The following is a 57219-nucleotide window of genomic DNA, read 5'->3' on the forward strand; positions in this document are numbered from 1 at the left end:
CGACCGCGCGGGTCTGCGTACCGGACCGGTCGGCCCGTTCGTCCACCGCCACCGGAAATGGATCACCTGGGTACTGGTCGCCGCGGCCGTCGTGGTGTACGTCCTGTGGAGCTTCCCTACGGCCTGGGTCGTCATCGGCATCGCGCTGGTGCTGCTCCTCGCGCTGGCCTTGGTGGAGTTCCTGGCGGAGGACGAGGCGGCCGGACGCAAACAGGAGGTGGCGTCGTCACAGGAGCCGCAGCCGCGGTGAACACGGGGCCCCAGCGGCCCGCCCCGCCTGGGCGCAGCGCCAGGGTGCGGATGCCGGAGTGGGGGGACGGCCGTTGCGGGTCGGCGGGTCCTCGGGTGGCAGGGCTGCGGAGGCGGCGGCTGTCGGGCGCTGCCCGTGTCGGCTCTCAGGACGCTGGAGTAAGGCCGAGTGAGAAGTAGTAGTTGCCCACGGCCGCCAGATACGTGGGGTGGGTCGTCTCGCGGTCGGTGGTGAACTGGGGCGCGGCTTTGATCTCCTCTCGGGTCCGTGCGACTGTCACCGTTCGGGCGTCGGAGTCGATCCGGGTGACGGCGCCGGCCGGGATGAGCACGCTTTTGCCGAACACCCATACGCCCGTGTCGACGACCAAGTGCTGCATGTCCGGCTGGTCCTGCTGCCGGTCCACTTGCCCGATGGCTCCGTCGGCGGCCTCGACGGTGAACCCCACCAGAGACTGCTCCGGCGTGTAGCCGCTGCCCTGCGCGTACGTCCAGATACTGCTCACGGCTCGTCTCTCCTCTGCGTAGCGTCCGAAAAGCGCCAAGGACGGTGCCCTCATCGGCGCATCGTCGGCGTGGCATCGTCCTCCCCGCGTACCCTTGCCGCCGGTCCCGCAACCGATGGCCCGCCCGGCCTATCCTCCCCGTACAGGACCGGGGTTGAGGGCTAACAGGGCCGTGGTGCGTTTCTCGGATCGACTGGGAGACCGGCGCCCGTGACCGTAGGGCCTGTGGTGCCGCACTCGCCCGGGCGGTGGAGGACGCCAAAGACCGGGCGAGCGCCCTGCAGACGCTCACCGCGGCGTCACGCAACCGTGGGTCGCGGCGGGCATCGACCGACAGCACTGTCACGTCCTTATGCGCGGGCATCGGCGAGTGCGTCGCGCAGTGACCAGGGGCGCGGGTCGCACAGGACGTACCACCGTCCGTCACCGGCGTGACCGCGGTGAACCTCGCCTCTCCCGAGGCCGTACGCAACCGGCCGGCCGAAGGGCTCGACCGGCCGTCCGTGATGCGTATGACCGACGGAAGGCTGCTCGCCGTACCGTCCGAACGCACCCACTGCCGAGTGGGGTATGCCCGGCGCGACGGCAGGCCGACCTGCTCAGGGGGCTTCGTCGCTGTGTCCGCACACCCAAGCCAGGGCGTCATGCACTCCGCGGTTGTAGTCTCGCGGGCCCGGCCGGCCGGTGGGGTCCTCCATCTGCACGACGGCCGCATCCACCTCGGCGGTGAGCACCTGCAGATCCGGGACGCTCTCCGCGTCGCCTGCCCCAGTGACGGGCGCGCGGTCCGCGCGGCCGAGCGCCCAGTGGTAAGCCGCTGACGCGCCACTGGAGAACTGAGGAGACCGACCCCGCTCCACCTCTCTGGCGCCCAATTGCTTTTGCGCCAGCTCGACGTCTGCGTATGCCCGGGTGCCGACCCGCGGCTCATTGCCCTGCCGCATGCTCCCATGAATGGCCATACCCGCACATCTACCCTCCGGGGGTCCCATGATGTCCGGAGTCGATGGCGCGTTGCCCTCGGGTGGGCAGCGTCCAGGTGACCTGGGACGGAAGCGTCGCGCAGCGATATTTCGGCAGGCCATGAGCCGCCCGGACATCACCCGCGTGGCTCGGCGGGGTGCGGATGCGAACACCACGAGATGCCGTACCTACGGCCGGGACCGCGAACGCGACGTTACGGTCTGTTACTCAAGGCCAGTCTCCGTACGCCTTGAGTGGCACCAGCTGTCGGTGACGACTGTTACGAGGGGGGCGTGATTACTGCCCGTGATGCGGGGTAACTGAATGGTCACTCTGTGTGGTGCCTCTGTGTGCAGGTGCCATCGCGGTGGTGAGACCGAGGGAAGGAGCGGTTGTGAATGCGTCCGTGGAAGTGCTGCTTGACCGGGTCCAGGAACGCGGAGGGTATGCGATGCGGCAGGAGGCGGCCGGGGCGGTGCAGAGCGTACTGGAGGTGCTGGGGGCGCATCTGGTGGGTGATGACCGTACCGATCTTGCCGCTCTGCTGCCCCGGCAGTGCGGCCCGCTGCTCATCGACGCCGCACCGGCCAGCGAACCCCTGACGCCCTCGGGTTTCGTCGAAGCGGTGGCTGTGCGAGGGGACGTCGGTGTTGCGGTCGCCCGGCGAGCTGTCACCGCGGTGCTCGCCACGGTCGCGGAGGTGGCCGACGACGCCCTGCTGCGCCGCATCCTCACGCAGCTGCCGCCGGGGCACGCCGGCTTGTTCGGCCGTACGGATCCCGCGTGAGTCGCCGACAAGCCCGTGCCGTTCTTCCGTTGGGGTAACGGAAGGCTCACCGCAACCCCGCGGCCCGGCGGCAGGACCGTCGAGCGGTCCCCCTGGTAGCGGTGGCCCACGCCGCCGGGCAGTGGATGCCCGGCGGTGCGGTCTGCGGCAGTGTGACCCGCCGAGCCGGCCGGACGGCCCGTAAGGACTGCCTTGGGCATGAGGGCGTTCGGGCGGGGCAAAAGAGGCCAATGACCGACCTATCCCAGCTGCTGCAACAGGCAATGCGCCGTCATCACCTGACGCCTCAGGCGGTCGCCGACAAGACCGGCATCCGCACCCCGCGTATCCGTGCCTTCGCCGAGGACGGCGCCGAGGGGCCCATCCGGCCGACCGAGGAGGAGCTGGCCGAACTGGCCGACGCCCTCGCTCTGCCACTACCGGCCGTCATGGACGCCGCCCTGCCAACGGCCGCGGCAACTGCCCCCTGACCCGCCCCTGACTACTGCCACCCCATCTCCCACAGGCCGCTGGCGCTACCCCGACCTCACCCAGGCCGCCTCGCCCAACTCCTGGCTCCCTACGAGGTTTCCACCTGGGCTGGGGCCGTACGCGCATCACCGGCGAGGCTGTCCAACGAACGCAATGGGCATCCATCGCGCAACGGTTGCTCAGAGCCAGTCGCGTCGCTTGAAGATGAAGTACAGGCTCACTCACACCACTGCCATCAGGCAGATCGCGAACGGGTAGCCGAAGTCACGGCCCAGCTCCGGCATGTGATCGAAGTTCATGCCGCAGTTCGTGCCGACAGGCGTCGGCGTGACGAGGATGGCTGCCCAGGATGAGATCTTCTTGATTCCATAGATCTACCAAGTGCCTGCCGACCATCGCGGCGCGCTCCAGGTCGGTGATCCCGCGTGCCAGGAGGCCGAGCTTCACCTGCTCGGGCCCGCCGCCCAGAAACTCCGCGAGCCTGAGCGCCAGCTAGGTCTTGCTGGTGCCGGGAGTACATCACCAACTGCCTTTCGTCCCAGAAGAGATCGCGTACTTCGCACAGCCATGCCGGGTCGTGCACCAGGAGCTCGTCGGCCAGCTGGTCCGTGGGCTCGGAGAGCTCTAGTTCACGCCGGGCGGTGATCGCAGGGATCTCCGCGCTCGGGTCACGCTCTATGGCCTTGGCCTCGTCAGCCAGTTCCTCATCGGTCGGCCCAAGTCCCTCGATGAGGGCGTGAACGAAGGTGTGGTCGACGACGCTGGACGGGCAGCTTCGGCGGCGCTTCGGGCAGGTCCTCGTACGGGTAGCCGGTGGCCACTCCACGTGTCGGCGCAGGTTGGACCGCCGGTCGTCGGACTCCGCCTCCTCCGCTCCGCCGGTGATCTCGCCGACGTACAACTGTCCGCCGGAAATCGTGCACACGGGGTCGCCCGGTTTCATACGGGACAGGAACGCGTACAGTTCTTCGACCAGTTTCAGCTTCTGGTTGTACGTCGCCGAGGACTCGTAGTCCTCCTCGAAGTGGGTGCGCAGCCTGTCTTTGCTGATCCTCTCCTCCGCCCGCTGTTTCAGCCGGGAAGCGGAAAGGGACACGCGTCCTTCGGGCAGCCACTACCGCCGGACCAGATCGAGTCCCGAGGCGTTCGTGCCGCGAATCAGCCAAGCCCGGTTGGGGCCTGACCAGACGCCCGTCATGTAGTCCGAGGGCAGTGCACCATCGTGTGTCCGCCACACCACCCGGTCGACCGGAGCGATGTACCTGCCGTCCCTCTGCGCCCGCCACTCGCCGGTCGCGTCACGGAACTTCTTCGCCTCCGCGCTGGTGTGGGTTTCCCAACTGGTGGAAGCGCAGACCGTAGGCACAGCCACGCCCGCACCTGCCCAGGCTCGTAGACGGTCGCCAGGACGGGCATGGCGCCATCCGTGATCACTTCATGGTCCCGGAGGTAGCCGCTGCTGCGCTTGAGGTGTGGAGGTGATTGTCAACGACGGCTAACTGCCTACCTGGACGGGGATTCTTGGGGGAGTCGGCGGGCCGGGTGGCGTGAGGGAGTTCAACGGCGACGGCCAGGAGGTTTTGAGGACGGTGCTGGCTGTTCGACTCCGACGAGGCTTCTCCTATCCGAGTCGTTCATGAGATGTGCGTCCTATGACGTGTCTCTTCGTTGCTGTCGGGAAGTTGGACGTGCCAACATTCGGTGCGTGACTGACGACGGGGATGACATATCGAGGCCTGAACGCCCCTCGAGGCTTGCCGAGTTGGCTGGTTGGCCTGCGCCGATGGATCCGGCGGCGGTGCCGGAGGCGGTCGTGTCCGCGGCCGGTGTGGCGCCGACGGATGAGTTGGCGGCGGCGCGGCGCGGGTTTGCTGTGTTGCTGGGGGAGTTTCGGCGTGCGGCGGTGCTGGTGCCGTTCGATGCGTACGGGAGTCTGTGGACCGCCGATCAGAACGGTGTGCGGTGGATCTGTGCGTTCTCGGATGAGGAGGCGCTGGCGCGGTTTGCGCGGGCGCAGGGGGACGCGGGGCGGGAGCGGACGTATCAGACGATTCTTGGTGCGCGGCTGCTGGACGTGATGGTGCCGATGCTGCCGGGCCCGGCGGGCGTGGCGCTGGATGCCGGAAGTGACGAGGGCATGTTGTTTCCGCCGGTCGCGGGCATTGTGCCGGATGCGGTGGTGGTTGATCTCGGGGGGAATCAGTGAGCGGAAACAATCCGGATCTTCAGGCGCCGGCGTCGGCGTTGGTGGATATCGCGAAGGGCATCAATTTGGCGCATGCCGAGCTGAAGGAACTCGGCATGATCGGCGAGGCGTCAACAGGGCGGGGTTTCTCGGATCTGGCGTTGTCGGGGCTGGAGTTGGGGCATGGGGGGCTGACTGCGGAGTTCGGGACGTTCTGTGATCGCTGGGAGTGGGGGGTGCGGGCGCTGACGTTGCGGGGGAATGGTTTCGCGCAGGGGGTGGGTCTGTCGGCCGGTTCGTTCGCTGAGCAGGAGCGGTACATCAAGGACTCGTTCAAGATCGGGGTGAACGCGGTCAACGGGAACCCGCATCTGAGTGAGGACGAGGTCAAGGCGATGAGCTGGGACAAGATCAGTACCCAGACCGCTTTCGACAACCCGGACTACAGCGCGGAGTCGTTCTCGGAGGCGCATGAGGAGGTGAAGCAGACTTGGAAGGACACCGGGTATGACGTGATGGACGCACAGATGGACTCGATGGAGCGGTCGGGTGTGATTGATCCGGAGATGCGTGAGCGGATGGATGAGGAGTATCGCGACTTGTTTGATCCGTCGGAGGAAACGGTTGCGCAGGCTGAGGAGCCGCGGTGGGGGGAGCGCGGCTGATGGTGGACTGGGGAGGGCTGGCCGACAAGGCGGTCGACAAGGTCGGCGACGGGGTCGAGTGGGGCAAGGAGAAGGCCGGCGATGGTGTCGACTGGGCTACGGACAAGGCCGGGGCGGCTCTTGAGCACATAGGCCAGGACGCGATGGCTGACGTCGTCGAGGACTGGGGCGACCGGACCGCGTCGTCGTTGGGCGCGGAGGTCGGTGAGCAGCAGCTCGGCGAGAGCGAGGAAGCCAACGAGCTGATCCACGGCAACCCGGGGAAGATCGCTTCGGCGGTGAAGAACCTGCGGGACTTCCAGAAGGCGTTCGAACTGGTCGGCGGCGGGATGAAAAAGCTCGACTCCGCTCACTGGAAGGGCGAGGCGGCCGAGGCGTTCAGGGAGAAGTTCCAGACGCTGCCCATGGACTGGCTGCGCGCGGCGGACGCGTTCGAGGACGCGGCCAAAGCCTTGGAGACGTACTCCAAGACGGTTACCAGTGCGCAGGGCAAAGCCAGGGAAGCCATCGCCCTCTACAAGGAGGGCAACGAGTCCTCCGAGACGGCGGTCGCGTCGTACAACAAGAAGGTCGACGCCTACAACGCGGCCCGAGCCAGTGACAACCCGCCGCCCAGGCCGGGCCCGTTCACCGATCCCGGCAAGGCCAAGCGGGAGCGCGCGCAGGAGATCCTCAAGGGCGCCAGGGGTGCCCGTAATGAGGCCGGCGACGACGCGAAGCGGGCGATCACAGCGGCCCTGGCCCATGCCCCGAAGGAGCCGACGGGCCGGGAGCGGGCCAAGTTGGAGCTCATGGACTACGGGCTGGGCCAGGGCATCGAGCTGGCCCATCTCGGCGGCGGCGTCATCAAAGGCACTGCGGGCCTGGTCAACTTTGTCCGTTCGGTCAACCCGATCGACGCCTATAACCTGACCCACCCCGCCGAGTACTACAAGGGCGTCAACATGACGCTCGCCGGCCTCGCCTCCACCGCCGCCAACCCGGACCGGGCACTCAAGGGCGCCTGGGAGGCCTTCAAGAAAGACCCCACGGAGTTCGGCGGTCGCGTGCTCCCCGAACTCCTTGGCACCAAGGGCGCGGGCATTGCCAAGTCCCTCCCACGCCTGGCCAAGGACCTTGCCGACAGCCCGAAGGGGAAGGGCCGCCACGGCCACAGCGACGACCCAGACGGCAAGGGTAAGAAATGCAGCGAGACGAAGTGCGACGGAGACCCGGTCGATGTCGCGACCGGCCGCATGCTCCTGCCACAGACCGACATCGCGCTTCCGGGCTCGCTGCCCCTGGTGTTCCAGCGCACCTTCGACTCGTCCTATCGCGCGGGAGGCTGGTTCGGCCCGACCTGGTCGAGCACGGTCGACCAACGGCTGGAAATCGACTCCGAAGGCGTCGTCTTCATCTGTGACGAGGGCAGCCTGCTGGCGTACCCGCACCCCGCACCGGGCGTTCCGGTCATGCCCACCCACGGTCGGCGCTGGCACCTTGACCGGGTGGACGACGGTTACACGATCTCCGACCCCGAAACCGGACGGGTCTGGCACTTCGTCGACCACAGCGGCCAGTTGGCACTCCTCGCTCAGATCGACGACCGCAACGGCCGCTGGATCACCTTCGAGTACGACAAGACCGGCGCCCCAACGTCGATAGTGCACCACGGCGGCTACCACCTGAAGCTCACCACGAGCGAAGGGAGGGTCACCGCCCTCCACCTGGCGGGCGCTGCCCCGGACGGCTCCGACCAGGAAATCCTGCGCTACGGGTACACAGCCGGCCACCTCACCGAGGTCATCAACTCCTCGGGCCGGCCCCTGCGCTTCGGCCACGACGAGCACGGCCGCATCACGTCCTGGACTGACACCAACGGCAGCCACTACGACTACGTCTACGACGACCTCGACCGCTGCGTGTACCAGTCGGGTACGAACGGGCACGTCGAATCGACCTTCACCTGGGACGACACCGACCCGGACACCGGACTCCGCATGACGTCCATCACCGACGGACTGGGCCACACGGAGCGATACGTGATCAACGACCGCTCCCAGGTGGTCGCCGAGATCGATGCGCTGGATGCGGTCACCCGCTTCGAGTACGACCGCTACAACCGACTGTTGTCCGTCACAGACCCTCTCGGGCACATCACCCGCTCGACCTATGACGAGAACGGTCGACTGACAACGGTGGTCCGTCCGGACGGACGTCGGTTGCGCGCCGAGTACAACGAGATCGGATCCCCAGTGCGTATTGTCGCTGCGGACGGGACAGTCACACGCCAGACGTACGACGAGCGCGGCAACCGCACGTCCGTCACTGAAGCGTCGGAGGCGACAACACGCTTCTCGTACGATGCGGCAGGACACCTCACATCCGTGACGGATGCCCTGGGGCACACCACCGTTCTGCACTGCAACAAGGTGGGGCTGCCCGTCGATATCACCAATCCCCTGGGGGCAACTACCCGGTACGAGCGTGACGCGTTCAGCCGCCCGGTCCGCATCACGGACCCGCTCGGAGCAGTAACCCGCCTGGAATGGACTGTCGAGAGCAGGATCGCCAGGTGTGTGGAGGCGGACGGCAGCGAGCAATCCTGGGTTTACGACGGCGAGGGCAACTGCCTGGCCCACACCGACGCCATAGGCGGGGTTTCCACCTTCGAGTACACAGACTTCGATCTGCTGGCGGCACGCACCGAACCCGACGGCGTGCGCTACGAGTTCAGCCACGACACCAATCTCCAGCTGACCCAGGTCACCAACCCACAAGGCTTGACCTGGACATACATGTACGACGGAGTTGGCCGCCTCGTGTCGGAGAGCGACTTCGACGACCGGGTACTCACCTACACGTACGACGCAGCAAACCGTCTGACCTCACGGGCAAACGGCCTCGGCCAAACCATCCAGTACGAGCGCAACACCCTCGGCCAGCTGCTTCGCAAGGACGCGCAAGGCGCGGTCACCACCTACGAGTACGACAACTTCGACGAGTTGGCTGTGGCAGCGGGTCCGGACGGCACGCTCACCCGTTTGCGTGACCGGTTCGGGCGCCTGAGGTCCGAGACCGTCAACGGGCGCAAGCTGAGCTTCGACCACGACGTCCTCGGCCGTCGCACCGGCAGAACGACTCCCAGTGGTGCAGTCAGTAGGTGGACGTACGACGCGGCAGGACTACGCGCAGAGTTGACCACATCCGGGCGCACTCTCACGTTCGAACGTGACGACGCGGGCCAGGAACTCTCACGCCGCGTCGGCGACATGGTGTGCTTCTCCAACGAGTTCGACAATATGGGCCGTCTGGTGAGCCAACGGGTCGCCGGCGGAGGCCTCAGCATCCAGCGCCGCGCCTACACCTACCGCGCCGACGGTCACCTCATCGGAATCGACGACCAGCTCGCCGGGGCGCGCCGCTTCGACCTCGATGTGAAGGGACGCGTGACCGCCGTCCATGCCCCTGGCTGGACCGAGCAGTACGCCTACGACGCGGCAGGCAACCAGACAACGGCGTCCTGGCCGTCGTCACACCCTGGCCATGACGCCACCGGGCCTCGGGAATTCGCGGGCACCCACATCATCCGTGCGGGAAACGTCCGCTACGAGCACGACGCCCAGGGACGGATCGTGATCCGGCAGAAGACCCGCATCTCGCGCAAGCCCGACACATGGCGTTACGAATGGAGCGCGGAGGACCGGCTCACCACTGTGATCACTCCAGTTGGCACAGTGTGGCGCTACGCGTACGACGCGCTCGGCCGGCGCACCGCCAAGCACCGTATCGCCGACGACGGCCGAACCGTCCTGGAGGAGGTCTCCTTCACCTGGGACAACGCGATGCTGTGCGAGCAGACCAGCCACGGCGAGGCCCTCCCCAATCCAGTCACTCTCACCTGGGACCACGACGGCCCGCGCCCCATCGCCCAGACGGAACGCATTCTCGCAGCGGACGCGTCGCAGGAGACTGTCGACGAGCGCTTCTTCGCCATCGTCACCGACCTGGTCGGCACCCCGAGCGAACTCGTCGGCGAGTCGGGAGACCTGGCGTGGTACACCCGCACCACCCTGTGGGGCACGATGACGTGGGCGACGTCAAGCACGGCGTACACCCCGCTCCGCTTTCCGGGCCAGTACTTCGACGCGGAAACGGGCCTCCACTACAACTTCCATCGCCACTACGACCCCGAAACAGCCCGGTACGTCAGTGCCGACCCTCTCGGTCTTGCACCGGCGCCCAATCAGACAACCTATGTGGACAACCCCCATACGTGGTCTGACCCCCTGGGGCTGAAGCCCTGCAAGCCACGGGTATCCTCGGTGGATTCCGACTGGGCAACCAAGGGTGCCCACATACATATTCCACAGAAAAAGGGGCCTGAGCATGAGGTTCGCGTGTATGTGGACGACAAGGGGGTCGTAGTCGGCGAGCCCATCAGGCTCAAGACCGGGTGGGCATCGGACAGGAGCGTCCGGGACGCGGTGGACGCAGTGAACAACGACCCCAAGCTCCGCGCGGATCTACTAGCCAAGGCTAAGTCGGCCAAGGAGCATATGGACGACCACAACTGGGGAAATACGGAAAACCGATCCGCCGAAATGCAAGCGCTCATCGAAAAACTGGAGAACTGGCCGTGACCGCAATCGAGTTCCTCGTCTCGTTCATCACATCGGGGCGTCTGTACGGTCTGGGAATCGGCTCAACCCTCGGCGAGGTCGACGAAGCGATCCACTGCGATTTCATCGACGATGTCGGCGGGTCCGGCCTCTCGCTGCGCCGGGACTATGGATTCTTTGAGTTTTCCTTCAATCCCGGCCCGGAGTGGGTGATGTCCAGTGCCTCGATCAAACTGCACAGGCTGGCCTCGGACTACGATATGGCTAAGGAGTGGCGTGAGAACATGCATGTCGAGTTCCCGCAGCACCTTGCCTGGGATGAACTGCGGGGTGCGCTCGAACTCGTTCCCGGGTCCCCGTTCTTGAAGGTTACGGATCAAGGGGGCTTCCTTGAATATCGCGCAGCCGCGACGAATGTGTCCGTCATCGTGAACGATGACGGTGGAGAACACGGATCATCCCGGCAGGGAGATGTGTGGAGTATCAGCCTGTGGGCTGCCGCTCGGGCACAGTGAATCAGCCGCGGAACTGCGGCCGCGGCTGAACCATGGCCTGTCGGTAACGTGTGACTGAACCGTTCCGGGTCTTATCGAGTGATGTGCCCCGGGTCTGGTGGAGTCACCTTGCTGGACAGATGATGCTCCGGACTTTCAAGGAGGCTTTCGTGCCCCGTAGTTACCCGGCCGAGTTCCGGCGTAAGGTCCTCGATCTCGCCGAAACCGGCCGGCCGATCCGGCAGATCGCCCATGACTGAGGGGCCATCCATTTTCCGGACACCAGTTATGGGTGTTTCCTATGCCGTGAGCTGCATCTTCACGTATTCGGCGTGAACTTCTGCCGGGGTCTTGTAGCCGAGGCCCGAGTGGAGTCGCTTGCACCCGCCACGGTCTTGGCTGGCACGGGACGAGGCCCATCTCGCGCATCAGGGAGCGGACCAGCTCCAGCCCGGCCTGCAGGTTCATCCGTGCGAGGGCGGCGTGGACCCGCCGGTAGCCGTAGGTCTCGTCCTCCGAAGACGTGACGGATGATCAGTTTCAGCTCTTCACGGCGTTCAGCGGTTGCTGACAGCGGCCGCGAACGCCAGTCGTAGAAGCCAGAGGAGGAAACGCCCGCCCAGGCGCACATCTTGGATATGGGGAAGTCGTCCTTCTCGCCGTCGATGAACTCGTACTTGTCGCTCACCGATATTCCTGGGCGAAGAAGGCCGCTGCTTTTCCCAGGAACTCGTTCTTCATCCGCAGCTCGCGAACCTCCTTCTCGAGCTCGCGCAGGCGGGCACGTTCAAAAATGCTCAACGGTGCTTCTTCAGCGGGATTTTCACGCCGGTAGGCGTTCACCCAGTTTCCGAGCGTCCCCTCGACGATCCCGAGTTCCCGAGCGACCTGGGTGATCGGGCGGGATCCCTCGATCACCATCTTGACTGCCTCGTCCTTGTACTCAGGACTGAAATTCCTCCGCTGTCGTGCCACGTGCCTTCTCCGTTGATCCGGCCAACAATTCTAGTTGGTCCGGTGTCCGGGAACTTCGGGGCGCCTCAGCGGTCGGGGGTGTTCATGCCGCGGAGGACTGAGCCCCGCCGCCTCTCAGTGCCTTGTGAACAAGCTTCAAGGTGATTGGTCAGTCCGTGCCTGTGAACAAACTGATCGCCTTGTTCGCAGGCACTGGCTGAAAGGGCTGCCGGAGGTGTTACTCGGCTGTGCCGTCGCGGGTGCGCTGGTAGTGGCGCCTGGCCTTCATCCTGTTGCCGCAGACGGCCATGGAACACCAGCGGGCCTTGTTGGTCTTACTGCGGTCGAGGAGGAACCGTCGGCACTCCGGGTTGGCGCACGGCCGCAGCCGGCCAGGCATCGTCTCCTGCAGCGCGCTCCACGCCATGACCGCCTCTACCGCCATCCGGCGCTCCGCAGGGGCGTCCAGATCCCAGGACACCCCCACAGGGGAGAGGTGCGGGCGGGAGATGACGTCATTGAGGAGCGGGGCCAACGACCCGGTCGGCTGACTGCCGCGCACCACGCCCTGCAGCGCATCGCGCGCCTGTAGGAGGAGTCGGCGCTCCTCTGCGCTGCCGTTGCCGCGGTGCGCCTGCTGCCAGGTCCTGGCCGCTGCCGGGTCTGCCAACTCGTCCCGGACCACCCCGTTGACCACCGGCGTCGTGTTGAGGAGCTCCAGCAGTGTGTCCTGCTGCTCTCGGTCGGCCACCATCGGCACCTCCTAACCAGAGTGGTTCGTTTGACAGGTTACATGAACCCGGTCACCTGGCCACGAGTGTCCACAGAGCCGAGCCGGCAGGCCGCTGATGCAGCGCGAGACAGGCGGGCATTGACCGCCTGGGCGGGCTCAGGGCGGGCGGCTGCGCTGGCTGGTGACCAATCGCGGACGGAGGCTTGAGGTAGGTCGACGTCCTGCCGTCCGGGCGCAGCGACGTCTCCAGCTGCAGTCGAAATCTAACCAGTAAAAGCATCTTGACAGGTTAGATTGGGTGTGCTCGACTGAATGTGTAACCACTAAACCTCGACAGAAGGGTTAGGGAGATGGTCTCCGCAGTCCACCACCGCACCGCCACCGTCAACGGTCTCGAAGTCTTCTACCGGGAAGCCGGCGACCCGAAGGCACCCGCCGTGGTCCTCCTCCACGGCTTCCCGACCAGCTCGCACATGTTCCGCCATCTGATCCCGGCGCTCGCCGACCGCTACCACGTGATCGCCCCCGACCACATCGGGTTCGGCCAGTCCGCGATGCCCGCCCTGCAAGACTTCCCGTACACCTTCGACGCCCTCACCGAGGCCACCTCCGGCCTGCTCCAGCACCTGGGCATCGACCGGTTCGCGATGTACGTACAGGACTACGGCGCCCCTATCGGTTGGAGGCTCGCCCTTCAGGCCCCGGAACGTGTCACCGCGATCATCACTCAGAACGGCAACGCCTACGAAGAAGGCTTCGTCAAGCCCTTCTGGGACGGCGCCTTCGCCTACGCCAAGGCCCCGGGACCGGACACCGAAGCGCCCATGCGCGGCGCCCTGACCCTTGAGGTCACCCGCTGGCAGTATCTGAACGGAGTGGCCGACCCGAGTCTGGTCAGCCCCGACAACTGGGTCCACGACCAGGTGCTGCTGGACAGGCCCGGCAACGATGAGATCCAGCTCAAGCTCTTCCGCGACTACCCCACCAACGTGGACCTCTACCCGCAGGTCCACCAGTACTTCCGCGACTCCCAGGTCCCGCTGCTGGCGGTCTGGGGCGCCAACGACGAGATCTTCGGCCCCGCCGGCGCCACGGCGTTCAGCCCGGACCTGCCCGATGCCGAGATCCACCTGCTCGAGTCCGGGCACTTCGCCCTGGAAAGCCACCTCGAGACCATCACCGAGCACATCCGCGGCTTCCTCGCCCGCGTCCTCGCCTGACGCGCAGGGGGTCAAAGGCGGCTGCGGCAGCCGCGGACCACGCACCCCTCCCGCCGCAGTCGGCAAAGGATCCGCCATGCGACACCTCGCCGACGCTCCTTCAGCGCCCCCCAAGCCGCGCGCACAGCCCGCGGCTTCGCGCCTCCCGCTGCACCTGCACGTCCTGATCGTCAACAACAACCACCCCACCCCGGGGTGCGGCCAACCGCCCACCCCGCACCGGAAGGAACCCGCCATGGGACTGTCCTGGCAGCAGGGCCCCCTCTCCGCCGGCGCGATCGGACACTTCCTCACCCCCGAACCCCTGCCCGAGCGTCTCCTCTTCGCCGAGCGGCTGCGCCGCCGCATGCGCGTGAAGTTCAACGACACCTGGATCGCTGACAGCGAGAACGTCATCCTGCTGCACGAGCCGGGCCGCTACCCCGTCGCCTACTTCCCCCGCGAAGACGTCGCCGAGCAGGCCCTGGTCGCGAGCGACAAGGTCACCCACCACAAGGACCTCGGCGACACCGCCTGGTACGCGGCGCACGCCGGGGACCGCACCATCGAACGTGCCGCCTGGGAATTCACCGCACTGCCTGGGCACGCCGCCGAACTCCAGGGCCGCATCGCCTTCGCGTGGCGCGCGATGGACGCCTTCTACGAAGAGGACGAACGCATCCTCGGACACGCCGCGGACCCCTACCACCGCATCGACATCCGAAACACCTCCCGCACCCTGGAAGTCCGCCTCGGCGACACCGTGATCGCCCGCTCCGAGCACCCCGTCGTGCTCTTCGAGTCCGGATTCGCCCCCCGCTGGTACGTCCCGCGCGCCGACATCGACGAGACCCGCCAACGCCCCGTCGAAGGCCAGACCTTCTGCTCCTACAAGGGCCTGTGCGACTACTACGACATCGGCGACGTGCACCGCGCCGCCTGGTCGTACCGCAACGCCTACCGGGAAGTCGACCGGATCGCCGACCTGGTGTCGTTCGAGGCGGACAAGGTCGAGGTCTATCTCGACGGCAAGCGCCTGCACCTCGAGCCCGGGCAGAACGTCGTTCCCCACGGCGTCGACCGCGATCTGGACGTCGACGAGGTCAAAGCCCGCTGACCCCAACGAGCGCCTGTCCTCGCGCCCGCCTGGGTCAGGCTGCGTGCGATGAGCTCGCCCGCGAAGGGTTCCATCCGGGGCAGCAGGGAGCGGCGGGCGAGCAGGGTGACCTGGGAGCCGAGGCCCTGCCAGAGGGTGCCTGGTCGTGCTTGTGCTGGAGGGGCAGCCGTCAGCAGTGAGTTGGTTCTCCCCGGATTCTCCCCGGGAGTCCGTTGCGGCTCCAATGTGCCCTGTTCTCCTGGCCGTTGGGGCCGAGATGAGGAAGTCGTAGGGATCTCTTCTCCCCAGACTCTCCCCAGCCCCGGCTGTCTCCGAACGCGGATCTTCGCAGGCCAGTGCATGCTCCAGTGTCGGAATTCGCTACATCGCGTAGTCGAGCGAGAGAGGCAGGGCCCGTCGCAGCGCTCCGGCAAGCCAGAAGGGTCAGGTGGCAATTCGGTAGCCGGAGCCACTGCAGTAGTGGCCCTACTCGCCCAGCTCATGGCTCGAGAATGGCTGCGGACCATCGTTCGTGTGCCGATGCCCTCGGCCTCTACGGCACCCGCCTGTGCTGCAACGCAGTCAAGCGCATCGCGTGGACGTGAGGAAGGAGGAGGGGAACGTTCACCCTGTGCAGGGCGTGTGCTCAGAACACGGCGTCTGGCTCTCACCGCTGCCTCCAGCCCGGGGGCTGCCGCGGGGCAGGCGGGTGATCGTCCGTCAAGCTCCGTTGTCAGTGCCTCCCCATAGTGTGGAGACATCACTCGGGGAGCCTCGGAGAAGGAGCAGCAACGTGTCCGCCAACAAGATCCAGCACAAGGTCAATCACGTCGCGCTGGTAGTGGACTGTTCGGGTTCCATGCATCAGCACCAGAGTCAACTCATCCGCGTCGTGGACGAGTTCGTGGCGGGCTTGAAGGCCGAGTCGGACAGCCTCGGTCATGAAACCCGGATCAGCCTCTACTCCTTCGACCATAAGGTGGAGAACCTGGTCTGGGACATGGACGTGAAGCATCTGCCGTCCATGCGGGGTCTGTACAAGGTCAACAATGGCGCTACGGCCCTCATCGAAGCCTCTCTGAAGTCCCTGGACGACCTGGGCCACATCTGGGAGGCGTACGGCGAGCACAGCTTCCTCCAGATCGTGGTGACGGACGGCGAGGAGAACGCCTCCGGCGGCGACAGACGGCACGACGGCGACATGGCCATCCTCGGCCCCTGGCTCGACAAGATCGCTGCGAAGATGGGTGCACTTCCGGGCCACTGGACTTCCGCGATCCTCGTTCCGAACTCCCTGGCGAAGCGAACCGCCCAGAACTACGGCTTCCCGGCCGGAAACATCGCCATCTGGGATGCGGATTCCCAGGAGGGTGTCGAGGAGGCGATCGATACCGTGCGCGCGGCCGCCACCAGCTTCCTCCGTGGCCGCGAGCAGGGGGTGCGCGGCACGAAGAACCTGTTCGCGGTCGGCCAGGACATATCGGTCGACGACGTGCGGGCGAACCTCGAACCGGTCCCGGCCGACAAGTATCGACTCCTGAAGGTCGACACGGAGGTCGAGATTCGATCCTTCGTTGATTCGCATCCGGGCGTGACGTACGAACGCGGGTCGTGTTACTACCAGCTGGGCACCCGGGTTCAGGTTCAGCCCGACAAGGAAGTCATCGTGGTCGAGAAGGACACTGACCGCGCATACACGGGCGACGCGGCACGCAGTCTTCTGTTCGGCACGGGTATCCAGGGGACCGTCTCCGTGAAGGCGGGGCGCAATCCCAAGTTGGAGGTATACGTGCAGAGTCGTTCGGTGAACAGAAAGCTCAAGCCGAAGACGCGTCTGCTCATCATGCTCTGAAATTCACGAGTAGGGCGTAGAGCAGGTGGTCCAGGACCAGTTGCGAAGGATCGGCCAGTCGTGGACCTCACCCGACGTCGGTTCCGCGAGCACGGTCGTGCACGGCCTGGCGGAGATCAAGGCAATCGCCGCGATCACCACGAGCGGCACCAACGGAACCGGCAGCCGTAGTCCTATCCGGCTCATCGGGCCGTGGGCGACGTCGTGCCAGGTCTGGGCCGGATGGAAGCGGCTTACCGCGCGAGTTGTCCCAGGAGCGCCGTTTGCCGACCCAGCACAATGCTGTGGCGTCTGTTTCCGTTACGCAGCGCAGCCGCGAGCTCGTGAAGGTGGCCGAGTTCGCCGACATGGGCGGTGCCGGGTGTGGGCGGGGGCCCTGCCGCGCTGCGCATTCTCCCCAGATTCTCCCCAGGGGTCGGGAGAGGGTGCTGCAGGGCCTTCGCCAGAGCTAAGTTGATCAAGTGGAACAGGTTGCTGTCTACAGCCAGTCGCGCTTCTTGAAGATGACGTACAGGCTCACGCAGACCACCGCCATCAGGAGGATTGCGAAGGGGTAGCCGCCCGCCCACTTAAGTTCCGGCATGTCCTCGAAGTTCATGCCGTAGATCGTTCCCACAAGTGTGGGTGCAAACAAAATGGCCGCCCAGGCTGAGATCTTCTTGATCTCCTCGTTCTGCTCGAAGCCCGCCTCCGCCAGCGCCCGCATCTCCGCGTTCTGCTGCTGCGTCACCAGCGTCGCGTTCACCGTGAGAATGTCCGTCAGTGCCTGGCGGAAGCCGTCCACGCGCTCGCTCGTGTGCGTGACGTGGTCGGCGACGTCGCGGAGGTAGCGCTGAAGCTCCTCGTCCGTGCCGTACTTGGCGAAGCCCGCCATCAGGGCGTGCAGCATGCCGACCAGGGGACGGGTGGCGCGCTGGAACTCGACCATTTCGCGGGAGAGTTCGTAGATGCGGCGGGACACCGCCGGGTCGCCCCTGAAGACCTCGGTCTCGATCTCGTCGATGTCGTTCTGCACGCCCGCCACCACGGGGGCGTAGCCGTCGACCACGGCGTCCAGGATCGCGTACAGCACCGCCTCCGGGCCGAGGGCCAGCAGCTCCGGGGTCTCCTCCATGCGACGGCGTACCGCGGTCAGGTCGGGGGCCGCGCCGTGGCGGACCGTGATCAGGAAGTCCTTGCCCACGAAGACGTGCAGTTCGCCGAACTCGACCTCCTCCTGGGCGTCGAGGTACCGGGCGGCGCGCAGCACCACGAACAGGGTGTCGCCGTACCGTTCGAGCTTCGGGCGCTGGTGGGCCTCCAGGGCGTCCTCGACGGCGAGTTCATGCAGGTCGAACTCGTCGGCGAGCGAATGGAGTTCGGTCTCCGTGGGGCGGTGCAGTCCGATCCACGCCATGCCGTCGGGGAACTCGCGCAGCTGGCGGAAGGTCTCGGCGAGCGAGTCGGGCGTAGCGACGCGGTAGCCCCCGCGGTAGAGCGCGGCCTGGACGACGCTGCCCTGGTCCTTGTGTACGGGGGAGGGGACAGCGGGCTCGTCGGGCGCGGGTGCCTTCGGCGGCGGGCTCGTGGGCAGCAGGGACCGGCGGCGCCACTGGTGCTTCTTCGGGGACAGCGGCATCGCGGGTCTCACCTCCACCTCGATCACGTACGTCTGTGCGGCCTCGGAGCAGGATATCCGGGTCGAATTGCACCGGCATGGCGGAGCGGCGACAGGGCTCCTAGATTGCGGACAGGAGTTGTCCGCAAGCCTGAGTAGCTTGTGGCGCATGGCCTCGAAGACGACGTATCCCGTACTCGGCAACCGCGCCCTCAACCGCGCGACGCTGGAGCGTCAGCTCCTGCTGCGCCGCGCCCCCAGGTCCGCGGTCTCCGTCAAAGGCGCCGTCGAGCACCTGGTCGGCCTGCAGGCGCAGAACGTGAAGCCGCCGTACTTCGCCCTCGCCGCCCGGCTGGACGGCTTCGCCCCGGAAGAACTCTCCGCGCTGATGGCATCCCGCGAGGTCGCGCGACTGGTCACGATGCGGTCCACCATCCATATGCACACCGCCGAGGACTGCCTCACCCTGCGTCCGCTGGTCCAGGCCGCGCGCGACCGGGAGCTCAAGCAGTTCCGCGCCGGCCTGGCCGGGGTCGATCTGGCCCGCCTCGGCCGCCTCAGCCGTGAGCTGGTCGAGGAGACGCCCCGGACCATGAAGGAGTTGCGCGAGGGGCTGCTGAAAGAGTGGCCGGGCGCCGATCCGTTCGCCCTGTCCGTCGCCGCCCGCTGTGTACTGCCGCTGGTGCAGGTCACCCCGCGCGGCCTGTGGGGCAGGAGCGGCCAGGTCACGCTCACCACCGCCGAGCACTGGTTCGGCCGCGGGGCAGAGCCCGCGCCCGCGCCCGACGCCACCGTGCTCCGCTACCTCGCAGCCTTCGGACCCGCCTCCGTAAAGGACATGCAGACCTGGTCAGGACTGACCCGGATGCGGGAGGTCTTCGAGCGCCTGCGGCCGCGGCTGGCCGTCTTCCAGGACGAGCACGGCGTCGAGCTCTACGACCTCCCCGACGCACCCCGGCCGGACGCCGAGACCCCGGCGCCGCCCCGCTTCCTGCCCGAGTTCGACAATCTGCTGCTCTCGCACGCCGACCGCAGCCGCCTTGTGCCCCAGGAGTACAGGATGCGCACCTGGAAGGGGAACCAGGCGTACTCGACCCTCCTTGTCGACGGCTTCCTGGCCGGGATCTGGCGGCTGACCGAGACCGACCAGACCGCGACCGTGACCGTCCAGGCCTTCGGGACACTGACCCGCGCGCAGCAGGGAGCCGTGGCCGAGGAGGGGGAGCGGATGCTCACCGCCATGTCCTCGGCCGCCGCGTACGACATCCGCTTCGGGTCGCTCAGCGAATAGCGGGCATCAGTCCGCGCGGCCCGTCGCCGCCACCGTCACGCCCAGGCCGATCATCGCGAACCCACCGGCACCGCCCACCACCGACAGTCGGCGCTCGGAGCGGGCGAACCATCCGCGCGCCGCCGCCGCACCCAGACCCCAGAGCGTGTCCGTCACCAGGCCGATCGAGATCGGAACGAGGCCGAGAAGCAGCATCTAGGCGGGCAGCCCGCCCGCCGAGTGGTCCACGAACTGCGGCAGCACCGCGGCGAAGAACACGATGCCCTTGGGGTTGGTGACGCCCACCAGGATGCCGTCCACGACGGTACGGACATCGCCGCGCGCCACTCCCGCCGGGGCCGCCATGTCCGCGACCTTCATGTCCCTGCGGTGCCGGAACGCCTGCACACCGAGGAAGACCAGATACGCCGCGCCCGCCAGCTTCACCGCCATGAACACCGCGGCCGACCGCTCCACCAGCGCGCCGACGCCCAGCGCGACGGCCACGACCAGGACGTACGAGCCGAAGACATTGCCCAGGGCGGTGGCCACCGCGGTCCGGCGGCCGTGGGCGAGAGCCCGGCCGATCACGAAGAGCACGCTCGGCCCCGGGATCACGATCACCAGCAGGGACATCGCGGCGAATGCGAGGAAGCGGTCCGTCGACACCATCCCGTCATTCAACGCCATTCCCGGCTGCCCCTCCAGAGCCGTGGAGGCTTCTCCCGGCCGATCCGCGGGGGCTTCTCCCGGCCGTCTGCCGAACCGGTGAGACCGATGCCGCTACGGCAGCAGCCCCGCGCGCCGCGACGCCGCCACCGCCTCCCCCCGGGTGTGCGCCCCCAACTTCCGCATCGCGGCCCGCAGATAGCCCTTCACCGTCTCCGGCTGCAGGCCGAGCCGCTCGGCCGTGGCCGCGTTCGTCGAGCCCGCCGCGACGCACGCCAGCACATCGAGCTCGCGCGGCGTCAGCGCGACCGCGTGCTCGCGCGGCGGGCCGCCCGCCGCGGTCGCCAGCCGGCCGCACACCGACAGCAGCGTCTCCCGCAGCGCCTGGTCGACGATCCGTGGGGCCAGCGCGCGCAGCTCGCCGTGCGCCTCGCGGACCTCCTCCCACGCCCCAAGGCCCGCCACCGGCTCCCGCGCGGCCGCGAGCAGCCGCTGCACCTCGTCCCGTACGACCAGCGCCTGCTCCACATCGCGCGCCGCCGCCATCGCCGCGTCGAAGGTCCGCTCGCCGATCGCCATCGGCTCACGCAGCGCGCCGTACAGCACGCCCCGTACCTTGCGCCGTACGACAACGGGCACCGCGAGCACCGAGCGCAGCCCCTCCGTCGCGACCGCCGCGTCGTACTCGTGGCTGATGTGCCGCGCCGAGCGGTAGTCGGTCACCGCGCACGGCCGCGACAGCGCGATGGACTTGCCGCCGAGGCCGTTGCCCGCGCAGATCGCGAGGCCCCGCAGCGCGCCCGTTGCCGCGCCGCTCAGTTCGGCGATCCGCAGCCGGCGTGCGTCGTGCAGCAGACCGCCGAAGGCGACCGGCAGCCCGGTCGCCCGGCGCAGCCGCAGCAGCGCCGCTCGCATCTCCACCGCATCGGCCGGCTCGTGCACGTCCTCTTCTCTCCGTTTCTGTCTGTTTCTCTCCGTGCGTCGTCTCTCTGTGCTGGGTCACCCCCGTACGGGGGTAGTGAGACCTGGTCACCGATTACACGATGTCGGTAGCAGGTCCCGCAATGAGGAGGACACATGACGTCAGGCAGCGCGTCGGAAAGTTTCCGGGCAGCCCGGGACTTTCTGCTGCAGCACCGGGAGGACTACGCGACGGCGTACGACGGCTTCGCCTGGCCGCGGCCCGAGCGTTTCAACTGGGCGCTGGACTGGTTCGACGAGATCGCCACCGGTAACGACAGGACCGCGCTGCACATCGCCGAGGAGGATGGCCGCAAGATCACCGTCTCGTTCGGTGAGATGTCCGTGCGCTCGAACCAGGTCGCCAACTGGCTGCGGGCCCAGGGCGTAGGGGCCGGGGACCGGATCCTCGTGATGCTGGGCAACCAGCAGGAGCTGTGGATGATCGCGCTGGCCGCGATGAAGCTGCGGGCGGTCGTCATTCCCGCGACCACCCTGCTCGGCCCGCCGGACCTCAGGGACCGGATCGAACGCGGACGGGCCCGGCACGTCATCGTCCGGGATGCGGATACGGCCAAGTTCGCCGAGGTGCCTGGGGACTACACCCGGATCGCGGTGGCGGACCGGGGCGGGGCCGGAGTGCCCGGCTGGCTCGAATTCGACGAGGCGTTCTCCGCGCCGGGTGACTTCGAGCCCGACGGTGTCACCTGCGCCCAGGACCCGCTGATGCTCTACTTCACCTCCGGCACGACCGCTCGCCCCAAGCTGGTCGAGCACACCCATCTCTCGTACCCCGTCGGCCACTTGGCGACCATGTACTGGATCGGGCTCAAGCCCGGCGATGTGCATCTGAACATCTCCTCGCCCGGCTGGGCCAAGCACGCCTGGTCCAATCTCTTCGCCCCCTGGAACGCCGAAGCGACCGTCTTCATCCACAACTACACGCGCTTCGACGCGGTCCGGCTGATGGCTGAGATGGACCGCGCGGGAGTGACCAGCTTCTGTGCCCCGCCCACCGTGTGGCGGATGCTGATCCAGGCGGACCTCGGCCGGCTGAGTACGCCGCCGCGCGAGGTCGTCGCGGCCGGAGAGCCTCTCAATCCCGAGGTCATCGAGACCGTCCGGCGCGAGTGGGGCGTCACCGTCCGGGACGGGTTCGGGCAGACGGAGACGGCCGTGCAGGTCTCCAACAGCCCAGGTCAGCTGCTGAAGGCCGGCTCCATGGGCCGGCCGAGCCCCGGATATCAGGTGGTGCTCCTCGACCCGGTGACGGGCGAGCCGGGGGCAGCCGAGGGCGAGATCTCGCTGGATCTGTCCGGTGATCCGGTCGGCCTGATGACCGGCTACCACGGGGACCCGGAGCGTACGGCCGAGGCGATGGCCGGCGGCTTCTACCGCACCGGCGACATCGGCGCGCGCGACGCCGACGGATACATCACCTACGTCGGGCGCTCCGACGACGTATTCAAGGCGTCCGACTACAAGATCTCGCCGTTCGAGCTGGAGAGCGCGCTGCTGGAGCACGAGGCGGTGGCCGAGGCGGCGGTGGTGCCCGCACCCGACCCGGTGCGGCTCGCCGTGCCGAAGGCGTACATCGTTCTCGCGGAGGGCTGGGAGCCGGGCCCCGACACGGCGAAGCTGCTCTTCGAGCACTCGCGCTCCCTCCTCGCCCCGTACAAGCGCATCCGTCGTCTCGAGTTCGCGGAACTGCCCAAGACCGTCTCGGGGAAGATCCGCCGGATCGAGCTGCGCGAGCGTACGGCCAACGGCTCGGCCGCCGAGTACGACGAGGGGGACCTGCGATGACGCTCTCCTACGCGCACGGCACCGGCACGCGGGCGCTGCTCGGTGACACCATCGGCCGGAACCTCGACCGGACGATCGCCGCGTACCCGGACCGCGAGGCGCTGGTCGACGTGCCCGCGGACACCCGCTGGACGTATGCCGAATTCGGCGCGGCGGTGGACCAGCTGGCGCGCGGACTGCTCGGGACCGGTGTGGCCAAGGGCGACCGGGTCGGGATCTGGGCGGTCAACTGCGCGGAGTGGGTGCTCGTGCAGTACGCCACGGCCCGGATCGGCGCGATCATGGTGAACATCAATCCGGCGTACCGGGCGCACGAGCTCGAGTACGTACTGAAACAGGCCGGGATCTCGGTGCTGTGCGCCTCGCAGCGGCACAAGACCAGCGACTACCGCGCACTGGTGGAGCAGGTGCGCCCCAGCTGCCCCGAGCTGCGGGCCGTCCACTACATCCAGGACGGCTCCTGGGATGTGCTCCTGGACGCGGCCGTTACGGTCACCGACGAGCAACTGGCGGCCCGCGAGGCCGAGTTGTCCTGCGACGACCCGGTCAACATTCAGTACACCTCGGGTACCACAGGCTTCCCCAAAGGAGCGACGCTCTCCCACCACAACATCCTCAACAACGGCTATTTCGTGGGGGAGATGGTCGCCTACACCGAGCGGGACCGGATCTGCCTGCCGGTGCCCTTCTACCACTGCTTCGGCATGGTCATGGGCAATCTCGCCGCCACCTCGCACGGCGCGTGCATGGTCATCCCGGCCGCCTCCTTCGATCCGGCGGCCACACTCGGCGCGGTCGCCGAAGAGCGCTGCACCTCGCTGTACGGCGTCCCGACGATGTTCATCGCCGAGCTGAACCTCGCGGACTTCGCCTCGTACGACCTGTCCACACTGCGCACCGGCATCATGGCGGGCTCGCCCTGCCCGGTGGAGGTGATGAAGCGGGTCGTCGCCGAGATGAACATGGCGGAGGTGTCGATCTGTTACGGCATGACGGAGACCTCCCCGGTCTCCACCCAGACCCGGCGCGACGACGATCTGGAGCGCCGCACCGGCACGGTGGGCAGGGTGCTGCCCCATGTCGAGGTCAAGATCGTCGACCCGGTGACCGGTGTGACCCTGCCCCGCGGTGAAGCCGGTGAGCTGCGTACCCGCGGCTACAGCGTGATGCTCGGCTACTGGAACGAGCCGGACAAGACCGCCGAGGCCATCGACGCGGGTCGCTGGATGCACACCGGCGACCTGGCGGTGATGCGCGAGGACGGCTACGTCCAGATCGTCGGCCGGATCAAGGACATGATCATCAGGGGCGGGGAGAACGTCTATCCGCGTGAGATCGAGGAGTTCCTGTACGGCCACCCCAAGATCGCGGACGTCCAGGTGGTGGGCGTCCCCGACGAGCGCTACGGCGAGGAGATCCTGGCCTGCGTCGTCCCCCGCGATCCCGGGGACCCGCCGACCCTGGAGGACATCGCCGCGTACTGCCGCGATCAGCTGGCGCACTACAAGATCCCGCGCCGTCTGGAGATCCTCGCCGGCTTCCCGATGACGGTGAGCGGCAAGGTCAGAAAGGTGGAACTGCGCCGACAGTACGGCCCTGCGGGGGAGAGCTAGGCAGTTCCCGGCGCATGCAGACCCGCGGCCAGTGGTCCAGGCCGTACCCGGCCTCGGCGCGTCTGATCTCCCGCAGTCCGTCGGTGAGTTCGGCGTCGGCCAGCGAGCGGAAGCCCAGACGTGTGTAGTACGGCGCGTTCCACGGGACCTCGGCGAAGGTCGTCAGGGTGAGGGCGCTGAGCCCGTCGGCGGCAGCGCACGCGGCGAGGTGGTCGATCAGCGCGCTGCCGAGCCCTCGGCGGGCCGCGGCCGGGTGGACCGAGACCTGCTCGATATGGGCCGCGCCGTCGATCGTGTCGGAGATCAGATACGCGACCGGACGGTCGGCGGCGTCGGCCGACACCCAGGCGTGGCCCAGGCGGTGGTAGCGCTCCAGCAGGTCGAGCGCCGGGGGCTCGTCGTCGGCGATCGCCGCCATGCCGAGGCTACGGAAGGGCTCGCCGGCCGCCCTCTCGATGTCCTGGAGCAGGGGGAGTTCGGCGAGGGCGGCCGGTCGGATACGCATATGGGGAGTATGGCCCAGCCGGGTGGGACCCGCAGGCGGCGCTGCCCGGGCCGCCTTGCTGAGCGGTGTGTCACACGCCGGTGGAGAGGAGCTCGTCCGCCGGGCGGTTGACCGGCTGGGGGCGGCCCGTGAGGTCCATGACGAAGAGCGGGACGCCGAGATCGTCCGCGCGGGACCTGGCGTCGTCCGCGTACCCCGCGAGGGAGAAGAACACGCTCGACGCCGAGATGTTCAGCCCGTTCAGCCACAGGCACTCGACATCGCGCAGGGTGGCGGGGCGGGTGGACGGCTCAACCTGGGCGACCAGGCCCGGGCCGCGCAGATCTATCCCGGACGAGGGCCGGACCTCGGGCTGCACGACGTCCCGGAACCCCAGCCACTTCAGATAGAGCGCGGCCGCGGTCACCGCGTCCCGCGCGGTGCGGATGGTGACCGGGCGGAACGAGGGGCGTGCCACGGCTGTCGCTGTGCGCGGCAGCGCGATGTGCGACGGGCGGGCTGCTGAGGACGGCGTCGAGTCGGGCGTGGCCGGGGCGGGGGCGCTCACCGGGCGGACCGGAACGCGCAGCACCGTGCCGCACAGGCAGCCGAGCTCCGGCTGCGGCCACTGGTCCTGGCGGCCGCACCGAGGGCAGCGGACCGTCACCCAGTCGTCCGTCCAGGTGCGGTGCGTGATCGGTTCCGCGGGGGCGGCGCGCAGCAGCGGCGGGACGACCGGGGCGCCGCAGGCGCACGGATAGACCTGCGCCGCGTACAGATGATCGCGCCGGCATGACGGACAGCGCACCGGCACGGTTTCGGCCACCGCGGGTCCCCCTTCCCCTCGTACTGGCGTCCATCGTCCACCAAGCGCGAGGCCTGGGGGAGGCACTTCGGACATCCCTTGACGCCGTACTGTGCGCGTCCTACATTACTTCCGTATAGCAGAACTAAACTTCCGCATTACGGAATCATAGCGGAATCGCTGCTCTCGAGTGACGCGAAAGAGTCCGACTCCGCCTGGCCGAAGCAGGAGCACCCATGCCTCGTATGACCGCTGCCCGAGCGGCAGTTGAGATCCTCAAGCGCGAAGGCGTCACGAACGCGTTCGGTGTGCCGGGCGCGGCGATCAACCCCTTCTACAAGGCCCTCCAGGCCGCCGGCGGCATCGACCACACGCTCGCCCGCCACGTCGAAGGCGCCTCCCACATGGCGGAGGGCTACACCCGCGCGGGCGCCGGCAACATCGGTGTCTGCGTCGGCACGTCGGGCCCGGCGGGCACCGACATGATCACTGGCCTGTACTCGGCCATCGGCGACTCGATCCCGATCCTGTGCATCACCGGCCAGGCGCCGACCTCCGTGATCCACAAGGAGGACTTCCAGGCCGTCGACATCGCCTCGATCGCGAAGCCGGTCACCAAGGCGGCGACGACCGTCCTGGAGGCCGCGCAGGTCCCCGGCGTCTTTCAGCAGGCCTTCCATCTGATGCGTTCGGGCCGTCCGGGGCCGGTCCTCATCGATCTGCCGATCGACGTGCAGCTGACCGAGATCGAGTTCGACCCCGAGACGTACGTGCCGCTGCCCGTCTACAAGCCGTTCGCCACCCGCGCCCAGATCGAGAAGGCGATCTCCTTCCTCCTGGAGTCGCGGCGCCCGCTGATCGTCGCCGGCGGCGGCATCATCAACGCCGACGCCTGCGACCTGCTGGTCGAGTTCGCCGAGCTCACCGGGACGCCGGTCATCCCGACCCTCATGGGCTGGGGCACCATCCCGGACGACCACGAACTCAACGCCGGCATGGTCGGTCTGCAGACCTCGCACCGCTACGGCAACGCGAACTTCCTGGAGTCCGACTTCGTCCTGGGCATCGGCAACCGCTGGGCCAACCGCCACACCGGCTACAAGCTCGACGTCTACACCAAGGGCCGCAAGTTCGTCCATGTGGACGTCGAGCCCACCCAGATCGGCAAGATCTTCGCCCCGGACTACGGGATCGCCTCCGACGCCAAGGCCGCGCTGGAGCTCTTCGTCGAGGTGGCACGCGAGCTGAAGGCGGCGGGCAAGCTCCCCGACCGCTCCGAGTGGCTCGCCACCACACAGGAGCGCAAGGCCACGCTGCACCGCCGTACGCACTTCGACAACGTGCCGCTGAAGCCGCAGCGCGTGTACGAGGAGATGAACAAGGCCTTCGGTCCTGAGACCCGTTACGTCACCACCATCGGCCTCTCCCAGATCGCCGGCGCGCAGATGCTGCACGTCTACAAGCCGCGCCACTGGATCAACTGCGGCCAGGCGGGCCCGCTCGGCTGGACGATCCCCGCCGCGCTCGGCGTCGCCATCGCGGACCCGGAGTCCCCGGTAGTCGCCCTGTCCGGCGACTACGACTTCCAGTTCATGCTCGAAGAGCTGGCGGTCGGCGCGCAGCACCGGATCCCGTACGTCCATGTCCTGGTGAACAACTCCTACCTGGGCCTGATCAGGCAGGCGCAGATCGGCCTGGACATCAACTTCCAGGTCAACCTGGAGTTCGAGAACATCAACTCTCCGGAGCTGGGCGTCTACGGCGTCGACCACGTCAAGGTCGTCGAGGGCCTGGGCTGCAAGGCGATCCGGGTCACCGAGCCGGACCAGCTGCTGCCGGCCTTCGAGGAGGCCAAGAAGCTGGCGGCGGAGTTCCGGGTGCCGGTCGTGGTGGAGGCGATCCTGGAGCGGATCACCAACATCTCGATGAGCACGACGGCGGACATCAGCAATGTGGTCGAGTTCGAGGAGCTGGCCACGGAGCCGGGCCACGCGCCGACGGCGATCAAGCCGCTCAGGGTCTGACGGACCAGCCGCCGGTGGGTGAACGGCCCGCGTCCCGACTCCGCGTCGGGGTGGGGGCCGTTTCGCGTGCGGGTGCCGGGGCGCGTGCCCTTTGCAACGGAAGTTGATCGTCCTCTGCTGTTGGCGTGGCTGCTGGCGGGGCTGTTGGCGGGGGAAACGGTCAAGGCCTGACCTCTGTTTGAAGGCCAGCGCCTGTTCCTGATCCGAGCATGCCAAGCTGTTGTCCTGGAGCGACTGAGATCGAGGGGAGGGCGAGTCAGTCCGGATGCTGGCAACCCTTCAAGGGTGCCCCGCAGTTCACGCTTGGGCTGTGCTGGATTCGGTTTAGCTAGCAACTACTTAGCCAGACGGAATATGCCCTTGCGTTTCCTCGCTCAGTTCGGCCCTGTTAGATCTTCCTTGCGAGGCGCTTGGTATTCGAACTAAGTTTGCCGCTACCTCACGGACTGACCATCCGGGGGCGGGGGTAAGCCCGTTGCGACCGGCGGGCTATTTTCAAGCCTCTCTTCCGTCACGCCATCAGGTGACTGTCTGTCACCCGGATTCAGGAAGAGGATCATGAAAACTGCCATTGGCAGATCAGTGTTCGCAGGCTTTGCGGCGCTCTGCTTACTCGGAGCCTTGCCGACCAGCAGCCATGCTACGGAAACCGAGAAATCTGCAAGCGATTCAGCACGGCCTGACGACTTCGACACCTATGTGGTCATGTCGAACGACGCCTACATCGAGAAGTTCGGCGCAAAAATGGCGATAGCGGAGGGCCTGCCGGTTTCCGGCGTTACCCCTTCCGTTGCCAGCGGAACCGCTCAAGGACGCAGCACTGTTCCCGACCCGACAATACCGTGGCACCACATCTACTGGACGGCGATTGACTGGGACGGCCACGACATTCCCTCGCGTCGCGGCAACGCCGATTTCGGCGTGAAACACGCCTGTTCGAAACACAACGCCTGCGAAAAGAAGGTCATAACCGCCGCGTACAACGGGAATGCGGACCGGCATCCCAGGCCCACGCGCTACGAGTACGACGCCGTCGTCGCCACCAGCCAGGGCGGCATTCGCCTCACTGTGACGAGTGTCGCCGAACAGGGAACCTACGGGCCAGGCCCCACCGCCCCACACACCCCCGATGGCCGCCCGATCGGCACCGTCACCGTGTTCTGCCGGGGCCAGACGGTCTGCCCCGATTGGGTCAACGATCTTTAAAAATCAGGTAGCTGTGCCAGCAGGCCGAGCCAGGTGTCATGCTTTACCGCATGGACAAACACTTCGCTCGAGTCCTGCTGGCACTGCGCCGTTTCATCGCTGCGCCATTGCCTGGCACCCCATACCGGATTCGCGGCCTGATCCGGATCGATAATGAGCGGATCCGGGTAAAACTGGGTGGCGAGGAAAACGCAGAGGGATTCATTTCTCTTGATCTCCCCGTCTGTCAGCCCGGCAGCGATGAGCAGTTCGGCATGTGGTGGTACGTCACCGCCTTGCGACGATTCGCGCTCCATGCTCGCGATGCATCACAGGGAAACCTTGCTGGCAGAGTCATTGACGGAGCCGACTTGCTTGCGTCCGGTATTCTGCTTCCAGGCGGAGAGGTCTCACCCGATGATTCGGTGGACTACATTATTGCCGATCTGGTTGGGGACCCGCTGTGGTACGAGGCAGAGGCATCCGCCTATCCGGAACTGTACGAGCTCACGGGATTCGACTTGCGCAGCCGCGACACATTGCGCGTCTACCTCCTCTACAAGGGAAGGACGATCGGCGTCGATCTGGCCACGGTGGACTCAGAGAGCGGCGCTCCCCGTAGCGTGAACTGGTGGGCTGCCACGAAGCTTGTTTCAGCCATTAACCCCGAAGACTCCACTCTCCTTGCCCATGAGGAACACGAGGCCGAAGACCCGCACTGCCAGGCCGTCTACGACCTCACCAGCTGGGCCTGAGAAGGAGCTTGTCGCTTCGGGTGGATCCGCCTGAAGCGACGACTGGGCGAAAGTCGTTGCCGGTCATACCGTGGCGAGCATGGGCAGGGACGGGGCTGTGTGCGGCTGCGACTGGTCGAGGATCAGGACGCCGGGCCGCGGTTGTGCCGGGGGTGCGGTGGTCCGCTGATGCCGTCGGCGAAGTCGACGGCGGTGTTCTGTTCGTCGGCTTGTCGTTCGCGGCACTGGCGCCGGCTGCGGCGGACGAGGTCGAGGACCGAGGCGGCCCAAGCGGCCGGGAGGGCGAACTGTCCGGAGTGTGGTGTGAGTTGGACGGTCGGCGTGGACCGTCCTGTCTCGGCACGGTACTGCTCTCCCCGTTGTCGCAAATGGGCATGGCATCGGCGGCGCACGCGGCCGGGCGGGGTGTGAGACCGCGCGCCTCGTTACGGTGGGGCCGCTCCACGCGCCGGGCCCGTGCGCCTGGCAACCGTTCCCGGGCCGTCGGATGGTGCCAAGTGACGGGCATTCGCGGCGAGTTGACGGCATGCAGGGTGCCGCGCCGGGCCCGTGGGGGTGAGTGCGGATGTCCGCGATGGTCGGAAGTGTCACCCGGGATCGTTACGAACGAGCTGGTCAAGCTGGGGCGGGACGACTACGAGCTGTGTGGACCGGTGGCGCTTCGGGCTGGGACCGCGGCGGCGGAGATTGCTCCCCGGGCTCCCTTCCTTCAGGTCAGAAAGAGAACCCGCGGACCTTCACCACCGCACTGGCATCGCCTGCCGCCGCGGTCCTCGCCTCCCCGCTCCGCGTGACCACCCCTCATCCGGGTCCGCGGTGCGGGCACGCGTCCGGGGGATGACCTTCCGTCATCTCCCGGACGCAGCTCGGGTGTTGCCGTTCGCTCAGTCCTCGCGCGGAGCGCGGACCGCCTCCTCGACGCGCTTGCCGCAGTCGGCGCCGGCGGCGTGGAAGTGGGCGAGGTTCTTCTCGATCACGTCGTCGTGGGTGACCTGCGACAGCCCTGGACGGCGAGCGGAGCGGACAGGGCGGCGTCCGCCTGCGCGCCGCAAGAAGACAGTTGCTGAAGACGAAGGGTGGTGTTCCGGACGGCGTCGGCGCCTGGGCGCGACAGGACTGGTGTCAGCGCCGACGCCGCCCGGAAGTCAGGGGGATCAGACCTGCCGGCCGGAGAGACGCTCGACGGAACGCAGCAGGGCCGAGTGGTCGAGGCCGCCGTCGCCCTGGGCGCGCAGCGAGGCGACCAGCTGGGCGACGACCGCGCCGACGGGCAGCGCGGCGCCGACATTGCGGGCGGCGTCGGTGACGATGCCCATGTCCTTGTGGTGCAGCTCGATCCGGAACCCGGGCTTGAAGTCCCGGTTCAGGAAGTTGTCCTTCTTGCGCGTCAGCACGGTCGAGCCGGCCAGACCGCCGTTCAGGACATCGAGCGCGGCGGCCAGGTCCACACCGGACTTCTCCAGGAAGACCACGGCCTCGGCGCAGGCCTGGATGTTGACCGCGACGATCAGCTGGTTGGCGGCTTTCACCGTCTGGCCGGAGCCGTGCGGGCCGCACAGGACGATGGTCCTGCCGAGGGCCTCGAGGATCGGCCTGGCGCTGTCGAAGTCGGGCCGCTCGCCGCCGACCATGATCGACAGTACGGCCTCGATCGCGCCGGCCTCGCCACCGGAGACCGGGGCGTCGAGCACGCGAATGCCCCTTTGTGCACCGGCCTTGCCCAGGTCCACCGAGGTCTGCGGGGTGATCGACGACATGTCGATCAGCAGCGCTCCCGGCCTCGCGTTCTCCAGAATGCCGTCGGGGCCGTACGCGATCGCCTCGACCTGCGGGGACGCGGGCACCATCGTGATGACGACGCCGGCGTCCTTGACGGCCTCGGCGATGGAGGACGCGACGGTGCCGCCGGCCGCGGCCAGCCGGTCCAGCTTGTCCTGCTCCAGCGTGAAGCCGGTGACCTCGTAACCCGCCTTCAGAAGGTTCTCGGACATGGGGGAGCCCATGATGCCGAGGCCGATCCAGGCAATTTTGGGGTGGGTGCTCATGGGGGTGCCTTCCTAACAGCTTTGGTACGTCAGCGAGTTCAGCGAGTTCAGCGGGCCGCGCGGGCCTCGGCGGCCAGCCAGCCGAAGGACTCCGCGCTCGGGCGGTCGCCGGCCTTGTACTCCAGGCCGACCCAGCCGTCGTAACCGGCCTTCGTCAGCTCGTCGAGCAACAGCTCGAGCGGCAGCGATCCGGTGCCCGGCGCGCCGCGGCCCGGGTTGTCCGCGATCTGGACGTGACCGGCCTTGTCGGCGTACGCCGCGATGACCTGGCTGACGTCCTCGCCATTCATCGACAGGTGATAGACGTCGAGGAGGAACTTCGCGTTGCCAAGGCCCGTCGCCGCGTTCACCCTGTCGACGACCTCGATCGCGGCCGGGGCGCTCACCAGCGGGTAGAGCGGGGACTCGGGCTTGTTCAAGGTCTCGACCAGCAGGATCGCGCCGACCCGGTCGGCGGCGCGGGCGGCGAGCACCAGGTTCTCCAGAGCGAGGGCGTCCTGGGTCCGCGGGTCGACGCCCTCGACGCGGTTGCCGTACAGCGCGTTGAGCGCCTTGCAGCCGACCGAGGCGGCGAAGTCCGCGGCCACGTCGATGTTGGCGCGGAAGCGGTCGGACTCCCCGCCGGGCACGGAGAGCGCGCCGCGGTCGGGGCCCGGCAGCCGCCCGGCGTAGAAGTTCAGGCCCACCAGCTGGGTGCCGGCCTCGCCGAGCGCCTTCTTGAGGGCGTCGAGCTCGGTCTGCGGCGGGGTGGGGGTCTCGATCCAGGGCCACCACAGCTCGACCGCTGTGAAGCCGGCGGCGGCCGCTGCCGCCGGGCGCTCCAGGAGCGGGAGTTCCGTGAAGAGGATCGAAAGGTTCACATCGAAGCGCTGGTCCGTGTATCCCATAAGGGTGCGCTCCTTCCGTATCGCGGAAGTCAGTTTCTGCCTAACGGAAGATTGCCTGGCGGGCGGGAGGGCTGTCAAGGCCGGGCCTGCAATGGGCCCGCAAAACCCGCAACGGGCCCACAAAAAGAGCCTCCCGAGCGAGGTCGGAAGGCCTGTCCAGGCTTCCGCCGTCCCCGCTCGGGAGGCACTTGGGTGGTTCTCGGCTGATTCTCGGGCGCTACGGTCCGGGGCCCGCGGTCCGCGGTCCGGGGCCCGCGCGGGTGCTACAGAGCGTCGACCGCGCTCACCTTCCAGCCCGCGGAGGTGAGCGTGAGGGTCATCCGTACCCGGTTCAGGTCCACGCGGGGCCCGGAAATCTGGGTGCTGGTGGTGACCTGGTTGACGAAGAGCAGGACGACGGCCCGGTCCGGCGAGGCCGACACCACCGATGCCGCCGGCGCGCCACCGCCCGCCGGCTTCACCACCGTCGCTTTGACCACGCCCTGGTACTTCTTGGCGGTCGGGGCCACCACTTTGCTGGTCGTCCGCCGGTACTCGTCGCGGAAGGAACCCGTCAGGTGGCCGCGCGCCGAGGCGAAGTCCCGGTCCAGATGCCGGTGGTCGTACGACAGGATCACGGGAGCCGCCTTCTGGGCGGCTGTCAGTGCCTGTGCCCGCGCCCGGTCCGTCTGCCGGGCCTCCAGGTACTTCCAGCCCAGCACCGAGACGGCGACCAGCCCCGCCACGACCAGGACGGCGAGCACAGCGGTCACGAGTCCGCGCTGCCGCCACCGCGACGGCCGGGCGGGGCCGTCGCCGTCCTTCTCCGCGGCCTTCTTCGCGGCCGGTTCCTCGACGGGGTCCTCCGTCTCCAGGACCCGCCCGACGGCCACCAAGGGCGGGACCTGCGTTTCGTCGAGTTCGGAGTCCGGCCCGGGGCCCGGGCCGGTGCGCTCGGCGCGCCTGGCTGCGGCACGGGTGGCCGCGGCCATGGACCGGCTTCCGGGTGAGCCGGCGCGGCGGCTCCGTGTGCTGGGGTTCGCCACGATGTCTCTCCTCACTGGTGGTACGCGGTACGCGATACGTGCTACGGGGTGTCCGGGCGACGCGGTCAGCCGACGAACTCGACGTTGGACGTCAGCCAGCGACCCTTGTCGAGCACAAGGTCGAGCTGCAGCCGGTAGGTGCGGGCCTGCCCCCCGGGGGCGGCGGTATTGGTCACCTTGCTGTCGGCGACCACCAGAACCCGCGCGGTGTTCTCGTCGGCCCGGGTGATGCCCGCTTCGAGCACCTGGCCCTCGGAGACCGACTTGTTCGCGGCCACCAGCTTCGTGAGTTCCACGGTCTGCGCCGCGAACTGCTCCTTGAAGTCCCCTGCGGCGCCCTTCAGCACGGTCTTGCTGTCCCGTGCGTAGTGCCGGTAGTCGAGCGAGGTGAAGTTCAGCGCCGACTGGCGTGCCGCGGCCAGAATGGCCTGATGCCGCTGTTCCTGCGTGCGCTGCTCGTACAGCTGGACAGTCAGCCACCCGCTCAGCGCCGTCGTCACGACAGTCGCCACGGCGAGCGTCGCGGGCATTGCCCTCCCACGCCGTGCGGCTTCGACCAGCCTGATACCCAGCTCGCGCAGCCGCCGTGTCGCGCGCGCGACGCGGCCGCCGGTCATGCCATCGGTCCGACGAGCAGCCATTGCCACGAGTCCTTTCCCAACGCGTTCTGTTCTCCGCCCGTCGAGCCGATCTCGACGAACGATCCGTCCGGTCCGGCCGCCGCGCCGGTCTCCGGGTCGTACGGGGTGATGAACGAGGCCGGGCCGGCCCCGCCGGAAGCGGCGGATCCTGAGGCGCCGGGCGCGTTCTGGGCGCCGCGGACCGAGGTCTTGGAGCCGCGCGGGGCCGTGCAGCGTGCGGCGGTGTTCGCCGGCCGCTCGCTGGTGTCCGCGGGGTCGCGGCGCTGCGTCCCGTAGCCCTGCCGGCACGCCGGCGGCTCGTCGGCGTTGACGACCATGCCGAAGTGGGTGGTGCCGTCGCCCGGGATCACCGTGAAGCTGCCCGCCACCACCACGGGAAAGGTGACAAGCGCCTGTTCCACGCCCGGCAGCCGCGCGACCGTGATCTGGCCGCCGCTGATCAGATTGCCCAACAGCACCGGAAGGTGCGTCCGGTTGGCCTTCAGCAGCGAGTTCAGCTCGTTCGCCGCGGGCGCGCCCGCGCCGGTCAGCCTGCGGATGTCGCCGTCGCTGGACTTCAACTCGGCGGTGAGGTCGGCCAGGTCGCGGGAGAACGACTTGATGGCCGAGCCCTTGTCGGCCTGCGTCTTGAGGGCCTTGCGCGAGTCCTCGATCAGCGCGATGGTCTGCGGGAGCGAGTCGGACGCCGACTCGACCAGCAGGTTGCCCGAGTCCACCAGCCGGCTCAGGTGCGGGCCGGTGCCGGCGAAGGCCTTGCCCAGCTCGTCGACCGTGATCCGCAGATCGTCCTTGCCGACGGACTTCACCAGGTGGTCCAGGCTCAGCACGAGATCCGTGGACGGCAGCGGCACCCGGGTGTCACCGCGCGCGATCGTGCTGCCGTCCCGCAGGTAGGGGCCGTCGGTGACGCGTGGCTGCAGGTCGACGTACTGCTCGCCGACAGCCGAACGGTGCGCCACCACGGCCAGAGTGTCCGCCGGTATCCGCTGTCCGTCCTCGATGTCCAGCGCCACCGACACACCCTCGGAGCCGGTCAGCCGCAGCTCGCCGACCCGGCCCACCGGCACTCCGCGATAGGTGACCTCGGCGCCCTGGAAGATGCCTCCGGACGCGGCGAAGTCGGCCCGCACGGTGTACCCGCGGTCGAGGACCGCGTCGGACAGCCCCGTGTACTGGACGCCGACGTAGGACACTCCGACGGCCGTGACGACGGCGAAGGCGACCAACTGCGTCTTGACGCTGCGTGTGATCACGGCTGCATCCCCTTCAGCATGAGCTCCGCGAGGGCGAGATCGACTCCGGGCGGGTAGCCTTCGGTGTTTTCGGTGGGTTCGTCGTACGAGGCGTATCCGCTGGTGCACACCGGTGGGCACAGCGGATCGGCGGGCGCCGACGGGCCGCCCGGGACCCCTGGCGTGGCCGTCGGTGTGGAGGGCCGTGGCAGGCCGGGAGCTCCTGGCACCTCGGGGAGCTCCGGGGCGCCCGGGAGTTCCGGAACTCCGGGTTTCCCCGGGGCGTTGGGCTTCCCCTTCCCGTCGCCGAGGTTGCCGTAGATGCTTGCGAGATCGAGATCGGCGGTGATCTTGAGATTGACGTAATCGCCCTTGATGGCGTCCGTCGCATTGCGCGGGAACGGATACGTCGTCATGAGCTCCAGGGCATTGGGCAGATCGTTGCCCGCCTTGTTCAGCTGCTGCAGGATCGGCCGCAGGCTCGTCAGATTCGCGACCACATCGTCCCGCGAGGCATTGATCACCCGGGTGCCCGTCGTGCCCAGCTTCGACAGAGAGGTGAGCATCCGTGTCAGGTTCCGGCGCTGGTCGGCCAGCACCTTCAGGGCGGGCGGCATGGTGTCGACGGCCTGGGCTACCGTCGTCTTCTCCTTGGCGAGTCGCTTGGTCAGCCGGTCGAGGCCGTTCAGCGCGCGGATGATCTCCGCGCGCTGGCTGTCGAGACCGCCGAGGAAGGTGTCCAGCTCCGTGAGCAGGGACTTGACCCGGTCCTCCCGGCCCGCCAGGGCCTCGTTCAGCTCTGTGGTGATGGTCTTGAGCTGGGCCACTCCGCCGCCGTTGAGCAGAGCCGACAACGCGGCCAGCACCTCTTCGATCTCCGGGTTGCGGCCACTGCGGTCCAGCGGGATCCGGGCGCCGTCGGTGAGCTTGCCGACGGGTGCGGTACCCGCCGGGGCGGACAGCGCCACGTACTTCTCACCGAGCATGCTGGTCTGGCGCAGCTCGGCCACCGCGTTGGCGGGCAGTTTCACCGAATCGGCCACCCGCAGCCGCACCCGGGCGTGCCAGCCGGTCAACTCCACCTTCTCGACGGCGCCCACGGTGACGTTGTTGACCTTCACGGACGACTGGGGAACCAGATCGAGTACGTCCCTGAACTCGACGGTGACCCGGAAGGCGTTGCCGTCCGTGGCGGCGCCCCCGGGCAGTTGGACGTCGTACCACCCGTTGACATCGCAGCCGGAAATCAACAGCGAGCCGACGGCCGCCCAGGCGGCTGCCCTCCCCTTGCGCAGCGCGCTCATGCACGGGCCTCCAGGATTCCGCCGAGGGTCTTGTCCACCGGTCCCGTGCCCGCGGTCGGCACGTTCGGCGAAAGCTTCGGAAGGTCGTCGAACAGTTTCTCCAGCTCCCGGCAGTCGGGGTTCTTCCCGCCGGTGTCACCGGTCGTCCTCAGCACCGAGCACAGCAGCGCGGCCGGGTCCTGGGGATGGTCGGGGTTGTTACGGGTGTCGAGGGTGCCGGAGGACGGGTTGTAGGCGTTCTGCAGATTGGACAGCCCGGTGGGGGCGACCTCAAGCAGCTCGGCCAGCGCCGCCCGCTGGGTGACCAGCACCTTGGTGACCTTGCTGAGGCCTTTCACATCGGCCGTCAGCGATTTCTTGTTCGCCTTCACGAACTCCGTCACATCGCGCAGCGCCACCCCCAGATTCCGCAGTGCCGCCGCGAGGTCCTTGCGCTCCCCGGCCAGCTGGTCGGCCACCTTGGCGAGGTTGTCGTTGAAGGAACGGACACTGTCGTCGTCGGCCGCCAGAGCGGCCGTGAACACCTGCAGATTCCGTACGGTGCCGAACAGGTCCTGCCGGCCGTCGGACAGCGTGCCGACCGCCTGCGACAGGTCCTCCACCGTCTGGTGCAGCTGCTTTCCCTGGCCATGGAGGTTGTCCGCGCTCACCCCGAGCAGCCGGGACAGCGAACCGTCCGCGTTCGCTCCGCGCGGTCCGAGCGCCTCGGCCGTCGTGTGGAGGCTGTCGAACACGCGGTCCAGTTCGACCGGGACGGCCGTGCGGTGCTCGGGGATGACGGCGCCGTCCCTGAGTGCGGGACCGCTCCGGTACACCGGCAGCAGCTGCAGGTAACGGTCGCTGACCACCGAGGAGTTGATGATCGCGGCCTTGGCGTCCGCGGGGACCTTGCGCCCGGCCTCGTACTCCAGCTCCACCCGCACCCGGTTGCCGCTGGGCGTGATCTTCTTGACCTCGCCGATGCGGACACCGAGGACGCGTACGTCCGAGCCGGGGTAGATGCCGACGGTGCGCGGGAAGTACGCCGTGACCTGGACCGGCGACGAGCGTGGCCAGAGCACGATCGTCCCGGCGGCGACCAGCACCAGCGCGGTGGCCAGAGCCAGTCGTCGTTTCATCGGAAGCCTGAGAGTCATCGCGAGCCTCCCGTCCGCGGAACCACCGGAGCGGCGACCAGGTTCTGGATGTAGCTGTCGAACCAGCGGCCGTTGCCGAGGGTGTTGGTGAACACCCGTATATAGGGGGCGAGCAGCTTGACGCTGCGGTCGAGGGAGGCCTGATTGCGTTCGAGCATGCTGACCACCGCGTTCAGGCCCTTGAGCGCCGGGCCGATCTCCTTGCGGTTGTCCTCAACTAGGCCGGAGAGCTGGATGCCCAGCGCGGCCGAGCTCTTGAGCAGCGCATGGATGGCCGCACGCCGCCGGGTGATCTCCTGGAACAGCTTGTCGCCGTCCTTGACCACCCGGGAGAAGTCGCCGGAACGCTTGGAGAGGACGCCCGTGACTCCGTTGGCGTGATCGAGGAGTTCGCGCAGGGCCTCGTCGCGGGACGCCACCGTACGGGAGATCCTCGAAAGCCCCTTGACGGAAGCCTGCACGTCGGCCGGCGAGTCCTTGAAGGTGGCGGAGATGGTGTCCAGGGCTTTCGCCAGCTGGTCCGTGTCGACTTTCTCCGTGGTGGTGGTCAGATCACTGAACGCCGCCACGACGTCGTACGCCGGAACCGTACGGTTCAGCGGGATCTCGCTGCCCGCAGCCAGCTGCCCCGTCCCCTTGGGCTGCAGCGCGAGGTACTTGGCGCCCAGGATCGTCTTGATCCGGATGGCCGCGCCGGTCCTGGTGCCGAACTCCGGGTCGCCCTTGACCCGGAAGGTGATCTTCACATGGTCGCCGTCCAGATCGACCTCGTCGACCTTGCCGACCTTGACCCCGGCGATGCGCACCTCGTCGCCGGGCTTGAGGCCGCCCGCTTCCGAGAAGGCCGCGCTGTACGTCTCGCCGCTGCCGATCAGCGGGAGGCTGTCGGCGTTGAACGCCGCGACGGCCAGCAGCGCGAGCGTGGAGATGCCGGCGGCCCCGATCACCACGGGGTTCCGTTCACGGAAGGGGATCACTGGCCGCACCTCGCCCGCGCGACGTGCAGCTCCGGGGTGAGCACCTGCCTGGTCTTCGGCAGCACGATCCGGCCGTCGAAGTCACAGAGGTAGAAGTTGAACCAGGAGCCGTAGGACGCCGTCCCCGTCAACTTGTTCAGCTTGTTAGGCAGCCGTTTCAGGACGCCCTCCACGGTCTTCTCGTTCCTGTTCAGCGTTCCGGTGAGGTCGGTCAGCTCGGCGATGTCGTCGCGCAGCGGCGGGCGGGCGTCCTCGATCAATCCCGAAGTGGCCTCGGTCAGCCGGCCGATGTTGGTCAACGACTCGCCGATGGGCTTGCGGTCGGCGGACAGTCCGGAGATCAGCCGCTGCAACTGCTTGAGCAGTGCGGAGAAGCGGGCGCCGCGCTTGTCCAGCGTCGTCAGCACCTCGTTGAGGTTGTCGATCACGGACCCGACGAGCTTGTCGCGGTCGGCGAGTGTGGTGGTCAGCGAGGCGGTGTGAGCGAGCAGGCTCTTCACCGTCCCGCCCTCTCCCTGCAGGGTCTTGATGATCTCGGTGGCGAGCTGGTTCATGTCGTCGGGGCTCAGTGCCGCGAAGAGCGGCTTGAATCCGTTGAGCAGCGCGTTGAGATCGAGCGCCGGCTGGGTCCTGGCCAGCGGGATCCTGGCGCCGGGCGCCAGCGGCGTCCCGTCACCCGCGCCCTCCGTCAGCGCGACGTACCGCTGCCCGACCAGATTCCGGTAGCGGATGACGGCGCCGGTGCTGGAGAACAGCGGGCGGTTGTGGTCGACGGTGAAGGTGACTTCCGCCAGCGTGCGGTCCTGGATCCTGCCGCCCTTGATCCGGATGTCCTCGACCTCGCCGACCCGCACTCCCGCCACCCTGATGTCGTCGCCCTCCTCCAGGCTGGTGACGTCGCTGAACACCGCGCGGTAGGTCTCCTGCGGGGTGAAGGAGAGATTGACGATGGTGACCGCGAGCATCGCCGTCACCAGCACCGTCACCACGGCGAAGACACTGAACTTGATCAGCGGGGCCGCGGTCTGGATGGCTCCTGACTTCGTCATGCGACGCTCACCGCCGTTCCGCGTGCCATCGGGCCGAAGAGCAGCGTCGCGACCGCCGGCACCTGGTCGGCCGGAACTCCCATGACGGGGGCCACGAGTGAGCCGACCGCACGCTGTTCGTCCAGGGTGGCGGACACGGCATCACTGTTCCCGCCCACGGAGCCGTGCCCCGACGTACCGTCATTGAGCTTGGTGTGGGGTGCGGGGACCCGGGGGTTGGGCATACCCCTGCAATCGGGTCCTGAACGATCGGCATAGCGCGGTTCCTCACCGGGTCGGTACGCGGGTCGAGGGCGGACGAATTCGAGGGTGATGCGCATCTGGCCACCCCTGAAGGCTTCTTCGGAGGCCGCCGACTGCTTCACCAGGCCGTCCAGCAGGCAGGGGTAGACCGGCGAGTAGCGGGCGAACAGCGCCAGCGTGGGGCGCGAGACGCGGCCCAGGGTGATCAGCCGTCCACCGTTCTCGTCGAGGAACTCCTCCGCGGTGCCGGAGGCGTCGGCGGTCGCGGTGAGCGCGGAGGCCAACTGGTCCCGCTGGTCGACGACGGTGCGGCTGGTGGTGACGGTGTTCCGCAGGATCCTCAGCAGATCGGGCGCGGCGTCCCCGTACACGGCGGCCACATCCGCGAACCGCGAGATGTCCTCCTTGATGGACGGCATGTGCGGGTTGAGCCGGCTCAGATAGCGCTCGACACGGGTGAGATTGGCGCCGATCCGGTCGCCGCGCCCGTCGAGCGCGGTCGCGAACGCCGACAGCGTGGCGTTGAGTTCGGCGGGCCGCACGGTCCGCAGCAGCGGCAGCAGGTCGTTCATCAGATGCTGGAGCTCGATGCCGGCCTCGGTGCGGTCCTGGGTGATGACGTCCCCGGCGCGGATGTGCCGCCCGGCGGAGTCGCCTGGGGCGACCAGCTCGACGTACTTCTCGCCGAACAGCGTCTTGGGCAGCAGCCGGGCGTGTACATCGGCCGGGATGCGGGAGATGTGCTCCGGCTTCAGGGCGATGTCGAGCGTCGCCTTCTCGCCGTCGGCCCGGACCTCGCGCACCTCGCCGACCAGCAGTCCGCGCAGCTTGACGTCGGCCCGCGGGTCCAGCTGGTTGCCGAGGGTGTCGGCCTCCAGCGTGATCCGTATGACGGAGACGAACTTCTGCTGGTAGACGGCGACGGACAGTGACAGCAAAAGCGCGATGACCGCGATGAAGACGATGCCGTAGAGCCGCAGCCGTGCGCCGTGCGTCGGGACGGGAATGGGAATGCGCATGGATCGTCTACCCCGCTATCCGTACGGTCGTGTTGGCGCCCCAGATCGCCAGGCTGAGGAAGAAGTCCAGGATGTTGATGGCGACGATGGAAGTCCGCACGGCACGGCCGACCGCGACGCCGACGCCGGCCGGGCCGCCGCTCGCGTAGTAGCCGTAGTAGCAGTGGACAAGGATGATCACGACGGCGAAGACGATCACCTTGCCGAAGGACCACAGGACGTCGACCGGCGGCAGATACTGCTGGAAGTAGTGGTCGTAGGTGCCCGCGGACTGCCCGTAGTAGACGGTGGTGATGGTGCGTGCGGCGAAGTACGAGGAGAGCAGTCCGATCACGTACAGCGGGATCACGGCGACGAAGCCGGCGATCATCCGGGTGGTCACCAGGAACGGCAGCGAGGGGACGCCCATCACCTCCAGCGCGTCGGTCTCCTCGCTGATCCGCATGGCCCCGAGCTGGGCGGTGAACCCGGCCCCGACCGTCGCCGACAGCGCGAGGCCGGCCACCAGCGGGGCGATCTCACGGGTGTTGAAGTACGCGGACAGGAACGCCACGAAGTTGGAGGTGCCCAGCTGGTTGAGCGCGGCGTAGCCCTGCAGGCCGACCTCGGTGCCCGTGAAGAAGGACAGGAAGGCGATGACGCCGACCGTCCCGCCGACGACCGCCAGCGCCCCGCGACCGAAGCTCACCTCGGCGAGCAGACGCAGGGTCTCCTTCTTGTAGCGGCGCAGGGTCCGTCCGGTCCAGGCCAGCGAGCGTCCGTAGAAGGACAGTTGGCCGCCCAGCTCCTCGAGCCGGTCCAGCAGCAGACGATTCATCAGCGGCATTGGTCAACCCCTCTGCGGAACGACCTGGAAGTACACCGCGGTCATCACGAAGTTCGTCACGAACAGCAGCATGAAAGTGATCACCACGGACTCGTTCACGGCGTCGCCCACGCCCTTCGACCCGCCCTTCGCGGTCAGTCCCTTGTACGAGGCGACGATCGCCGCGATGGCGCCGAACACCAGGGCTTTCAGCTCGGCCGCCCACAGGTCGGACAGCTGGGCGAGGGTGGTGAAGGAGGCCAGATACGCGCCGGGCGTGCCGTTTTGCAGGATCACGTTGAAGAAGTAGCCGCCGGCCACTCCGACCACCGACACAAGCCCGTTGAGCAGCACGGCCACCACCATCGAGGCCAGCACCCGCGGTACGACCAGGCGGTGGATCGGGTCGATGCCCAGCACTTGCATCGCGTCGATCTCCTCACGGATCTTGCGGGCCCCGAGGTCCGCGCAGATCGCGGTGCCGCCCGCGCCCGCGATCAGCAGCGCGGTGACGATCGGCGAGGCCTCCCGCAGCACCGCCAGCACCGAGGCGGCGCCCGAGAACGACTGCGCGCCGAGCTGACGGGTCAGACTGCCGATCTGCAGGGCGATGACCGCCCCGAACGGGATGGAGACCAGGGCGGTCGGCAGGATGGTGACGCTCGCGATGAACCAGGCCTGCTGGATGAACTCCCGCACCTGGAACGGGCGCCTGGGGATGGTTCGTACGACGTCCAGGGCCATCGCGAACAGGCTGCCGGAATGCTTCAGCGCGCCTACCGGGGAAAGGCTCATGCGTCCGCCACCTCGGCCTTGTTGAGCGCCGCCTCGCGCCGGGCGATCGCCTCCCAGCGGGGCGGCCGGGTGATCCCGGGGCTCGGCAGCAGACGGGGGGTGATCTCCGCCTTGGGAGCGTGCAGGTCCGCGTCGCCGAGCCGCGCCAGCTCTTCTTCGACCTGGGCGGCGTCCTTTTCCTCCGCCATGCCGATCGGCCCCTGCATCCGGCCGTTCAGGAACTGCCGTACGACCGGCTGGTCGCTTGTCAGCAGCTGTTCCCGGGGGCCGAACATCACCAGCTCGCGACGGAAGAGCAGCCCGATGTTGTCCGGGACCTGCCGGGCCGACGCGATGTCGTGCGTGACGATCAGGAAGGTCGCGTCGATCTGCGCGTTGAGATCGACGATCAGCTGATTGAGATACGCCACGCGCACCGGGTCGAGACCCGAGTCCGGCTCGTCGAAGAGGATGATCTCCGGATCGAGCACCAGGGCCCGGGCCAGCCCGGCCCGTTTTCGCATGCCGCCGGATATCTCGCCGGGCAGCTTCTCCTCGGCGCCGATCAGCCCGACCATGTCCATCTTCTCGAGGACGATCTGCCGGATCGCGCTCTCTGTCTTGCGGGTGTGCTCACGCAGCGGGAAGGCGATGTTGTCGTAGAGGTTCATCGACCCGAACAGCGCGCCGTCCTGGAACAGCACGCCGAACTGCTTGCGCACCTCGTACAGGTCGTGCTCACGCAGCTTGGTGATGTCCGTGCCCGCGATCCGGATCGCACCGGCTTCCGGCTTGAGCAGACCGACCAGCGTCTTGAGGAACACGGACTTGCCTGTGCCCGAAGGGCCGAGCATGACCGAAACCTCGCCGGCGGGCAGCGTCAGAGAAACGTCCTGCCAGATGACCTGGTGGCCGAAGGACTTTGTCAGCCCTTCCACACAGATCTCGACACCCATCCGGTTCACCCTTCAGCAGCGGAGCAGTTCCTACATCTGCTCTACGGGGAAGGGCGGGCCGTCCGTCGCGGACAAGCACAGAATTTTTTACGGGCGCGAAATCAGGGGTGAACGTCGGTGTGCGAAGTGGCCGCGGGCAGCGACGGGCGCGGCAGAGGCGCCGAGGCCGACGGCGTGGGCAGGGGCCCTGCCGGCACGGAGGGAGCCGTCACCTCGGGTGCGACCGTCATGAGGGGCACGTCCGGCACTTCGGGTACGACCGGCACCGGGGGCACGTCGGGCACACGGGGCACGTCCGGGGTCGACAGCGGCGGCAGCGGCGGCAGGGTGACCTCGGGCAGGGACGGCAGTACGGGCTGCGTGCCTCCGGGCGCGTCCGTCCCGCTCATGGTCGTCCCCGACGCCGTCTTCGCGGGGGTGCCGGCGTCCGACGGCTCAGCCCGGCCATGGTCCGGACTCCGCACGTCCGCGACCTTCGAGGGGGTGGGCCCCGCGCCGGGCCCGTCCCAGTCGTGGACGTACGGCAGGACGAACCCGGCGACGACCAGCGTCGCCGCCGTCGAGACCGCGGCCACCGCCTGCGCGTTCACGCCCGTCCGGGGCCGGTTCCGGCCGCACAGCCACAGCGCCAGCGCCAGCGTGCCGGCCAGCGTACTGCGCAGCGTGCGCCGGGCTCGCGCCAGCAGCGACTCGACCGTCCGGTAACTCAGCCCCATCTCATGGGCGACCTGGCCGACGTCGAGATCCTCGGACTTCAGCCGGAGCGCCTGCGCCTGCCGGGCGGGCAGTTCATCGGTGCGCACCGCGAGCCACACGGCCTCGGCCCGGTCACAGACGACCTCGTCGACGGGCGCCGGGCCCGGCGGTAGGAGCGTCGCGCTGCTGCGCACCTCGGTCTCGCGGTTGACCTGCCGGTACCGGTCGACGCACAGCCGCATGGTCACTGTCGTCAGCCACGCGCCGAGCCGCTCGTCGTCCAGGTGCGGGTTCTCGGCAGCGCGCAGCATGGCCTCGTGCACGGCGTCCTCGGCGTCCTCCACGCTCATGGAGCGGCGGCGGGCCACCTTGAGCAGCTGCTCGCGGTGACTCCACGCGCGCTGCCACCGCTCGTGGGAGGTGTCCGCCTGCGCACCCGAGTGCGCAGGCATGTTCGTCGCCATGAGGGCCCCTTTGCGCTCACCGCCGGTTCGGTGCTGTCCGGCGGATGGCGACATTACCGCCGAGTATCGGCAGTTGGGGAGGGGGTGGCGCGCATCGAGTCCTTTCCGTTGCTGGTCAGCTGCCGGTCAGCGAGCCCGCACCGGGCAGGACACCGTCGCCGGGCAGCTCGACATCGCTTGTGGGGACGGGAAGCACGGGCTCCGCGGGCTTCGGACCGGCGCCCGGCGCGGTCTTCGACGGTGAGGGTGAGGGCGTGGGGGAGGACGGCCCGGGGGACGCGCCGCGCGGCTCGGCCGGGCGGGCGGGAGCCGTGGCGGCCGACGGCCGCGGCTGTTTCGGACGGGGCGCCTCCGCCGGGCGGGTGGCGGACCCGCCGTGGTCCGGCACCACCCGGTGCCCGTCGAGGAAGTACCCGAACCATGCCTTGACCGTGTGCAGATACGCGGTGGAGTGGTTGTAGCCGAGAATCGCGAGGTCCAGGTCGTGCGGGTCGGAGAGGTCCCGCCCGCCCGCGCACAGGTAGCGGCCGGCCGCGAGTGCCGCGTCGTAGACGTTGCCCGGATCGCTGCGTCCGTCGCCGTTGCCGTCGGAGCCCCAGGTGGCCCACGTCGACGGGATGAACTGCATCGGACCCACAGCGCGGTCGTACGCCGTGTCCCCGTCGTGCACCCCGTCGTCGGTGTCCCTGATGACGGCGAACCCGTTGCCGTCCAGCCGCGGGCCGAGGATCGGTGCGACGGTCGTGCCGTCCGCGCTCACCCGGCCGCCGCGCGCCTGTCCGGACTCCACCTGGCCGATCGCGGCCAGCAGCTGCCAGCGCAGACGGCAGCCGGGCGCGCTTCGGGCGAGGTCCGACTCGGCCTGCCGGTACGCGGCGAAGACCGTGGCCGGCAGCGCGCCGCCGGCCGTCGCGGCGGGGCCGTGTGTGCCGCCCCGTTCCGTCCGGCGGGCCCGCAGCGGCGGAAGCTCGGTGCGGTACGGGGTGTCGCCCGAGACGCTGTGCCCCGGCGGGGGCGTCGGACGCTGAGCCGGGGCCGAGGCGTGTGCCGCCGGCTCCGGCGCCCGTGAGGCGGTCAGCGCCGCCATGGCCGCCGTCGCGACCGCTGCTGCCCTGACACCTCTGCGCTTGCGCCCTGCCATGTTGCGCCCAGTCATGATGCAGACCCCTCCCAGTGCCGCCGAGCCGGAGATGAGGGCCGGCGCGGCTTCCGTCACCTTCTCTACGCGGGGGCGTCGCGGGTCCGTCGCGCGAAGCCGCGCCTTTCACCGGTCGGGGAGGTCGGGGAGGTCGGGATGGTCGGGTCGGGACGGTCGGGACGGCGCCGGGGGCGTGGGAGGGCCCCGCTAACGTGGGGGCATGGAGCGATTGCGGGTGGAGTTCACCACCGAACCCTTCGACCTCGACGAAGCGCCGGCCCATGCGGTCGTCGCCCGCGAGGTCATCCAGGCGGCCGAGCTGGACGCCGTGGACGTCGGCCCGTTCGGCAATACGGCGGAGGGCGGCGCCGACGAGGTGCTGACCGCGGTGGACGCGCTGCTGCGCCGGGCCCTGAAGGCCGGCGCCACTCGTGTCTCGTTGCAGATCAATGTGATCGGGGAGGGCGAGAAGTGACCCAGCCGGGAGATCACCCCCTCGTCAGCGCCGTGAAGCCGCTCGTCGACGCGATGGGCGCCGAGATATTGAGCCCCGAGCAGGCCAGTCCCGACGATGTGGTGCTCGCCTGGGAAGGGGAGGACGTGCTCGCCGTGCGGCTGCCCCAGCTGTCGGACTCGCTGGAGCACATCCTGACCGCCATGGAGCGCCGGCACGGCATGCCGTTGTCGGAGCTGGACCGCAAGACGAAGCAAGTGGTCGTACGGACACTGGAGGCGCGCGGCGCCTTCTCCGTACGGCACGGAGTGGAGACGGTGGCCGGCGCCCTGGGGGTCAGCCGCTTCACCGTCTACAACTACCTGAATCGCGAGACCGCCGCGAAGGACAGCTAGGGCGCGCTCACTGCCCGATCGGACGCGGTCGCAGGCCGTCGCAGGCCCTCGTGGAGGTCCGGACGGCGGCTTTTGCCGCCGGGTTTTCAACAAAGTGTTGACGTTTTGTTGCCCGAGGGCGTTAGCTGTCCGCAGCCCGTCCGAACGCACAGCGAAAAACAGCCACGGAGGCTCCCGTGACTTCTGGACCACAGCGCTTGCCGGGAGTGGCCCCCGAATCCCCGGCGGGTCTCGTCCGGTTCAACACCTCGAAGGACAGCGAGGCACTGGCCGTCCTGCACGAGGTGTGCGCCAGTGCGGCGTGGGGGAGCAAGCTGCTTGACCAGCGCCCGTACGCCACCGTGGAGGCCCTCTTCGACGCGAGCGACGCCGCCATGGCCGAGCTGAGTGCCGAGGACCTGGCCGAGGCGATGGCGGGGCATCCGCCGATCGGCCGGCCGAAGCCCGGGGACCCCACCTCGTCCCGCGAGCAGAGCGGGATGGCCGGGGCCCCCGAGGAGCTCAAGGCCGAAATGCTCGAACTGAACCTGGCCTACCAGGAGAGGTTCGGACATGTCTTTCTGCTCTGCGCCACCGGCCGGACCGGTGAGCAGATGCGTGACGCGGTCCGCGAGCGGATCGGTAACTCGCCCGGGCAGGAGCGGGAAATCGTCCGCACCGAGCTGGGCAAGATCAACCGCATCCGGCTGACCCGCCTCGTAGCGGAAGGAGCGTGACGTCTTGAGCACCGAGACCACCGCATCGGTGTCCACGCACATCCTGGACACCAGCGTCGGACGGCCCGCCGGGGGCGTCGCCATCTCCCTCGCGGCCCGCAGTGGCCCCGATGCGGAGTGGGTGGCGCTCGGCGGATCGAAGACCGACGCGGACGGGCGCTGCAAGGACCTTCCGGCGCTGCCGGAGACAACGACCCACGTACGTCTCGACTTCGAGACCGAGGCGTACCTCGCCAACCAGTCCACCAAGCAAGCCGAGGCGCAGCAGGACGCCCCCCGCGTAAGGGACAGCGGTGCGTTCTTCCCGGAGGTGGCGATCACTTTCGCCGTCAGGCCGGGCGAGCACTATCACGTACCGCTGCTGCTCAACCCGTTCGGCTACTCCGTTTACCGAGGGAGCTAGCAGACACATGACAGTCGATTCCCACCACCCCCGCCCTGTGATTCTCGGCCAGAACCAGTACGGCAAAGCAGAGAACCGCGTCGTCAGGATCACGCGGGACGGCGACACCCACCACATCAAGGACCTGAACGTCTCCGTCGCCCTCTCCGGCGACATGGACGACGTCCACTACTCCGGTTCCAACGCCAACGTCCTGCCGACCGACACCACCAAGAACACGGTGTACGCGTTCGCCAAGGAACACGGCATCGAGTCCGCCGAACAGTTCGGCATCCACCTGGCCCGTCACTTCGTGACCAGCCAGGAGCCGATCCACCAGGCGCGCATCCGCATCGAGGAGTACGCCTGGGAGCGCATCGAGACCTCGGACAGCAACTCTGGTCTCAATGGAGCCGACGGGGTCAAGCACTCCTTCGTCCGCAGGGGCCAGGAGACCCGCGTCGCCCAGATCACCTTCGACGGTGAGAAGTGGCAGGTCATCTCCGGTCTGAAGGACCTCACCGTGATGAACTCGACGAACTCCGAGTTCTGGGGTTACGTCAAGGACAAGTACACGACGCTCCCGGAGTCGTACGACCGCATCCTCGCGACCGAGGTGTCCGCCAAGTGGCGCTACAGCTGGTCGTCGGACGAGGAGCGGATGCCGAACTGGGATACGTCCTACGCGCAGGCCAAGAAGCACATGCTCCAGGCCTTCGCCGAGACGTACTCCCTCTCGCTCCAGCAGAGCCTGTACCAAATGGGTTCGCGCATCATCAACAGCCTCGGCGAGATCGACGAGATCCGCTTCTCGCTGCCGAACAAGCACCACTTCCTGGTCGACCTCGAGCCGTTCGGGCTCAAGAACGACACCGCCGAGGGCGCTGTGTACTTCGCGGCGGACCGCCCCTACGGCCTGATCGAGGCCACCGTCCTGCGGGACGGTGTCGAACCGCAGATCCCGGTCGACACGACCAACCTGTAGCCGTTCCGCTGTACCCCCGACGTGTGCGCCGGCGTCAGGTCCCAGGGGAGAGCGGGGGCATCTGCGCAACAACAGCACCGCGGACCCGGTCGTCACCCCGCTCGACCCCCGGGCCCGTTCCATCAACGGGAAGAACTGAGGACCCGCAATGGCGGCTTCGCGCATCGTCATCGAGAACTGTTCCATCGCGACCGTGGACGCGAACGACACCGAGTACGCCTCCGGCCACATCGTGGTCGCCGACAACCGGATCGAGTCGGTCGCAGCGGGCAAAGCCCCCGCAGGCCTGGAGAACGTGGTCCGCCGTATCGACGGCACCGGGCACCTCGTCACGCCCGGCCTGGTCAACACCCACCACCACTTCTACCAGTGGATCACCCGGGGTCTGGCCACCGACCACAACCTCTTCAACTGGCTGGTCGCGCTCTACCCGACGTGGGCGCGCATCGACGAGCCGATGGCGCGCGCGGCGGCACGGGGCTCCCTCGCGATGATGGCCCGCGGCGGTGTCACCACCGCCATGGACCACCACTACGTCTACCCGCAGGGCTCCGGCGACCTGTCCGGCGCGATCATCGGCGCGGCGAGCGAGATGGGGGTCCGCTTCACCCTCGCCCGCGGCTCCATGGACCGCGGCAAGTCGGACGGAGGCCTGCCGCCGGACTTCGCCGTCGAGTCCCTCGAAGGCGCGCTCGCCGCCACCGAGGCGACCATCGACAAGCACCACGACGCGTCCTTCGACGCGATGACCCAGATCGCCGTCGCGCCCTGCTCGCCCTTCTCCGTCTCCACCGAACTGCTGAGCCAGGGCGCCGAATTGGCCCGCCGCAAGGGTGTCCGGCTGCACACCCACGGCTCGGAGACCGTCGAGGAGGAGGAGTTCTGCAAGGAGCTCTTCGGGATGGGTCCGACCGACTACTTCGAGTCGACCGGCTGGCTCGGCCAGGACGTGTGGATGGCCCACTGCGTCCACATGAACGACTCGGACATCGCCGCCTTCGCCCGTACGGGCACGGGCGTCGCGCACTGCCCGTCGTCCAACGCCCGCCTCGCCGCGGGTATCGCCCGGGTGCCCGACATGCTGAAGGCGGGCGTCCCGGTCGGCCTCGGCGTCGACGGCACCGCCTCCAACGAGTCGGGCGAGCTGCACACCGAACTGCGCAACGCGCTCCTCATCAGCCGGCTCGGGGCCCACCGCGAGGCGGCGCTGAACGCGCGCCAGGCGCTGCGCCTCGGTACGTACGGCGGCGCCCAAGTCCTGGGCCGCGCCGACCAGATCGGCTCCATCGAGCCCGGCAAGCTCGCCGACCTGGTGCTCTGGAAGATGGACACGCTCGCCCACTCCTCCATCGCGGACCCGGTGACCGCGCTCGTCTTCGGCGCGGCCGCCCCCGTCACGCTCTCCCTCGTCAACGGCAAGACCGTAGTGGAGGCGGGCCACCTCACGACGGTGGACGAGGACGCCATCGCCCGCTCCGCGCGGGAGGAGGCACAGCGCCTCGCGCGCATCGCCGCCGAGGCCTGACCACAAGAAGTCCGGTCGAGGGGGACGGCCCTTGACCGGAGGCCGTGGACCCGAGCGGGGTTTATGGCAGCTGTGACCGGGGGGGCGGCACCACTGTCGGTGCCGCACCCCCCGGGACGGTGACTCGCTCCGCCGGTGATCGACGGGCCGTGGGCCGCGCCGGCCCGGTCAGTCGATGTGGAAGCTCTCGCCGTAGACCTTCCAGTCCAGCGGCGTGTTCAGGTTGAAGTTGTTCTTCTTGACGAAGACCCGCTGGGCGGTGTCCACCCGGCTGGTGTCCTCGTGCGCCTCCTCCTGCTTCATCGCCCAGACCCGGGCGTCGAGGAAGGCATTGAGATACGTCTTCTCATCCCCGCCCTGCGCCGGCGGCTTGGCCTTGGCGAGGGCCTTCTTGCGGATGCTGCTGAAGCTGGTCGAGTCGCCGCCGTCGCCGTGCATCACGATGGCGTCGTAGTAGATGAACTGGCCGAGGACACCTATGCCGTCGCTCTTGCCGCGCTTGACCGCGGGGTTGAAGTAGACCCGGTCGCGCTCGTCGTTCTGCGCCTTCTTGAACTCCGCGTCCTGGGCCGCCTTCTTCCAGTCCTTGGTGAAGTTCGGGTCGAGTCCGGCGTGCGAGTCGCTGCCGTCGACGTTTCGCAGTGCGGGCAGGTACTTGGCCAGTACATTGCCGGGCTTGCGCTGGGTGTACAGCTCGACCAGATCCAGCATGTCGCCGGTGCCGGAACAGAAGCCGATGATGCCGGCGGTGTAGCCGCGGCCGTCGCCGATGTCCTCGATGTACTGGTACTGCGCCTTCCAGTCCAGCGAGGAGTTCTCCGCGCTGGACACGAGCTTCATGGCGATCTCCTTCTTCGCCGGGTCGTCGAGGCCGGTGGCGGCCGGGGCGGGCGCCGCGGGCGCGGCGGCGGCCGGAGCCTGGCCGGCGGGCTCGGATGCCGTGGTTGCGAAGGCGGTGGCCGGTACCGCGACCAGGGTCACGCCAAGCAGGACACGGGGAAGGAACTTCAGCGGTCGGGTGGTGCGTGCATGGGGGGTGGGCACCTGGCCTCCAGAGGGAGCTCGTCGTTCCGGTGTTCTGTTAGGAAGCTTTCCTATCAGAGTCCACACGGGGGCGTACACCCCTTCTCCGTACCGGAGTTGGGGTGCCACTCCTGCGACGCGCGTCTCAGCCCAGGAGTTCCGCGCTGCTCGCCGGCTCCACCCGCGGCTGCCCATTGAGGCGGTGCCGCTCTATGGATGAGCGGCGGTACACCTCCTCGCGGACCCGCTGAATCTCGCCGATCGGCCGGTGCTCCTCACGAGTGCGCCAAGGCGTGATCGACGTGCCGTCGGCGGCGGCGAGGTTCTCGTCGCCGCCGATGTCCTGCCGCGGGATGGCGATCGTCGCGACCGTCACCCACGGAGACAGCGGCTCGGGCCACTCCGCCGAGGTGTTGTCCACCGGCATCCGCGCCAGATCGGCATTGAGCTGAACCTGCAGCTCGAAGACGTGGTCCCGCTCGGCGGCCTCCGCCACCAGCGTGTTGCGGAACGCTTCGCCGTCCGCCCGCACGTTGACGGTCAGATGCGTGACGGGGGAGGTGGGCACCGTGCGCACCTTGGCGATGTGGTCGCCGTACCGGAAGGCGCCCATGCTGTTGTAGGTGTACGAGAAGAGGTTCTGCCGCGGGACCTGAGTGAAGGACAGCATCGCGAACAGCTCGTCCCACAGCCACTCGTCCGAGCTCTCCAAGGTCCCCCGCCTGGTGAGGAATTCGCCCATCCAGGACTTCCGCCGCGCGGGGTTCACCAGCGCGTCCGGCAGCTCGGCGAACAACTCCTCGATGACCATGTAGTCGTAGGCCGTGTTGGCGAAGAAGACTTTGTTGTTGATCAGGTTGAGGTCGAAGGTCGTCTCTGTGGCCTCGTCGGCGAGCAGGGAGTCGCCGGGCACCCCGAACATCTTGATCCCCATGCCACAGGCCGCGCCGAGCAGCGAGTCGGCCCGCAGGTGGCCGAGCCCGTTGGAGTACCGGACGACCGCGTCGTAGGTGCCGGGCCTGGCGAAGATCCCCTGGTCGTAGGGTTCCGGCACCTCACCGACCGTAACCGTGGCCTTGACCAGCCCGTACGTCTTGCCGTGCGCGGTCCTGACCGAGCGCCCCACCCCCTGCCGCTCGACGGACTCCCGGGTGCGCCGGCCGACATTGCGCACGACCTCGTCCAGCTCCTGCTGATAGGTGGGCCGCTCGACGGGGGTGTAGGTCTCGTACCTGACGAAATCCACGACGGAGTTCTCCTTTGCCGCGTCCTGCATGGCTGCGTCCTGGGAGGAAAGTAGCCCGCTATTCAGTTGTGCACAACATAACTATCTGTGACGATGCCCACCTGTGCGATGCGTGACGAGGGCGGGCGGACGCCGGGGCGGAGCAGAAGCCGATGATGCAGGCGGTGTAGCCGCGGCCGGTCACCCACGGCCGAAGCCTTCCGGGTGGCGGCTGCGTGAACACGCATCGGGGACACCGGGGCTGCCGTGTCCCCATCGAAGTCGGCACGCGCAGGCCCGGCACCACCCGCACAAGCTGGGCCGACTCGACGACAAGGCGGAGCTGACCCGCTAGCCGGCTGTACCCGAGGAGAGAGCAATGCCCAACCTCAAACGCCCGCCTGGGCGTTGCATGCGGGCCCGGGTATGACGTCATGCTTGTGCCACCTCTACCTCGCACGCCTCGCCTGCGTCCGGGCGGCATGCCGCGACCGCCCGGACCGTGCCAGTTCCACGCCCGGCTCAGTCCCCCGGCTGCCAGTCGGGCCGGCGGCCGCTGAAGCCCACCACCCGGTCCATCAGCGGCGCGTCCTCGGGCACCTCCACCACCGGGCCGAACATCCCGTCCCGGCTTGAATCGTCCCCGATCGGCTTCAGCAGTTCGTACGACACCCGCAGGCTCGCCTCGCCAGGGGTGTACTCCTGGCCCGTCGCCCGGGCCAGATCCCAGCCGTGGATCACGAGCTCGTTCAGGGCGACCCGTCCGGCGATCGCGGCCGGGAATGTGACGCCGCCCGCCTGGGTGTCGCCGTCCCACGTCCCGGGCTTCTGCCATGCCTCCGCCAGCTCGTTCAGTCGCCGCGGAAGTACGGCACGCCAGTCGTCATCGAGGACCGGCAGTACCGACCCCGGGTCGGTACTGGTGCTCGGCCCGAGATCCTTCCGCGCGGCGTCGCGGAACGCGGTGGACAGCCCGACGAGATGGCCCAGCAGCTCCCGTACGGAGTACTTCGGGCAGGGCGTCGGGTACGCGAGCTGCTCGTCGCCGATGGCGGCGAGCAGCTGCGCCACGGCGCGGGCGGCGGGGTGGAGGTCGGGGGAGGAGGTCTGCGTAGTGGAGTCCATACACATAGGACCGGGCGGGCGGCCGAAACTCATCGCTCCCCCCGGACGCACCGCACCGCCGGCCCCGGATGCGCGCACTGAGCCCGGGATGCGCGCACTGACCCCGGGATCCAAGGCCGGCGGACCGATGGACGGTCTCTGGGAGGACCTCGAACGGTCGCCTGATCGGAGCATCCGGACGCGGCCGGACCGCCCGACCCGCCTCCGGGCCCATACGCTCCCCGAGTGACCCGTACCCGTGCCACTGACCTGAACACCGGACTTGACGACTTCCTCGCCTGGGCGGAAAAAGAGCGCGGGGCGCCGTTGCCCGTGCGCGTCGCGGACGCCGTGCTGACGCTTCTGGCCCTGCGCGGCGCGGACCGCAGGGCGGGCGTGCCCGAGCCGACCCCGCAGCTGCTGCGCCGCGTACTGCACGAGGACCTGCCCCCACTGCTCTGCGCCACCCCGGCGGAGCTTGCCGCCGTGCCCGGCGTACTCACCGCTCTCGCCGACCGCGTCAGGGCCGCGGGGAGGCTGAACGCCAAGCGCCATATGCGCCTGGTCGCCGCGATCGACGACGCGGTGCCGGAGTTCCGGCGGGCGATCGCCGATCCCCGGAACCTGACCTGGCCGGCGTGGTACGCGTCGCTGCTGCGCGCCGCCGGAGTCGACCCCGACGACCCCGCCGCCGTACGGGAATGGCTCGCCGCCCATGAACGCGCGCCTCGCGCCGACCGGCCGGTCCTGCCCGCGCCACTGCACCGCTCCGATGTCGCGGCCCGCACCTTCGCCACCCGCGTCCAGCTCACCGACGCACTGCTCGCCGCCTTCGCCCATGACGTCGAAGGCCCCTCGCCGACCGGCCCCCTGCTGCCCAGTCCGCCGCTGGATGCCGACCGCCCGGAGGAGGCGCTGGGGGAGGAGCTGGAGCGGATCGCGGGCGCGCTGATCGACCGCTGGACGGCCGCGGGCCTGAGCGACGCGCTCGCAGGACCGTACGCCGCACTCGCGCCCGCACCGGACGCGCTGCCGCACGTCGCCCTCGCCGACCGCCTGCTCGACGAACACCTCGACTACTACGGCGATTCGGGTACCCCGCTGCCACCGCCGCCCGTTCTCCCCGCCCCCGAGGACATCCGCGGGCTTCTGCAAGGTGCCCCGCTTCCGGCGGCTCTCGCGGCGGGCTCCGACGATGGGCGCGAACTCGCGGAGCGGTGCGGATTCCCCGGACCCGCCGACGATGTCTGGGCCAGGGGAACCCCGCAAGAGCTGACCGAACTGGGCGCGGACATCCTGGCGGCGGTCGTGGAGCGCATCGCCGCCGCGCCTGGCGAGGACGAGGAGTCGGCCCGCGAAGCCCACGAGGACGCCGGGGACGCCCGCGAAGCCCGCGACGCCCACGAGGCCGCCGAGGACGCCGAGGACTACGCCCTGGACGCGGCGCACCTCCTCTATTCGCTGTACGAGCGCGGCGGCACCGCCGACTCCGTGGCGCGGAAGGCCGCCGAACAGGGCTCCTGGCAGGTCGACCCGTCGCTCGAGGACGCGCCGGTGCCGGTCCCCGACACCGCCCCCGCCGACTATGTGACGCCGTCACCGGACGAGCTGTCCGCCCTGCTGGGCCTTCCCGGCCTGGGCGAGGAGGACCGGGCCGAACTCGACGGCCCTGCCCGGTCCCTGTCCGCCGTGGTCGACCAACTGGCCGAGACAGGATGCGTGTTCCGCGCCGGTGACTCCTACGGCCTCACCGCGCTCGGCAACGCCGTCCTGCGTCACGTACTGGCCGCGGGTCAGGTCGCCGCCCCCGACGAGGAGACCGTCGCCGCGTGGGATGCCGCCGAGGTCATCACCGCCGTGCAGAACTGGCCGCCCCGGACAGCGGCCCGCACGCTCGCCCAGTGGACGGCCGGCCACGGCGGCGGATCCTGGAGCGATCTGCTGAACGCCCTCGACATCGCGAAGCGCACGGACTTCCCCGGCATCCGCACATCGACCCTCTTCGCGTACCTCGACCTCGCCGCCGTCCCCGCCGAGGCGCTGCGCTCCGCCGTCCCGAACCCCACGATCGGCGCATACGCTCACCGCCTGCTGCTGACCCGCGGCGAGGCCGCACCCTCGGACGCGGAACGTGTCCCGCCGAGCGCCCGCGCGGTGCTGATCCTCGAAGAACTGGACGCTCGCTGGGTTGAGGACCTGCGTACGTACGCGCGCGTCCTGACGGAGGAAGAGGAACCAGACCTGGCCGCCCTGCCTTCAGCAATCCCCGGCGCCTTCGACGCGGCGGCATCGACCTGGCCGGGCGGAGCCGCCTCCCTTGTCCCGGCTCTTGCGGAAGCCCATCCGCCCACATCAGTCAGGGTGTTGGAGCAACTGGGCAGCGGGCACCCGGACTCTCGGGTGGCGGCACTGGCGTCCCGCACGGCGAAGGCGGCGAAGGCGAAGTCCGCCGGGGCGGGAGGCGCGTAGACGAGGCGAAGGAGGCACTGGGACGAGCAGCGAGGTACGGCCGACGGCCGGGCGAAGCCCTTGCACAGGGCAGACCTGCTGGTTGATCACATGGTTGTACGGACCAAGGCAGTGGCACCGGCGGCAGCGTGGGCGTCGTCGGCTATGGTGCCGGGCAAAAGGACCAGGGGAGGGTGGGAGCAACGATGGCGTCCGAGGGTCCGATCGACCTGATCAGTCTGGAGGGCGAGGGCAACCGCGTGATCGTACGGATCACCGGGAGGCAGTCCGCCCAGGACCCGCCCCGCGCCGATGCGCTGGTCGGAGAAATCATCGTCGACACCGCTTTCGTACGCGGAAGCATCGCAACGTCGATCTTCCCGGAAGACCTGACGGAGTGGCAGGAAGCCCTGGACACGCTTGATGGCGGGCAGGACGTCTCGTGGCGTGAGAACAAGCGCGCGACCGAGATGTTCATCGAGCTCGACCCGGACGGTGAGCGGGCCCACGTCACCGTCGCGGACCGCTCGATGTCGCTCACGACCGTGACGGTCACTGTCGCTGTCGCAGACGCCTGGTTCGACGACGCCTACCACCGCCTGGACCAGGTTCTGCGGACCTGGCCGTTGGAAGACGCCTGAACCTGCC

The 57219-nt window shown here is 68.5% G+C and carries 53 protein-coding genes and 3 pseudogenes (1 of these 56 cut by a window edge); 25 read left to right on the plus strand and 31 right to left on the minus strand.

The window, feature by feature from the left end; translation table 11 throughout:
* Positions 1-250, plus strand: partial view of a hypothetical protein gene (locus J7E87_RS07165; RefSeq protein ID WP_374195145.1) — the end only. It extends 1115 nt beyond the left edge of the window; only the last 250 of its 1365 coding nucleotides appear in the window; its start codon lies beyond the left edge, outside the window; it ends in the stop codon at positions 248-250.
* A gap of 145 nt (positions 251-395) precedes the next feature.
* Here the strand turns inward: J7E87_RS07165 and J7E87_RS07170 are convergent, their stop codons facing one another.
* Positions 396-755, minus strand: a complete 360-nt coding sequence (locus J7E87_RS07170; protein ID WP_215091059.1) for a PRC-barrel domain-containing protein — start codon at positions 753-755, stop codon at positions 396-398.
* Positions 756-1186: 431 nt separating this feature from the next.
* Between J7E87_RS07170 and J7E87_RS07175 the strand changes: the two genes are divergently transcribed.
* The 3 genes from J7E87_RS07175 (at position 1187) to J7E87_RS07185 (ending at position 2975) form a co-directional block, all read left to right on the plus strand.
* Complete coding sequence (locus tag J7E87_RS07175; protein ID WP_215091062.1) at positions 1187-1576, plus strand: hypothetical protein; 390 nt, start codon at positions 1187-1189, stop codon at positions 1574-1576.
* A 536-nt stretch (positions 1577-2112) separates the two neighbouring features.
* Entirely contained in the window at positions 2113-2505 is a 393-nt protein-coding gene (locus tag J7E87_RS07180; protein ID WP_308312871.1) for a DUF2267 domain-containing protein, read from the plus strand.
* 230 nt (positions 2506-2735) lie between these two features.
* The gene (locus tag J7E87_RS07185) at positions 2736-2975 is read left to right on the plus strand and encodes a helix-turn-helix domain-containing protein (RefSeq protein WP_215091063.1); all 240 of its coding nucleotides are present in this window, start codon (positions 2736-2738) and stop codon (positions 2973-2975) included.
* A gap of 222 nt (positions 2976-3197) precedes the next feature.
* Here J7E87_RS07185 and J7E87_RS07190 read toward each other — a convergent pair.
* The 3 genes and pseudogenes from J7E87_RS07190 to J7E87_RS07195 form a co-directional block, all read right to left on the minus strand.
* Positions 3198-3341, minus strand: a pseudogene (locus J7E87_RS07190) (CorA family divalent cation transporter); the annotation flags it as partial.
* Entirely contained in the window at positions 3272-4072 is an 801-nt protein-coding gene (locus J7E87_RS34900; RefSeq protein ID WP_251017029.1) for a hypothetical protein, read from the minus strand. The pseudogene J7E87_RS07190 and the gene J7E87_RS34900, both read right to left, overlap by 70 nt.
* 18 nt (positions 4073-4090) lie before the next feature.
* Entirely contained in the window at positions 4091-4348 is a 258-nt protein-coding gene (locus J7E87_RS07195; protein WP_215091065.1) for a hypothetical protein, read from the minus strand.
* Between the two features lie 411 nt (positions 4349-4759).
* Here J7E87_RS07195 and J7E87_RS07200 point away from each other — a divergent pair, with 411 nt between their 5' ends.
* From J7E87_RS07200 to J7E87_RS07215, 4 genes are read left to right on the plus strand one after another with little or no spacing between them, the layout of a single operon-like run.
* Positions 4760-5182 (plus strand): SseB family protein, encoded by a 423-nt coding sequence (locus J7E87_RS07200; RefSeq protein WP_215091069.1) that lies wholly within the window; start codon positions 4760-4762, stop codon positions 5180-5182.
* Positions 5179-5826, plus strand: a complete 648-nt coding sequence (locus J7E87_RS07205; protein ID WP_215091071.1) for a hypothetical protein — start codon at positions 5179-5181, stop codon at positions 5824-5826. Before J7E87_RS07200 ends, J7E87_RS07205 begins: the two co-directional genes overlap by 4 nt.
* Complete coding sequence (locus J7E87_RS07210; protein WP_215091073.1) at positions 5826-10448, plus strand: putative T7SS-secreted protein; 4623 nt, start codon at positions 5826-5828, stop codon at positions 10446-10448. The genes J7E87_RS07205 and J7E87_RS07210 overlap by 1 nt, the downstream gene beginning before the upstream one ends.
* Entirely contained in the window at positions 10445-10942 is a 498-nt protein-coding gene (locus tag J7E87_RS07215; RefSeq protein ID WP_215091075.1) for a hypothetical protein, read from the plus strand. The genes J7E87_RS07210 and J7E87_RS07215 overlap by 4 nt, the downstream gene beginning before the upstream one ends.
* A gap of 384 nt (positions 10943-11326) precedes the next feature.
* Here J7E87_RS07215 and J7E87_RS36405 read toward each other — a convergent pair.
* The 3 genes and pseudogenes from J7E87_RS36405 to J7E87_RS07230 all read right to left on the minus strand — a co-directional run.
* Positions 11327-11422: pseudogene (locus J7E87_RS36405) on the minus strand (IS3 family transposase); the annotation flags it as partial.
* A 183-nt stretch (positions 11423-11605) separates the two neighbouring features.
* Positions 11606-11896, minus strand: coding sequence for a transposase (locus tag J7E87_RS07225; protein WP_215091077.1), 291 nt, complete (start codon positions 11894-11896; stop codon positions 11606-11608).
* 217 nt (positions 11897-12113) lie between these two features.
* Positions 12114-12629 carry a CGNR zinc finger domain-containing protein gene (locus tag J7E87_RS07230; RefSeq protein ID WP_215091079.1) on the minus strand — a complete coding sequence of 172 codons (516 nt, stop codon included), beginning with the start codon at positions 12627-12629 and terminating at the stop codon, positions 12114-12116.
* 329 nt (positions 12630-12958) lie between these two features.
* Here J7E87_RS07230 and J7E87_RS07235 point away from each other — a divergent pair, with 329 nt between their 5' ends.
* From J7E87_RS07235 to J7E87_RS07245, 3 genes are all read left to right on the plus strand, one after another.
* Positions 12959-13828, plus strand: coding sequence for an alpha/beta fold hydrolase (locus tag J7E87_RS07235; protein ID WP_215091081.1), 870 nt, complete (start codon positions 12959-12961; stop codon positions 13826-13828).
* 76 nt (positions 13829-13904) lie between these two features.
* On the plus strand, positions 13905-14924 hold the full coding sequence (locus tag J7E87_RS07240; RefSeq protein WP_251017030.1) for a DUF427 domain-containing protein: 1020 nt from the start codon (positions 13905-13907) through the stop codon (positions 14922-14924).
* 772 nt (positions 14925-15696) lie between these two features.
* Complete coding sequence (locus J7E87_RS07245) at positions 15697-16755, plus strand: vWA domain-containing protein (protein ID WP_215091083.1); 1059 nt, start codon at positions 15697-15699, stop codon at positions 16753-16755.
* A gap of 478 nt (positions 16756-17233) precedes the next feature.
* Here J7E87_RS07245 and J7E87_RS07250 read toward each other — a convergent pair whose 3' ends face one another.
* Positions 17234-18373 carry a magnesium and cobalt transport protein CorA gene (locus tag J7E87_RS07250; RefSeq protein ID WP_215091085.1) on the minus strand — a complete coding sequence of 380 codons (1140 nt, stop codon included), beginning with the start codon at positions 18371-18373 and terminating at the stop codon, positions 17234-17236.
* A 148-nt stretch (positions 18374-18521) separates the two neighbouring features.
* On the opposite strand from J7E87_RS07250, the gene J7E87_RS07255 reads away from it, so the two are divergent.
* Positions 18522-19643, plus strand: a complete 1122-nt coding sequence (locus tag J7E87_RS07255; RefSeq protein WP_215091087.1) for a winged helix DNA-binding domain-containing protein — start codon at positions 18522-18524, stop codon at positions 19641-19643.
* Between the two features lie 6 nt (positions 19644-19649).
* Here the strand turns inward: J7E87_RS07255 and J7E87_RS07260 are convergent.
* Both J7E87_RS07260 and J7E87_RS07265 read right to left on the minus strand, forming a co-directional pair.
* Positions 19650-20294: pseudogene (locus J7E87_RS07260) on the minus strand (LysE family translocator).
* A gap of 111 nt (positions 20295-20405) precedes the next feature.
* Positions 20406-21233, minus strand: coding sequence for a response regulator transcription factor (locus J7E87_RS07265; protein ID WP_215091090.1), 828 nt, complete (start codon positions 21231-21233; stop codon positions 20406-20408).
* A 135-nt stretch (positions 21234-21368) separates the two neighbouring features.
* Here J7E87_RS07265 and J7E87_RS07270 point away from each other — a divergent pair, with 135 nt between their 5' ends.
* Positions 21369-23057, plus strand: a complete 1689-nt coding sequence (locus J7E87_RS07270; RefSeq protein WP_215091092.1) for an AMP-binding protein — start codon at positions 21369-21371, stop codon at positions 23055-23057.
* A complete protein-coding gene (locus tag J7E87_RS07275; RefSeq protein ID WP_215091094.1) occupies positions 23054-24670 on the plus strand; it encodes an AMP-binding protein in 1617 nt (538 codons plus the stop codon). The genes J7E87_RS07270 and J7E87_RS07275 overlap by 4 nt, the downstream gene beginning before the upstream one ends.
* Here the strand turns inward: J7E87_RS07275 and J7E87_RS07280 are convergent.
* Both J7E87_RS07280 and J7E87_RS07285 read right to left on the minus strand, forming a co-directional pair.
* Positions 24621-25175, minus strand: coding sequence for a GNAT family N-acetyltransferase (locus J7E87_RS07280; RefSeq protein WP_215091096.1), 555 nt, complete (start codon positions 25173-25175; stop codon positions 24621-24623). The genes J7E87_RS07275 and J7E87_RS07280 overlap by 50 nt on opposite strands.
* 70 nt (positions 25176-25245) lie before the next feature.
* Positions 25246-25980: a hypothetical protein gene (locus J7E87_RS07285; protein ID WP_215091098.1), complete on the minus strand. Its 735-nt coding sequence runs from the start codon at positions 25978-25980 to the stop codon at positions 25246-25248.
* A 215-nt stretch (positions 25981-26195) separates the two neighbouring features.
* On the opposite strand from J7E87_RS07285, the gene gcl reads away from it, so the two are divergent.
* From gcl to J7E87_RS07300, 3 genes are all read left to right on the plus strand, one after another.
* Positions 26196-27983 (plus strand): glyoxylate carboligase, encoded by a 1788-nt coding sequence (gene gcl, locus J7E87_RS07290; RefSeq protein WP_215091100.1) that lies wholly within the window; start codon positions 26196-26198, stop codon positions 27981-27983.
* Between the two features lie 558 nt (positions 27984-28541).
* A complete protein-coding gene (locus J7E87_RS07295; RefSeq protein WP_215091102.1) occupies positions 28542-29189 on the plus strand; it encodes a hypothetical protein in 648 nt (215 codons plus the stop codon).
* A 50-nt stretch (positions 29190-29239) separates the two neighbouring features.
* Complete coding sequence (locus J7E87_RS07300; RefSeq protein ID WP_215091105.1) at positions 29240-29923, plus strand: hypothetical protein; 684 nt, start codon at positions 29240-29242, stop codon at positions 29921-29923.
* A 122-nt stretch (positions 29924-30045) separates the two neighbouring features.
* Here the strand turns inward: J7E87_RS07300 and J7E87_RS07305 are convergent, their stop codons facing one another.
* From J7E87_RS07305 to J7E87_RS35840, 16 genes are all read right to left on the minus strand, one after another.
* Positions 30046-30291: a hypothetical protein gene (locus J7E87_RS07305; RefSeq protein ID WP_215091107.1), complete on the minus strand. Its 246-nt coding sequence runs from the start codon at positions 30289-30291 to the stop codon at positions 30046-30048.
* 786 nt (positions 30292-31077) lie between these two features.
* Positions 31078-31968, minus strand: coding sequence for a 2-hydroxy-3-oxopropionate reductase (locus J7E87_RS07310; protein ID WP_215091109.1), 891 nt, complete (start codon positions 31966-31968; stop codon positions 31078-31080).
* Between the two features lie 47 nt (positions 31969-32015).
* Entirely contained in the window at positions 32016-32855 is an 840-nt protein-coding gene (locus J7E87_RS07315) for a TIM barrel protein (RefSeq protein ID WP_215091111.1), read from the minus strand.
* Positions 32856-33118: 263 nt separating this feature from the next.
* Complete coding sequence (locus tag J7E87_RS07320) at positions 33119-33880, minus strand: hypothetical protein (protein WP_215091113.1); 762 nt, start codon at positions 33878-33880, stop codon at positions 33119-33121.
* A gap of 65 nt (positions 33881-33945) precedes the next feature.
* Positions 33946-34521 (minus strand): hypothetical protein, encoded by a 576-nt coding sequence (locus J7E87_RS07325; protein ID WP_374195146.1) that lies wholly within the window; start codon positions 34519-34521, stop codon positions 33946-33948.
* On the minus strand, positions 34494-35774 hold the full coding sequence (locus J7E87_RS07330; protein ID WP_215091115.1) for an MCE family protein: 1281 nt from the start codon (positions 35772-35774) through the stop codon (positions 34494-34496). Before J7E87_RS07330 ends, J7E87_RS07325 begins: the two co-directional genes overlap by 28 nt.
* The gene (locus tag J7E87_RS07335; RefSeq protein ID WP_215091117.1) at positions 35771-37057 is read right to left on the minus strand and encodes an MCE family protein; all 1287 of its coding nucleotides are present in this window, start codon (positions 37055-37057) and stop codon (positions 35771-35773) included. The genes J7E87_RS07330 and J7E87_RS07335 overlap by 4 nt, the downstream gene beginning before the upstream one ends.
* The gene (locus J7E87_RS07340) at positions 37054-38175 is read right to left on the minus strand and encodes an MCE family protein (protein ID WP_251017031.1); all 1122 of its coding nucleotides are present in this window, start codon (positions 38173-38175) and stop codon (positions 37054-37056) included. The genes J7E87_RS07335 and J7E87_RS07340 overlap by 4 nt, the downstream gene beginning before the upstream one ends.
* A gap of 14 nt (positions 38176-38189) precedes the next feature.
* Entirely contained in the window at positions 38190-39170 is a 981-nt protein-coding gene (locus J7E87_RS07345; RefSeq protein WP_215091121.1) for an MCE family protein, read from the minus strand.
* Positions 39167-40219, minus strand: a complete 1053-nt coding sequence (locus J7E87_RS07350; RefSeq protein ID WP_215091123.1) for an MCE family protein — start codon at positions 40217-40219, stop codon at positions 39167-39169. The genes J7E87_RS07345 and J7E87_RS07350 overlap by 4 nt, the downstream gene beginning before the upstream one ends.
* A complete protein-coding gene (locus J7E87_RS07355; RefSeq protein WP_215091125.1) occupies positions 40216-41481 on the minus strand; it encodes an MCE family protein in 1266 nt (421 codons plus the stop codon). The genes J7E87_RS07350 and J7E87_RS07355 overlap by 4 nt, the downstream gene beginning before the upstream one ends.
* Before the next feature lie 7 nt (positions 41482-41488).
* Positions 41489-42307, minus strand: a complete 819-nt coding sequence (locus J7E87_RS07360; protein WP_215091127.1) for an ABC transporter permease — start codon at positions 42305-42307, stop codon at positions 41489-41491.
* Between the two features lie 3 nt (positions 42308-42310).
* On the minus strand, positions 42311-43081 hold the full coding sequence (locus tag J7E87_RS07365) for an ABC transporter permease (RefSeq protein ID WP_215091129.1): 771 nt from the start codon (positions 43079-43081) through the stop codon (positions 42311-42313).
* Complete coding sequence (locus J7E87_RS07370) at positions 43078-44016, minus strand: ABC transporter ATP-binding protein (protein WP_215091131.1); 939 nt, start codon at positions 44014-44016, stop codon at positions 43078-43080. Before J7E87_RS07370 ends, J7E87_RS07365 begins: the two co-directional genes overlap by 4 nt.
* Before the next feature lie 101 nt (positions 44017-44117).
* Positions 44118-45176: an RNA polymerase sigma factor gene (locus J7E87_RS07375; RefSeq protein ID WP_215091133.1), complete on the minus strand. Its 1059-nt coding sequence runs from the start codon at positions 45174-45176 to the stop codon at positions 44118-44120.
* A 115-nt stretch (positions 45177-45291) separates the two neighbouring features.
* Entirely contained in the window at positions 45292-46332 is a 1041-nt protein-coding gene (locus tag J7E87_RS35840) for a lytic transglycosylase domain-containing protein (RefSeq protein WP_285427299.1), read from the minus strand.
* 202 nt (positions 46333-46534) lie between these two features.
* On the opposite strand from J7E87_RS35840, the gene J7E87_RS07385 reads away from it, so the two are divergent.
* From J7E87_RS07385 to J7E87_RS07410, 6 genes are all read left to right on the plus strand, one after another.
* Positions 46535-46789 carry a thiamine-binding protein gene (locus J7E87_RS07385; RefSeq protein ID WP_215091135.1) on the plus strand — a complete coding sequence of 85 codons (255 nt, stop codon included), beginning with the start codon at positions 46535-46537 and terminating at the stop codon, positions 46787-46789.
* A complete protein-coding gene (locus J7E87_RS07390) occupies positions 46786-47163 on the plus strand; it encodes a helix-turn-helix domain-containing protein (RefSeq protein WP_215091137.1) in 378 nt (125 codons plus the stop codon). Before J7E87_RS07385 ends, J7E87_RS07390 begins: the two co-directional genes overlap by 4 nt.
* A gap of 176 nt (positions 47164-47339) precedes the next feature.
* Entirely contained in the window at positions 47340-47879 is a 540-nt protein-coding gene (gene uraD / locus J7E87_RS07395; protein ID WP_308312873.1) for a 2-oxo-4-hydroxy-4-carboxy-5-ureidoimidazoline decarboxylase, read from the plus strand.
* Between the two features lie 4 nt (positions 47880-47883).
* Positions 47884-48282 carry a hydroxyisourate hydrolase gene (gene uraH / locus J7E87_RS07400; protein WP_215091139.1) on the plus strand — a complete coding sequence of 133 codons (399 nt, stop codon included), beginning with the start codon at positions 47884-47886 and terminating at the stop codon, positions 48280-48282.
* A 7-nt stretch (positions 48283-48289) separates the two neighbouring features.
* Positions 48290-49246 carry a factor-independent urate hydroxylase gene (pucL, locus tag J7E87_RS07405; RefSeq protein WP_215091140.1) on the plus strand — a complete coding sequence of 319 codons (957 nt, stop codon included), beginning with the start codon at positions 48290-48292 and terminating at the stop codon, positions 49244-49246.
* A 148-nt stretch (positions 49247-49394) separates the two neighbouring features.
* Positions 49395-50771 (plus strand): 8-oxoguanine deaminase, encoded by a 1377-nt coding sequence (locus J7E87_RS07410; protein WP_215091142.1) that lies wholly within the window; start codon positions 49395-49397, stop codon positions 50769-50771.
* Between the two features lie 168 nt (positions 50772-50939).
* Here the strand turns inward: J7E87_RS07410 and J7E87_RS07415 are convergent, their stop codons facing one another.
* The 3 genes from J7E87_RS07415 to J7E87_RS07425 form a co-directional block, all read right to left on the minus strand.
* Positions 50940-51815, minus strand: coding sequence for a chitosanase (locus tag J7E87_RS07415; RefSeq protein WP_308312874.1), 876 nt, complete (start codon positions 51813-51815; stop codon positions 50940-50942).
* Between the two features lie 124 nt (positions 51816-51939).
* Positions 51940-53070: a catalase family protein gene (locus tag J7E87_RS07420; protein WP_251017032.1), complete on the minus strand. Its 1131-nt coding sequence runs from the start codon at positions 53068-53070 to the stop codon at positions 51940-51942.
* Positions 53071-53541: 471 nt separating this feature from the next.
* A complete protein-coding gene (locus J7E87_RS07425; RefSeq protein WP_215091145.1) occupies positions 53542-54144 on the minus strand; it encodes a TIGR03086 family metal-binding protein in 603 nt (200 codons plus the stop codon).
* Positions 54145-54369: 225 nt separating this feature from the next.
* On the opposite strand from J7E87_RS07425, the gene J7E87_RS07430 reads away from it, so the two are divergent.
* Together J7E87_RS07430 and J7E87_RS07435 are read left to right on the plus strand one after the other, a co-directional pair.
* Positions 54370-56592 carry a hypothetical protein gene (locus J7E87_RS07430; protein WP_215091147.1) on the plus strand — a complete coding sequence of 741 codons (2223 nt, stop codon included), beginning with the start codon at positions 54370-54372 and terminating at the stop codon, positions 56590-56592.
* A gap of 185 nt (positions 56593-56777) precedes the next feature.
* Positions 56778-57212, plus strand: a complete 435-nt coding sequence (locus tag J7E87_RS07435; RefSeq protein WP_215091149.1) for a DUF5959 family protein — start codon at positions 56778-56780, stop codon at positions 57210-57212.
* Positions 57213-57219: the final 7 nt, after the last annotated feature.

This window comes from Streptomyces sp. ISL-1, from assembly GCF_018614585.1.
Lineage (GTDB): Bacteria > Actinomycetota > Actinomycetes > Streptomycetales > Streptomycetaceae > Streptomyces > Streptomyces maoxianensis.

Bases quoted from the DNA above. Each gene is read 5' to 3' on its own strand.
- J7E87_RS07295 (WP_215091102.1), top strand. From the start codon at position 28,542: ATGAAAACTGCCATTGGCAGATCAGTGTTCGCAGGCTTTGCGGCGCTC.
- J7E87_RS07385 (WP_215091135.1), top strand. From the start codon at position 46,535: ATGGAGCGATTGCGGGTGGAGTTCACCACCGAACCCTTCGACCTCGAC.
- J7E87_RS07375 (WP_215091133.1), bottom strand. From the start codon at position 45,176: ATGGCGACGAACATGCCTGCGCACTCGGGTGCGCAGGCGGACACCTCC.
- J7E87_RS35840 (WP_285427299.1), bottom strand. From the start codon at position 46,332: ATGACTGGGCGCAACATGGCAGGGCGCAAGCGCAGAGGTGTCAGGGCA.
- J7E87_RS07200 (WP_215091069.1), top strand. From the start codon at position 4,760: ATGGATCCGGCGGCGGTGCCGGAGGCGGTCGTGTCCGCGGCCGGTGTG.
- J7E87_RS07270 (WP_215091092.1), top strand. From the start codon at position 21,369: ATGACGTCAGGCAGCGCGTCGGAAAGTTTCCGGGCAGCCCGGGACTTT.
- gcl (WP_215091100.1), top strand. From the start codon at position 26,196: ATGCCTCGTATGACCGCTGCCCGAGCGGCAGTTGAGATCCTCAAGCGC.
- J7E87_RS07300 (WP_215091105.1), top strand. From the start codon at position 29,240: ATGGACAAACACTTCGCTCGAGTCCTGCTGGCACTGCGCCGTTTCATC.
- J7E87_RS07230 (WP_215091079.1), bottom strand. From the start codon at position 12,629: ATGGTGGCCGACCGAGAGCAGCAGGACACACTGCTGGAGCTCCTCAAC.
- J7E87_RS07420 (WP_251017032.1), bottom strand. From the start codon at position 53,070: ATGCAGGACGCGGCAAAGGAGAACTCCGTCGTGGATTTCGTCAGGTAC.
- J7E87_RS07185 (WP_215091063.1), top strand. From the start codon at position 2,736: ATGACCGACCTATCCCAGCTGCTGCAACAGGCAATGCGCCGTCATCAC.
- J7E87_RS07235 (WP_215091081.1), top strand. From the start codon at position 12,959: ATGGTCTCCGCAGTCCACCACCGCACCGCCACCGTCAACGGTCTCGAA.
- J7E87_RS07370 (WP_215091131.1), bottom strand. From the start codon at position 44,016: ATGGGTGTCGAGATCTGTGTGGAAGGGCTGACAAAGTCCTTCGGCCAC.
- pucL (WP_215091140.1), top strand. From the start codon at position 48,290: ATGACAGTCGATTCCCACCACCCCCGCCCTGTGATTCTCGGCCAGAAC.
- J7E87_RS07315 (WP_215091111.1), bottom strand. From the start codon at position 32,855: ATGGGATACACGGACCAGCGCTTCGATGTGAACCTTTCGATCCTCTTC.
- J7E87_RS07355 (WP_215091125.1), bottom strand. From the start codon at position 41,481: ATGCGCATTCCCATTCCCGTCCCGACGCACGGCGCACGGCTGCGGCTC.
- J7E87_RS07335 (WP_215091117.1), bottom strand. From the start codon at position 37,057: ATGAGCGCGCTGCGCAAGGGGAGGGCAGCCGCCTGGGCGGCCGTCGGC.
- J7E87_RS07250 (WP_215091085.1), bottom strand. From the start codon at position 18,373: ATGCCGCTGTCCCCGAAGAAGCACCAGTGGCGCCGCCGGTCCCTGCTG.
- J7E87_RS07410 (WP_215091142.1), top strand. From the start codon at position 49,395: ATGGCGGCTTCGCGCATCGTCATCGAGAACTGTTCCATCGCGACCGTG.
- J7E87_RS07275 (WP_215091094.1), top strand. From the start codon at position 23,054: ATGACGCTCTCCTACGCGCACGGCACCGGCACGCGGGCGCTGCTCGGT.
- J7E87_RS07255 (WP_215091087.1), top strand. From the start codon at position 18,522: ATGGCCTCGAAGACGACGTATCCCGTACTCGGCAACCGCGCCCTCAAC.
- J7E87_RS07435 (WP_215091149.1), top strand. From the start codon at position 56,778: ATGGCGTCCGAGGGTCCGATCGACCTGATCAGTCTGGAGGGCGAGGGC.
- J7E87_RS07365 (WP_215091129.1), bottom strand. From the start codon at position 43,081: ATGAGCCTTTCCCCGGTAGGCGCGCTGAAGCATTCCGGCAGCCTGTTC.
- J7E87_RS07360 (WP_215091127.1), bottom strand. From the start codon at position 42,307: ATGCCGCTGATGAATCGTCTGCTGCTGGACCGGCTCGAGGAGCTGGGC.
- J7E87_RS07240 (WP_251017030.1), top strand. From the start codon at position 13,905: ATGCGACACCTCGCCGACGCTCCTTCAGCGCCCCCCAAGCCGCGCGCA.
- J7E87_RS07425 (WP_215091145.1), bottom strand. From the start codon at position 54,144: ATGGACTCCACTACGCAGACCTCCTCCCCCGACCTCCACCCCGCCGCC.
- J7E87_RS07280 (WP_215091096.1), bottom strand. From the start codon at position 25,175: ATGCGTATCCGACCGGCCGCCCTCGCCGAACTCCCCCTGCTCCAGGAC.
- J7E87_RS07210 (WP_215091073.1), top strand. From the start codon at position 5,826: ATGGTGGACTGGGGAGGGCTGGCCGACAAGGCGGTCGACAAGGTCGGC.
- J7E87_RS07350 (WP_215091123.1), bottom strand. From the start codon at position 40,219: ATGACGAAGTCAGGAGCCATCCAGACCGCGGCCCCGCTGATCAAGTTC.
- J7E87_RS07340 (WP_251017031.1), bottom strand. From the start codon at position 38,175: ATGAAACGACGACTGGCTCTGGCCACCGCGCTGGTGCTGGTCGCCGCC.
- J7E87_RS07325 (WP_374195146.1), bottom strand. From the start codon at position 34,521: ATGGCTGCTCGTCGGACCGATGGCATGACCGGCGGCCGCGTCGCGCGC.
- J7E87_RS07310 (WP_215091109.1), bottom strand. From the start codon at position 31,968: ATGAGCACCCACCCCAAAATTGCCTGGATCGGCCTCGGCATCATGGGC.